Source organism: Bradyrhizobium sp. HKCCYLRH3073 (genome assembly GCF_051167995.1).
Classification (GTDB): domain Bacteria; phylum Pseudomonadota; class Alphaproteobacteria; order Rhizobiales; family Xanthobacteraceae; genus Bradyrhizobium.
In genome coordinates, this window is the sequence record NZ_JBNPUD010000025.1 from 1 (window position 1) to 45013 (window position 45013).

The 45013-nt window shown below is 65.2% G+C and carries 46 protein-coding genes; 26 read left to right on the forward strand and 20 right to left on the reverse strand.

All coding sequences use genetic code 11. The features are described from left to right. Window positions 1–233 precede the first annotated feature (233 nt). The 7 genes from ACQR1X_RS31495 to ACQR1X_RS31525 all read right to left on the reverse strand — a co-directional run bounded on the left by ACQR1X_RS31495 (window position 234) and on the right by ACQR1X_RS31525 (window position 8945). Complete coding sequence (locus ACQR1X_RS31495; RefSeq protein ID WP_434900290.1) at window positions 234–1475, reverse strand: cysteine desulfurase; 1242 nt, start codon at window positions 1473–1475, stop codon at window positions 234–236. 3 nt (window positions 1476–1478) lie between these two features. Beyond that, a complete protein-coding gene (gene sufD / locus ACQR1X_RS31500) occupies window positions 1479–2804 on the reverse strand; it encodes a Fe-S cluster assembly protein SufD (RefSeq protein WP_434900277.1) in 1326 nt (441 codons plus the stop codon). A 19-nt stretch (window positions 2805–2823) separates the two neighbouring features. Continuing rightward, a complete protein-coding gene (sufC, locus tag ACQR1X_RS31505; RefSeq protein ID WP_434900278.1) occupies window positions 2824–3585 on the reverse strand; it encodes a Fe-S cluster assembly ATPase SufC in 762 nt (253 codons plus the stop codon). Window positions 3586–3622: 37 nt separating this feature from the next. Further along, entirely contained in the window at window positions 3623–5140 is a 1518-nt protein-coding gene (gene sufB / locus ACQR1X_RS31510) for a Fe-S cluster assembly protein SufB (RefSeq protein WP_434900279.1), read from the reverse strand. Window positions 5141–5178: 38 nt separating this feature from the next. Next, window positions 5179–5373: a 4Fe-4S dicluster domain-containing protein gene (locus tag ACQR1X_RS31515; protein ID WP_006609648.1), complete on the reverse strand. Its 195-nt coding sequence runs from the start codon at window positions 5371–5373 to the stop codon at window positions 5179–5181. 558 nt (window positions 5374–5931) lie between these two features. Continuing rightward, complete coding sequence (nifA, locus tag ACQR1X_RS31520) at window positions 5932–7671, reverse strand: nif-specific transcriptional activator NifA (protein WP_315803703.1); 1740 nt, start codon at window positions 7669–7671, stop codon at window positions 5932–5934. A 425-nt stretch (window positions 7672–8096) separates the two neighbouring features. Then, a complete protein-coding gene (locus tag ACQR1X_RS31525; protein ID WP_434900280.1) occupies window positions 8097–8945 on the reverse strand; it encodes an SDR family NAD(P)-dependent oxidoreductase in 849 nt (282 codons plus the stop codon). 397 nt (window positions 8946–9342) lie between these two features. On the opposite strand from ACQR1X_RS31525, the gene ACQR1X_RS31530 reads away from it, so the two are divergent. Further along, entirely contained in the window at window positions 9343–10197 is an 855-nt protein-coding gene (locus ACQR1X_RS31530; RefSeq protein WP_434900281.1) for a xanthine dehydrogenase, read from the forward strand. A 65-nt stretch (window positions 10198–10262) separates the two neighbouring features. Beyond that, window positions 10263–10505, forward strand: a complete 243-nt coding sequence (locus tag ACQR1X_RS31535; RefSeq protein ID WP_316179915.1) for a (2Fe-2S)-binding protein — start codon at window positions 10263–10265, stop codon at window positions 10503–10505. Between the two features lie 81 nt (window positions 10506–10586). On the opposite strand, the gene ACQR1X_RS31540 is transcribed toward ACQR1X_RS31535, so the two are convergent. Beyond that, window positions 10587–10742 carry a hypothetical protein gene (locus ACQR1X_RS31540; RefSeq protein ID WP_315803707.1) on the reverse strand — a complete coding sequence of 52 codons (156 nt, stop codon included), beginning with the start codon at window positions 10740–10742 and terminating at the stop codon, window positions 10587–10589. A gap of 201 nt (window positions 10743–10943) precedes the next feature. Then, window positions 10944–12290 carry an ATP-binding protein gene (locus ACQR1X_RS31545; protein WP_315803708.1) on the reverse strand — a complete coding sequence of 449 codons (1347 nt, stop codon included), beginning with the start codon at window positions 12288–12290 and terminating at the stop codon, window positions 10944–10946. 154 nt (window positions 12291–12444) lie between these two features. Between ACQR1X_RS31545 and ACQR1X_RS31550 the strand changes: the two genes are divergently transcribed. Both ACQR1X_RS31550 and fghA read left to right on the forward strand, forming a co-directional pair. Beyond that, window positions 12445–13065 carry a response regulator transcription factor gene (locus tag ACQR1X_RS31550; RefSeq protein WP_315803709.1) on the forward strand — a complete coding sequence of 207 codons (621 nt, stop codon included), beginning with the start codon at window positions 12445–12447 and terminating at the stop codon, window positions 13063–13065. 85 nt (window positions 13066–13150) lie between these two features. Beyond that, on the forward strand, window positions 13151–13996 hold the full coding sequence (fghA, locus tag ACQR1X_RS31555) for an S-formylglutathione hydrolase (RefSeq protein ID WP_434900282.1): 846 nt from the start codon (window positions 13151–13153) through the stop codon (window positions 13994–13996). Between the two features lie 628 nt (window positions 13997–14624). Here fghA and ACQR1X_RS31560 read toward each other — a convergent pair. After that, complete coding sequence (locus tag ACQR1X_RS31560) at window positions 14625–15104, reverse strand: DUF3280 domain-containing protein (RefSeq protein ID WP_316239566.1); 480 nt, start codon at window positions 15102–15104, stop codon at window positions 14625–14627. A gap of 169 nt (window positions 15105–15273) precedes the next feature. On the opposite strand from ACQR1X_RS31560, the gene ACQR1X_RS31565 reads away from it, so the two are divergent. From ACQR1X_RS31565 to ACQR1X_RS31585, 5 genes are all read left to right on the forward strand, one after another. Continuing rightward, window positions 15274–16455 (forward strand): ABC transporter substrate-binding protein, encoded by a 1182-nt coding sequence (locus ACQR1X_RS31565; RefSeq protein ID WP_316239567.1) that lies wholly within the window; start codon window positions 15274–15276, stop codon window positions 16453–16455. Between the two features lie 317 nt (window positions 16456–16772). After that, entirely contained in the window at window positions 16773–17738 is a 966-nt protein-coding gene (locus ACQR1X_RS31570) for a YVTN family beta-propeller repeat protein (RefSeq protein ID WP_434837712.1), read from the forward strand. Beyond that, a complete protein-coding gene (locus ACQR1X_RS31575) occupies window positions 17735–18550 on the forward strand; it encodes an ABC transporter ATP-binding protein (RefSeq protein WP_434872640.1) in 816 nt (271 codons plus the stop codon). The genes ACQR1X_RS31570 and ACQR1X_RS31575 overlap by 4 nt, the downstream gene beginning before the upstream one ends. Continuing rightward, window positions 18547–19401, forward strand: a complete 855-nt coding sequence (locus ACQR1X_RS31580) for an ABC transporter permease (RefSeq protein WP_434872641.1) — start codon at window positions 18547–18549, stop codon at window positions 19399–19401. Before ACQR1X_RS31575 ends, ACQR1X_RS31580 begins: the two co-directional genes overlap by 4 nt. Beyond that, window positions 19398–20009, forward strand: coding sequence for a hypothetical protein (locus ACQR1X_RS31585; RefSeq protein ID WP_315803713.1), 612 nt, complete (start codon window positions 19398–19400; stop codon window positions 20007–20009). Before ACQR1X_RS31580 ends, ACQR1X_RS31585 begins: the two co-directional genes overlap by 4 nt. A gap of 32 nt (window positions 20010–20041) precedes the next feature. Here ACQR1X_RS31585 and ACQR1X_RS31590 read toward each other — a convergent pair whose 3' ends face one another. Next, entirely contained in the window at window positions 20042–20602 is a 561-nt protein-coding gene (locus ACQR1X_RS31590; protein ID WP_434900283.1) for a PQQ-dependent catabolism-associated CXXCW motif protein, read from the reverse strand. Continuing rightward, window positions 20599–21474, reverse strand: a complete 876-nt coding sequence (locus ACQR1X_RS31595) for a substrate-binding domain-containing protein (RefSeq protein WP_434900284.1) — start codon at window positions 21472–21474, stop codon at window positions 20599–20601. The genes ACQR1X_RS31590 and ACQR1X_RS31595 overlap by 4 nt, the downstream gene beginning before the upstream one ends. Window positions 21475–21635: 161 nt before the next feature. On the opposite strand from ACQR1X_RS31595, the gene ACQR1X_RS31600 reads away from it, so the two are divergent. Further along, the gene (locus ACQR1X_RS31600) at window positions 21636–22562 is read left to right on the forward strand and encodes a quinoprotein relay system zinc metallohydrolase 2 (RefSeq protein WP_316179909.1); all 927 of its coding nucleotides are present in this window, start codon (window positions 21636–21638) and stop codon (window positions 22560–22562) included. A gap of 56 nt (window positions 22563–22618) precedes the next feature. Then, the gene (locus tag ACQR1X_RS31605) at window positions 22619–23440 is read left to right on the forward strand and encodes a quinoprotein dehydrogenase-associated SoxYZ-like carrier (RefSeq protein WP_315803717.1); all 822 of its coding nucleotides are present in this window, start codon (window positions 22619–22621) and stop codon (window positions 23438–23440) included. Window positions 23441–23460: 20 nt separating this feature from the next. Here the strand turns inward: ACQR1X_RS31605 and ACQR1X_RS31610 are convergent, their stop codons facing one another. After that, window positions 23461–23820, reverse strand: a complete 360-nt coding sequence (locus ACQR1X_RS31610) for a hypothetical protein (protein WP_316179908.1) — start codon at window positions 23818–23820, stop codon at window positions 23461–23463. An 86-nt stretch (window positions 23821–23906) separates the two neighbouring features. On the opposite strand from ACQR1X_RS31610, the gene ACQR1X_RS31615 reads away from it, so the two are divergent. Genes ACQR1X_RS31615 through ACQR1X_RS31630 form a run of 4 tightly spaced genes read left to right on the forward strand, consistent with a single transcriptional unit; the run spans window position 23907 to window position 26708 of the window. Continuing rightward, the gene (locus tag ACQR1X_RS31615) at window positions 23907–24887 is read left to right on the forward strand and encodes an ABC transporter substrate-binding protein (RefSeq protein WP_316179907.1); all 981 of its coding nucleotides are present in this window, start codon (window positions 23907–23909) and stop codon (window positions 24885–24887) included. Then, on the forward strand, window positions 24887–25624 hold the full coding sequence (locus ACQR1X_RS31620; protein WP_315803720.1) for an ABC transporter permease: 738 nt from the start codon (window positions 24887–24889) through the stop codon (window positions 25622–25624). The genes ACQR1X_RS31615 and ACQR1X_RS31620 overlap by 1 nt, the downstream gene beginning before the upstream one ends. Then, window positions 25614–26324, forward strand: coding sequence for an ABC transporter ATP-binding protein (locus tag ACQR1X_RS31625; protein ID WP_434900285.1), 711 nt, complete (start codon window positions 25614–25616; stop codon window positions 26322–26324). The genes ACQR1X_RS31620 and ACQR1X_RS31625 overlap by 11 nt, the downstream gene beginning before the upstream one ends. 36 nt (window positions 26325–26360) lie before the next feature. Next, window positions 26361–26708, forward strand: coding sequence for a hypothetical protein (locus ACQR1X_RS31630; RefSeq protein WP_316179906.1), 348 nt, complete (start codon window positions 26361–26363; stop codon window positions 26706–26708). Window positions 26709–26738: 30 nt separating this feature from the next. On the opposite strand, the gene ACQR1X_RS31635 is transcribed toward ACQR1X_RS31630, so the two are convergent. Then, window positions 26739–26951, reverse strand: a complete 213-nt coding sequence (locus ACQR1X_RS31635) for a hypothetical protein (RefSeq protein WP_315713207.1) — start codon at window positions 26949–26951, stop codon at window positions 26739–26741. 214 nt (window positions 26952–27165) lie between these two features. On the opposite strand from ACQR1X_RS31635, the gene ACQR1X_RS31640 reads away from it, so the two are divergent. Further along, window positions 27166–27474 carry an EthD family reductase gene (locus tag ACQR1X_RS31640; RefSeq protein WP_315803723.1) on the forward strand — a complete coding sequence of 103 codons (309 nt, stop codon included), beginning with the start codon at window positions 27166–27168 and terminating at the stop codon, window positions 27472–27474. Window positions 27475–27642: 168 nt separating this feature from the next. Here ACQR1X_RS31640 and pqqA read toward each other — a convergent pair whose 3' ends face one another. Together pqqA and ACQR1X_RS31650 are read right to left on the reverse strand one after the other, a co-directional pair. Then, window positions 27643–27723, reverse strand: a complete 81-nt coding sequence (pqqA, locus tag ACQR1X_RS31645; RefSeq protein WP_009031067.1) for a pyrroloquinoline quinone precursor peptide PqqA — start codon at window positions 27721–27723, stop codon at window positions 27643–27645. Between the two features lie 223 nt (window positions 27724–27946). Continuing rightward, window positions 27947–28339 (reverse strand): hypothetical protein, encoded by a 393-nt coding sequence (locus tag ACQR1X_RS31650; RefSeq protein WP_315803724.1) that lies wholly within the window; start codon window positions 28337–28339, stop codon window positions 27947–27949. Between the two features lie 260 nt (window positions 28340–28599). Here ACQR1X_RS31650 and ACQR1X_RS31655 point away from each other — a divergent pair, with 260 nt between their 5' ends. Genes ACQR1X_RS31655 through ACQR1X_RS31665 form a run of 3 tightly spaced genes read left to right on the forward strand, consistent with a single transcriptional unit; the run spans window position 28600 to window position 31566 of the window. Beyond that, window positions 28600–30264 carry a methanol/ethanol family PQQ-dependent dehydrogenase gene (locus ACQR1X_RS31655; protein ID WP_315803725.1) on the forward strand — a complete coding sequence of 555 codons (1665 nt, stop codon included), beginning with the start codon at window positions 28600–28602 and terminating at the stop codon, window positions 30262–30264. Between the two features lie 31 nt (window positions 30265–30295). After that, window positions 30296–30631 carry a c-type cytochrome gene (locus ACQR1X_RS31660; protein ID WP_315803726.1) on the forward strand — a complete coding sequence of 112 codons (336 nt, stop codon included), beginning with the start codon at window positions 30296–30298 and terminating at the stop codon, window positions 30629–30631. Then, window positions 30631–31566: a substrate-binding periplasmic protein gene (locus tag ACQR1X_RS31665; RefSeq protein ID WP_434900286.1), complete on the forward strand. Its 936-nt coding sequence runs from the start codon at window positions 30631–30633 to the stop codon at window positions 31564–31566. Before ACQR1X_RS31660 ends, ACQR1X_RS31665 begins: the two co-directional genes overlap by 1 nt. Before the next feature lie 20 nt (window positions 31567–31586). On the opposite strand, the gene ACQR1X_RS31670 is transcribed toward ACQR1X_RS31665, so the two are convergent. After that, window positions 31587–32534 carry a helix-turn-helix domain-containing protein gene (locus ACQR1X_RS31670; protein WP_315803728.1) on the reverse strand — a complete coding sequence of 316 codons (948 nt, stop codon included), beginning with the start codon at window positions 32532–32534 and terminating at the stop codon, window positions 31587–31589. 406 nt (window positions 32535–32940) lie between these two features. On the opposite strand from ACQR1X_RS31670, the gene xoxF5 reads away from it, so the two are divergent. The 6 genes from xoxF5 to ACQR1X_RS31700 all read left to right on the forward strand — a co-directional run bounded on the left by xoxF5 (window position 32941) and on the right by ACQR1X_RS31700 (window position 40301). Further along, on the forward strand, window positions 32941–34743 hold the full coding sequence (gene xoxF5, locus ACQR1X_RS31675; protein WP_315803729.1) for a lanthanide-dependent methanol dehydrogenase XoxF5: 1803 nt from the start codon (window positions 32941–32943) through the stop codon (window positions 34741–34743). A gap of 132 nt (window positions 34744–34875) precedes the next feature. After that, window positions 34876–35355, forward strand: a complete 480-nt coding sequence (locus tag ACQR1X_RS31680; protein ID WP_316179903.1) for a c-type cytochrome, methanol metabolism-related — start codon at window positions 34876–34878, stop codon at window positions 35353–35355. Between the two features lie 78 nt (window positions 35356–35433). Next, window positions 35434–36543 carry an S-(hydroxymethyl)glutathione dehydrogenase/class III alcohol dehydrogenase gene (locus tag ACQR1X_RS31685; RefSeq protein ID WP_434848496.1) on the forward strand — a complete coding sequence of 370 codons (1110 nt, stop codon included), beginning with the start codon at window positions 35434–35436 and terminating at the stop codon, window positions 36541–36543. A gap of 33 nt (window positions 36544–36576) precedes the next feature. Continuing rightward, window positions 36577–37140 (forward strand): S-(hydroxymethyl)glutathione synthase, encoded by a 564-nt coding sequence (gene gfa, locus ACQR1X_RS31690; protein WP_315713222.1) that lies wholly within the window; start codon window positions 36577–36579, stop codon window positions 37138–37140. Between the two features lie 372 nt (window positions 37141–37512). After that, window positions 37513–37965 carry a (2Fe-2S)-binding protein gene (locus ACQR1X_RS31695; protein ID WP_316179901.1) on the forward strand — a complete coding sequence of 151 codons (453 nt, stop codon included), beginning with the start codon at window positions 37513–37515 and terminating at the stop codon, window positions 37963–37965. A gap of 2 nt (window positions 37966–37967) precedes the next feature. Further along, the gene (locus tag ACQR1X_RS31700; RefSeq protein WP_434900287.1) at window positions 37968–40301 is read left to right on the forward strand and encodes a molybdopterin cofactor-binding domain-containing protein; all 2334 of its coding nucleotides are present in this window, start codon (window positions 37968–37970) and stop codon (window positions 40299–40301) included. Between the two features lie 71 nt (window positions 40302–40372). Here ACQR1X_RS31700 and ACQR1X_RS31705 read toward each other — a convergent pair whose 3' ends face one another. After that, window positions 40373–40747, reverse strand: coding sequence for a transposase (locus ACQR1X_RS31705; protein WP_316179899.1), 375 nt, complete (start codon window positions 40745–40747; stop codon window positions 40373–40375). A gap of 307 nt (window positions 40748–41054) precedes the next feature. On the opposite strand from ACQR1X_RS31705, the gene ACQR1X_RS31710 reads away from it, so the two are divergent. Next, window positions 41055–41993 carry an acetamidase/formamidase family protein gene (locus ACQR1X_RS31710; RefSeq protein WP_315803735.1) on the forward strand — a complete coding sequence of 313 codons (939 nt, stop codon included), beginning with the start codon at window positions 41055–41057 and terminating at the stop codon, window positions 41991–41993. A gap of 7 nt (window positions 41994–42000) precedes the next feature. On the opposite strand, the gene ccoG is transcribed toward ACQR1X_RS31710, so the two are convergent. Continuing rightward, entirely contained in the window at window positions 42001–43482 is a 1482-nt protein-coding gene (gene ccoG, locus ACQR1X_RS31715; protein WP_434900288.1) for a cytochrome c oxidase accessory protein CcoG, read from the reverse strand. A 355-nt stretch (window positions 43483–43837) separates the two neighbouring features. Beyond that, window positions 43838–44632: a fumarylacetoacetate hydrolase family protein gene (locus ACQR1X_RS31720; RefSeq protein WP_434900289.1), complete on the reverse strand. Its 795-nt coding sequence runs from the start codon at window positions 44630–44632 to the stop codon at window positions 43838–43840. Window positions 44633–45013 lie beyond the last annotated feature (381 nt).

The window sequence follows — 45013 nt, forward strand, 5'->3', positions numbered from 1 at the left end:
GAAAGCGATTCGTCAGTCACTCGACCGAGGAATCATCCATTTCCGGCAGCAAAATGGTAAGTTAGCGCCAATGGGGGTTGTCTCGGCATATTCAGACGGTCGTGGCTCGCGGAGACAACCCCTCACCCGAGTTTGCCTGGGACTCACAGCGGTGCTGCCCTCTCCCACAAGGGGAGAGGGCGCATCAATCGGCACCGTCTCTTTGCGATCATCAAGCGTAGGGCAAGTCGTCTCTACGCGAAAAACTCCTGCGCCTTCCTCAGCGCGCGCACGAGGACATCGACCTCTTCCCGCGTGTTGTACATCGCGAACGAGGCACGGCAGGTCGCCGTCACGCCGAAGCGTTCCAGCAGCGGCATGGCGCAATGGGTGCCGGCGCGGACCGCGACGCCGGAGCGGTCGATGACGGTGGCGAAGTCGTGGGCGTGGGCGCCCTGCATCTCGAACGAGACGATCGCGCCCTTGTCGGCGGCATTGCCGATGATGCGCAGCGAGTTGATCTCGCGCAGCTGCTCGGTGGCATAGGCGACGAGATCATGCTCGTGCGCCGCGATGCGCTGCTTGCCGATCGAGGCGACGTAATCGATCGCCGCGCCGAGCCCAGCCGCTTCAACGATCGGCGGCGTGCCGGCCTCGAAGCGATGCGGCGGGTCGCCATAGGTGACAAAGTCCCGCGATACCTCGCGGATCATCTCGCCGCCGCCGTTGAACGGCGGCATCGATGCCAGCAGCTCGCGCTTGCCGTAGAGCGCGCCAATGCCGGTCGGACCATAGATCTTGTGCCCGGTGATGCAGTAGAAGTCGGCGTCGAGATCGCGGACGTCGACCTCCATGTGCACGGCGGCCTGCGAGCCGTCGACCAGCACGGGAATGCCGCGGGCGTGCGCGATGCGGATGACCTCCTTGACCGGAACGACGGTCCCGAGCACGTTCGACATCTGCGTCATCGCCACCATCCTGGTGCGCGGACTCAGCAGCTTCTCGAATTCGTCGAGCAGGAAGTTGCCGTCGTCGTCGACATCAGCCCATTTGATCACAGCGCCCTGGCGCTCCCGCAGGAAATGCCAGGGGATGATGTTGGCGTGGTGCTCCATGATCGAGAGCACGATCTCGTCACCGGGCCCGATCCGCTCGCGCCCGAAGGTCTGCGCCACCAGATTCACCGCCTCGGTCGCACCGCGCGTGAAAATGATCTGCTCCGGGCTCTCGGCATTGAGGAACGCCGCGACCTTGGCGCGGGCGCCCTCATAGGCCTCGGTGGCGGCGTTGGCGAGATGATGCAGGCCGCGATGCACGTTGGCATATTCGGACGTATAGACCTGGTTCATCCGGTCGAGCACCGCCTGCGGCTTCTGCGCCGAGGCGGCGTTGTCGAGATAGACCAGCGGCTTGCCGTGCACCTGCATGCCGAGAATGGGAAAATCCGCCCGGATGCGGCCGACGTCGTAGCCGCTTCCCTGCACCGCTGCATGCATCATCTACTCCCGTCGTCCGAGCCAGCCCAGCATCGCCTCGGTCAGCGCCGCCCGCACGCTCTCATTGGCCGCGCCTTCGATGATCTCGCCGATGAAGGCCTGGATCAGCAGCGCCTTGGCCTCCTTGGGCGGAATGCCGCGCGCCATCAAGTAGAACAACAGCTCATCGTCGATGGCGCCGGTGGTCGTGCCGTGACCACACTGCACGTCGTCGGCGAAGATCTCGAGCTCCGGCTTGCTGTCGGCCTCGGCCTCGTCGGACAACAGCAGCGCCCGCGACATCATCTTGGCGTCGGTCTTCTGCGCGCCGGGGCTGACGGTGATCTTGCCCTGGAACACCGCGCGCGCGGTATCGCCGACGACGGCCTTGAAGGTCTCGCGGCTCTGGCCGTTCTCGGCGGCGTGCTCAATAGCGAGCGTGGCATCGGCATGCTGCGTGCCCGACAGCAGCGCGCCGCCGCGGATATCGGCGACGGTGCCCTCACCCGCAAGGCGGACGAACAGCTGATTGCGCACCAGGCCGCCGCCGGCAACGAAGCCGAGCTGGTTGAAGGTCGCGCGCGCGCCGATATTGGCGAGCAGCGAGCCGATATGCAGCGCGCTGTTGCCCTCGCTGACGACCTTGGCGTGATCGATCCGCGCCTCGTCGCCGACGACGAGTTGCATTGCGGCGTTCACCTGGTACTCGCTGCCGTCGGGTCCCTGATGCGTCTCGACTATGGTGGCGCTGGCGCCGGCACCGATATTGACCAGCGACCGCGTGAACATCGAGGTCGCGACCCAGTTGGTCGTGACGAAGGCGACATGGATCGGCCGGCTCAGCACGGTGCCCGGTGCGACCAGGATCACGACCCCATTGGCGGCCAGCGCGGTGTTGAGCGCCAGCGCCGGATCGTCGTCCGGCACCATCGGGCCGAGACGCTGCGACAGCAGCGGCTTGTCGGCGGCGAGCGCGTCGGCCATCGGCTGGATGGTGAGGCCAGTCTCGAGATCGGCGAGGTCCGACAGCTCGGGCACGAAGGCGCCGTCGACGACCATCAGCTTGCGAAAGCCGGCGCCGGCGAACAAGTCGCGCGCCTCGCGCGCCTTGGCCTTCGCAGCATCGTCCGGAAGCGAAGCGAGACGCTTCGCCTCCTTCATCTGCGTGCGAAGATCGGTGTAGCGCCAGGCTTCGACGCGCCGATGCGGCAGGCCGACCGCGTTGAAGCGGTCGAATGCGGCGGCGCGCACCGCCGTGATCTCCTCGCCACCCGGCAGATAGCGGCGGGCGCCCTGATACAGATCGGCCAGTCCGAGCTCGGCCTTGGTCTTGCGGATCGCGACGCCCATGCTCGTGCTCCTCGCGCTCTTACGCCGCTTCGCTCTGATACTGGGCGTAACCGGTCGCCTCGAGCTCGCGCGCGAGGTCCGCGGTCCCGGTGCGGACGATGCGCCCTGCCGCGAACACGTGGACGATGTCGGGCACGATGTAGTCGAGCAGCCGCTGATAATGGGTGATCACGATCATGCCGCGCTCGGCGGAGCGTAGCGCATTGACACCATTGGCGACGACCTTCAGCGCATCGATGTCGAGGCCCGAATCCGTCTCGTCGAGCACGCAGAGCGAGGGCTGCAGCAGCGCCATCTGCAGGGTCTCGTTGCGCTTCTTCTCGCCGCCGGAGAAGCCGACATTGAGCGGCCGCTTCAGCATGTCGGCGTCGATGTTCAGGGTCTTGGCGATCTCGCGCACGCGCTTGATCAGGTCGGGCGACGACAGCTCCTCCTCGCCGCGCGCCTTGCGCTGGGCATTGAAGGCGGCGCGCAGGAACGTGAGCGTCGCGACGCCGGGGATCTCCAGCGGGTATTGGAAGGCGAGAAACACGCCCTTGGCGGCGCGCTCGTCGGCCTCCATTGCCAAGAGATCCTCGCCGTTGAGATAGACCTCGCCGGCGGTGACCTCGTAGCCGGGCTTGCCGGCGAGCACGTAGGACAGCGTCGACTTGCCGGCACCGTTCGGCCCCATGATGGCGTGGATCTCGCCCTTGTTCACGGTCAGGTCCAGGCCCTGGATGATCTTCCGTCCGCCGGCGATCTCGGCGTGGAGTCCCTTGATTTCGAGCAGGGCCGTCATCGAACACTCCTTCTGATGTTGTCGCCGCGCGACGCCGTCATCCAACCGAACCTTCGAGCGAGATCGAGATCAGCTTCTGCGCCTCGACGGCGAATTCCATCGGCAATTGCTGCAGCACGTCCTTGACGAAGCCGTTGACGACGAGGCCGACCGCTTCCTCTTGGCTAAGACCGCGCTGGATGCAGTAGAACAGCACGTCCTCGGATATCTTGGACGTGGTTGCCTCGTGCTCGAACACCGCCGAGGAATTCTTCGCCTCGATGTAGGGCACGGTGTGTGCGCCGCATTTGTCGCCGATCAAGAGCGAGTCGCAGGCGGTGAAGTTGCGCGCCCCCGACGCCTTGCGATGCGCGCTGACCAGGCCGCGATAGGTGTTCTGCGACTTTCCGGCGGCGATGCCCTTGGAGATGATCCGGCTCGACGTGTTCTTGCCGAGATGGATCATCTTGGTGCCGCTGTCGACCTGCTGGAAGCCGTTGGAGATCGCGATCGAGTAGAACTCGCCGCTGGAATTGTCGCCACGCAGGATGCAGCTCGGATATTTCCAGGTGATCGCCGATCCCGTCTCGACCTGGGTCCAGGAGATCTTGGAATTGGTGCCGCGGCAGTCGCCACGCTTGGTGACGAAATTGTAGATGCCGCCGACCCCTTCCGAATTGCCGGGGTACCAGTTCTGCACCGTCGAATATTTGATCTCGGCATCATCGAGCGCGACCAGCTCGACCACGGCGGCATGGAGCTGGTTCTCGTCGCGCTGCGGCGCGGTGCAGCCTTCGAGATAGGAGACGTAGGCGCCCTTGTCGGCGATGATCAGGGTGCGCTCGAACTGGCCGGTGTTGCGCTCGTTGATGCGGAAATAGGTCGACAGCTCCATCGGACAGCGCACGCCCGGCGGGATGTAGACGAACGAACCGTCGGAGAAGACCGCCGAATTGAGCGTGGCGAAATAATTGTCGGTGGTCGGCACCACCGTGCCGAGATATTTCTGCACGAGGTCCGGGTGCTCGCGCAGCGCCTCGGAGATCGGCATGAAGATCACGCCGGCCTTTTTCAGCTCCTCCTTGAAGGTCGTCGCCACCGACACCGAGTCGAACACGGCATCGACCGCGATCCTGCTGCGCGGCGCCGCCGCCTCGCCGTCGACATTGGTTTCCGCCGCCGCAGGCCGCTCGACGCCCTCGAGAATTTCGACCTCGCGCAGGGGAATGCCGAGCTTTTCGTAGGTCTTCAGGATCTCCGGATCGATCTCGTCGAGCGAGGCCACCTTCTTCTTCGGCTTCGGCGCGGCGTAATAATAGAGATCCTGATAGTCGATCCTGGGATAGCCGACCCGCGCCCAGGTCGGCTCGGTCATGGTCAGCCAGCGGCGATAGGCCTCCAGCCGCCATTCCAGCATCCAGGCCGGCTCGTTCTTCTTGGCCGAGATGAAGCGGATGGTGCCTTCCGACAGCCCCTTCGGAGCCTTCTCGGATTCGATGACGGTCTCGAACCCGTAGCGATATTGATCGACGTCAATGCCCTTGACCCGATCAATGGTCTCCTGAACTGCTGCCATCGCTCACTCCGCTTGCAATGTTTCCGCCGCGGCCCGCGTCAGGCAGGGACGCAGGTGTCCGGCACCGGACAGACGGCAGCGCATTGCGGCGCGTCGAAATGGCCTTCGCACTCCGTGCACTTCTTCGGATCGATGATGTACATGTCGTTCTTGAGCCGAATGGCTGCGTTCGGGCACTCGAATTCGCATGCCCCGCAGACCGTGCATTGTGAGGCGATGATCTTGTAGGTCATGTGCAGCTCCCGCGATTCCTGCGACATCGAGCGATGTCATTCGCGCGTTATCTTTCAAGCGCCGTGCCAGAGAGCATTTGGTTGATTTCTAAGGAGGATTCTAAAGTTCGCCGGTCACGGCGAGCTGTCGCTCTCCCGACAGCATGTCGCAAGTGCGACAGGACGCGAGGTAAGCGGTAGTCTCCGAAATCGGACTGCCAACCGCGACGACGGTGCGCTCCCCTCCCCCTTGCGGGGAGGGGTCGGGGGTGTGGGTCCACGCGCACGCGGCATGTGATGCGCGCTAATGCTCTGTCGAGGACACCGGCCATCGTTGATACATCGAACCGCTGAGCAACCGAGCGTAAGCCGCGGCAAGACCTGCATAACGATCGAATGCACTCACAACGATTTGCGTTCGGAGACCCCCCAACCCCTCCCCGCAAGGGGGAGGGGAGCCGACCACCACCGTGGTTGAAAGCTCGACTCTCACGATGACTGCAGCGGTCGACCGCAGCATGCGCCCAAACAAAAGGGCGCGCCAGCCGCGCGCCCTTCAAAGAGCCGAAGCCAGGCCGCTCAGAACCGCTTGACCTCGATGTTGTGCTTCTTCAGCGCGTAGCCGATCTGGCGCGGCGTGAGGCCGAGCAGGCGGGCGGCCTTGGCCTGGACCCAGCCGGACCGCTCCATCGCCTGCACGATGCGGTCGCGCTCCGGCACAGCGCCGCCCTCCATGCTATCGGAATACTCGCCGTCATCGGCATCGATCGCCGGCAGCTCGACGGGAGCCTCGACCGGCGCCGACGTCCGCGGCAGGATCGGCAGCGGCACCATCGGCTGGCCGCGCGGCGGCGGAGGCGTCACCGTATTGCCCTTCCACAGGATCGCCGACATGCACTCGTTGCGACTGCAGGCGAAGTCGTCCATGCCGATCGCCGAGCCCGTCGCCATGGTCGCGGTCCGCTGCACGCAGTTCTCCAGCTCGCGCACATTGCCAGGAAAGCCGCAATGCATCAGCACCTCGATGGCGCTGACGTCGAAGGTGAGATCGCGCTCGTTCTCGCAATTGAAGCGGCGCAGGAACTCGCGCGCCAACTGCGGGATGTCGCTGCGCCGCTCGCGCAGCGGCGGCAATTTGATCGGCACCACGCTGATGCGGTAGTAGAGGTCGGCGCGGAACTCGTTGCGCGACACCGCCTCCTCGAGATTGCGGTTGGTGGCGGTGACGATGCGGACATCGACCTTGATGGTCTGGTTGCCGCCGACGCGCTCGAACTCCTGCTCCTGCAGCACGCGCAGCAGCTTGGCCTGGAACGCCGGGGAGATCTCGCCGATCTCGTCGAGGAACAATGTGCCCTTGTCGGCCAGTTCGAAGCGGCCCTTGCGAGCGTTGATCGCGCCCGTGAAGGCGCCCTTCTCGTGGCCGAACAGCTCCGACTCCAGCACCGTCTCCGGCAATGCGGCGCAGTTGATCTTGATGAACGGCCGCTTCGCGCGATTGGACAGTTCATGGATCGCCTTCGCCACCAGCTCCTTGCCGGTGCCGGATTCCCCGCGCAGCAGCACCGGCGCATTCGACTTGGCGACGACGTTGATCTTCTCCAGCAGCGCGCGCAGCGCCGGGCTGTCGCCGACGATGCCGTCGACCAGCACCCTCTTGCGATCCTTCGGCACCGGCTTCAGTTCCGAGAGCTCCTTCTGCAGCCGGTGGCTTTCCGCCATCAACCGCTCGCGGTCGCGCGCCACGACGCGATGCAGCTTGATGGTCTGGCCGATCAGATTGGCGACCATGGTCAGGAAGCGCACATCGGAATCCAGCCGGAAGACGGCGCGGCCGTCCCAGACCCGGTCGATCGTCAGGGTGCCGACGACGCGCTGGTCGATGCGGATGGGAACACCGAGGAAGGACACACGGGTGTCGGCGCCGGCGCCGAGCGTGGCCGCATCCGCATCGCTGAAGGCGGGATGATCGGCGACGTTCTCGGCGATCAGCGGCACGGCGGTGGCGACGATCTGGTCAATGGCCTTCTGCGGCAGGCGCTCGCGATAACGCTGGTCGCTGCCTTCGCTCCACCCGGCCCCGACTGCGAGATCGGGAATGCCGTCATCGGCGAGCAGCGACACCACGCCGTGGCGCATCTGCATGAAGGACTGCAACAGGTTGACGACATTGGCGAGGGTGATCTCCAGCCGCGTCGGCGCGGCGAGAATTTTCGAGATTTCGAAAATTCCGGTCAGCGCGATCTCGCTGAGCGGGATCGGCGCGGCGTTGGACCTGACGTCCTGAGCTTCGACCTGCCGTGTTTCCGTTTGGACCATCGTCGCTTCTCTGATCGTCACGAACGCCTTGGTGAAGCCGCCCGTGATTGTAGGTGTTCTAACATCCTCCCTTAACCGCAGATGATTGTCGTGCCTAACTTTGCTGCATTGCCGCAGAAGTAGTGTGCAACGGACAGATCAGAAAAGCTGCAGGCTTTCATGATGTTAACAAATTAGTTTGCACCCGTGACGATGCGTGCATTGCACGTCCGCCCGGGCGGCAAAGACGATGCGCCTGACGATTTCGCGTTGTCTTCTCGACATCTAGTATTCGCGTATCCGCCGGCATGTTTGCGACCGGATCGCAACGGACAACACCTGAACACCAACTTTCCACGTCCGGCCCGCCGCTCGTCTCCTTCGGCTGCCAGCCGCGGCATGACGCGTTCACATCCGCGTGTCGGCCGCGCGCGGCTGTGATCAACCTAGAGGTGCTGCCCCCCGTTGATCTGAATCTCCTCGCCGGTCACGTAGCTCGCCGCATCCGAGCACAAAAAGAACAGCACCTTGGCGACCTCTTCCGGCGCGCCGATCCGGCGCATCGGAATCAGCGGCGAGAACCGCGCCTCGGTCTCCGGCGACACCATCTCGGTCTTGATCTCGCCCGGCGCGATGGCGTTGACGCGGATGCCATGCGGCGCGAAGTCGTGCGCCATCTCACGGGTGAGGCAGGCGAGCGCCGCCTTCGAGGTCGCATAGGCTGTGCCCGCAAACGGATGGACGCGGGTGCCGACGATCGAGGTCACGTTGACGACCGCGCCCTGCCCGCGCTTCAGCTCCTCGAACAGCCCGCGCGCCAGCAGGATCGGTCCGAGAAAATTGACGTGAAAGACGGTCATCCAGGCTTCGACCGAGGTCGACAGCGAATCCAGCCGGCCGCCGTCGCCGGCCTTCGGAGAGATCGCGGCATTGTTGATCAAGGCATGCAGCGGCGCGCCGTCGAGCCGCTGCTTGATGTCGGCAATCGCACGCGGGATCGCCTTGCGATCGCTGAGATCGACCTGGACGTGATTGTCGGGACCGGCGTCCCACGGACAGCGGCCGCCATCGAAAGGCTGGCGCGAGCAGGTGATGATGCGCCAGCCGGCGTCGGAGAACAGCTTTGCGGTCGCATGACCGATGCCGCGCGAGCCGCCGGTCAGCACGAGCGTTTTCTGCTCGGTGCGCGCGGGCCGCTCGGCGGCGGCCATGTCTCGATGGAACGGGCACGCCGTGATGGTCCCGGCCGCCTCGATGACGGGTTCGCGGACGTCCTGGTCGAGATCGAGGCTCACCTCATCCGTCCTGATCCTGCGCCGCAACGCCACCAGGACGCCGGCTACCGAGCTTCGGCTGCTGCCTTTGCCTCAGACGTGGTCTGGGCGCGGGCTCCGCGACGATCGGAAATACCAGTGGTATCGCCATGCTCCGGCTGTGCAGATTCCGGGCCAGCGAAAACAGCGGGCAAAGCAGCCTTTTCCTGTCGGGTTCGCGACAGATTGGCGGGTTCTGGACACATCCCGCGTCGGCTTTGGAACGCGTCCTTCGCAAGACCGTCAAAGCGCGATCGTTTTCAGAACGATGGCCGATGGTCCAACTCTTGCTCGACGGAACCGATCATTCGAACTGGAAGACCGCTGGTCAGTCGAACGACGGACAGCCACGAGACGCCAACAGCGTATGGACCAGGACATGGGGACGAATGCAGTGCGCTTCGCCGTGGTCCTCGGGACCAACGACGTCGCGTCGGCGATCGGCGTGCATCTGCATCGTGCCGGCTTCTGCGTGGTGCTGTCGCATGATCCCAATCCGCCGGTCATGCGCCGCAAGATGGCGTTTCACGACGCCCTGTTCGGCGACACGGTCCGCGTCGAGAACGTGACCGGCGAGCGCATCGAGAGCACGATGGAGGTGTTCAAGGCGCTCGGCAATCCCCGGCACGTCCTCGTCACCCCACTTGGATTGCTCGATCTCCTGCCGGTCCGTACCATCGACGTCCTGATCGACGCGCGGATGCAGAGGCGCGAAGTGACCCCGGACCTGCGCGGCATGACGCGGCTCTCGATCGGCATCGGTCCGGGTTTCTCGCCGTCGGCCAATTGCGATATCGCGATCGAGACCCGGCCGGACCGGGTCGGCCAGATCGTACGCCAGGGCTGGACGCTGGCAACGGATGATGTCGGCGCGCTCGTCGGCGTCGAGTGCCTGGTGCATTCGCCGCATGAGGGCCGATGGCATACTCCGATCGAGATCGGCACGCGCATCTACAAGGGCTTCGTGATCGGCCATCTCTCCGGCGCGCCGGTCACGGCCCCCCATGACGGCATCCTGCGCGGCATCGTCCGCGACGGCAGCGACCTGCCGGCCGGCATCGCGCTCGCCGAGATCGATCCACGCGGCCGTCATGCGCAGTGGACCGGGATCGATGCGCAGGGACAGGCACTCGCCCAGGCGACGCTGGCCGCCATGCGGCTGCATGTCGCGCACTGCATCAGGACGAGCGCGAGCCTGCCCGCGGATCAGATCGTTTCGAACGATTCTGATTAGCCCGCGCCCTGCGCGCCGGCCTTGGCATCCCGGTTGCTTATCGTTTGCAGGAGCGAGCAACAGCCATGATCATCTGTTCCTGCAACGTCATCAGCGACACGGCCATTCGCGACGTCGTCACGGCGGCCGACATCACCTTCGGCTCGCCGGCGCAAGTGTATGATTGTCTCGGCTGCACGGTCCAATGCGGCCTCTGCTCGCGCTCGGTGAAACGGATTCTCGACGAGCGGCAGGCTGACACGGCCGTCGCGGCGGTGTGGCCGGTGCAGCCCGAGCCGGCGCCGTGCGCGATGATGTCCGCCGCGTAGCTCCGACACGGATTTGTCGGATGTCGGACAAAGGCGACAACGCCGAGCTGCACACGTCTATCCGCATCGCAGTCCGTCACCTCAATGCGTGTTGCTCTCGCTCCACGTCTCCAGGTCCTTGGCCGCCTCCGAGCGCTGCTCCTTCTCCGGCTTCTCGGCCCAGGGCTTGTCGGTCTGCTTCATCGAGCCCCAGTCGCTTTTCTGGCGCGGATCGTCCTTCGGCGTTTCCTTGCTCATCAGCTCGCTCCTTGTCCGCTCGCGCTCACCCGGCGGGATCCTCGGTGGCACGCCTCGACGGTGTGACCTGCGTGGCAATCATCGGGACGAGACGAAGTTCCAAGGCATGCTCGCCATAGGCGATCTGCCGCGGAGCTGCCGCCGCGTGCTCCGCGCTGCAAAATTGCGAATAGCCGGTCGGATGGTTCGTTGCGGCCGGACTCACGCCGCGTCGGCCGGCACCATCGCCTCGATCGTGACGCCGGCGCCGGTGGAGGCCACCGTCAGGGTGCCCCCCAGCGCCAGCAGCCGCTCGCGCATGCCGGTGAGGCCGAAGCCGAGCTTGTGCTCCGGGCTGAACCCGCGGCCGTCGTCGCGGACGCGCACCCGCGTATAGCTGCGGCGATGGCCGGCCGTCGTCTGCTGCAGCGGCTCGATGGTGACGTCGACCGCGGTGGCCTCGGCGTGGCGGAACACGTTGGTCAGCGCCTCCTGCACCACCCGGTAGATCGTCAGCTCCGCCGTCTCGTTGCTGCGCACGACCGTGTCGGTGAAGCTGGTCTCGATCGCGACCTCCGGGCGCGACTCCCGCCACAGCCGCACCAATGCGCCGAGCGCCTCGCGCAAGCCAAGCTCGGCGAGGCCGACGGGCCGCAGCCGCTCCAGGATGCGGCGGTTGAACTGCTGCACGGCGTTGACCTGATCGAGGATCGCCTGGCCGTGCCGACGCATCGCGGCGACGTCGAGCGTCGCAGCCTCCGGCAATCGCATCAGCGCGCTGGCATGGGCGCGCAGCGCGAACAAATGCGGCCCGAACTCGTCATGCAGCTCGCGCGCGATTTCCTTGCGCTCGTGGTCCTGCAGCGACACCGTGCGCTCGGCGAGGCGGCGCTTCTCCTCCACCGCCTCGCCGAGCGCGCCGGCGAGATGGTTGAGCTTGGCGCAGAGCGCCGCGAGCTCGGGCGCGCCGCCCGGCTTGACGCGGGTATCGTAGGCGCCGGCCTCGATCCGGCTCATCGCGTCCGACAGATCCGAAAGCGGCGCCAGCGCGCGGCCGACCACGAGCATGGTGATCGCGAACAACGCCAGCCCGACCAGCGAGCCGACGACGAGCTGGGTGACGATGCCGTCCCAGATCTCCGCGATCTCGTCGTCGGGATGCGAGGTGATCACCAGCGAGTCACTTTGGCCGGCGACGATGACCGGCATGCTGACCGAGGTCTTGTCGGGATGCACCAGTGCGATGAACCACGCCGGTGCCGCGCGGCCGACGCCGGGAGAGGGCGGAGTCTGCGCCGGCATTCCCTGCCGTCTCACGCTGACGTGACGAAGCTGTCGGAGATCGCCGACGATCCGGTCCAGCCGCGCGTTCGGATCCGGCGCGTCGTTGACCTCGTCCATGATGGTCTCGACGAAGGCCCGCGTCAGGCGGATGACGCTCTGGTCCTCCGCCAGCACGCGCGGCGCCGCCTCCAGCACGAGACGGCCGATGTTGATGGCGAGGCCCAGCGTCAGCAGCAGCGCCAGCAGCACGTTGATGCGGGTCCGCAACGACCAATTCTGCCACATTCTCTCCGCCTCACCGCCACCGGGTTTCATGCGCACTCACATTGACAGACAAATCCGCCGGCGATCTAATTGCAACATCATGCAATACCGCGCAGCATGCATTAATGATGCATCGCAACAATGACGCGAGTTGGAAGTCCGGGACCCCAAGGCCATGCGCGTACTGATCGTCGATGACCATCCCATTGTGGCATCAGGCTGCCGGGCCCTGCTCTCGACCGATCCGGAGCTCGAGCTGATCGAAGCCGCGGACGCCGAGAGCGGCGAAGCCGGCTTCATCGCGCGCCGGCCGGACGTCTGCGTCGTCGACATCAACCTGCCGACAGTCTCCGGCTTCGAGCTGGCGCGGCGCATCCTCGCCCACGACGGCAATGCCCGGCTGATCATGTTCAGCATGAACGACGATCCGGTGTTCGCGGCGCGCGCCATCGACATCGGCGCCAAGGGCTACGTCTCCAAGAGCGGCGATCCGAACGATCTCGCCGAGGCGATCCGCGAGGTCGCCCGCGGCGGCAGCTATCTGCCGCCGGCGATCGCGCGCAGCATCGCGTTCGCGGGCGCGGCGGTCGCGCAGAGTCCGCTGGCGAAGCTGACCTCGCGCGAGCTTGAGATCCTCCGCCTGCTCAGCGCCGGCAAGAGCCTGTCGGAGATTGCCTGGCTGATCCACTCGTCCTACAAGACCGTCGCCAACACCTCCTCGATCATCCGCCAGAAGCTCGGCGTGCGAACATCCGGCGAGCTGGTGCGTTTGGCGATCGAGAACGGCGTTGCTTGACTCGTCCCGATTGAACGACGCAGCCTGACACGCGTTGGCGACAGCCACGCCAACAGCCCGACATCATTGCCGAACAGGTGATCCCATGACGCTCACGACCGTCTCCCAGAACAAATCCCATGGCGGCGTCCAGGGTGTCTACCGCCACGCCAGCCAGGAGACCAAGACCGAGATGACGTTCTCGGTGTTCGTGCCGCCGCGTGCCGACGGCGCGAAGCTGCCGGTCGTCTGGTATCTCTCCGGCCTGACCTGCACCCACGCCAACGTCACCGAGAAGGGCGAGTTTCGCGCCGCCTGCGCCGAGCTCGGCCTCGTCTTTGTGGCGCCCGACACTTCGCCGCGCGGCGACGGCGTCCCCGGCGATCCCAACAACGCCTATGATTTCGGCCTCGGCGCCGGCTTCTATGTCGATGCGACCGAGGCACCGTTCGCGAAGAACTACCGGATGTGGAGCTACGTCACCGAGGAGCTGCCGAGCGTGGTCGCGGCGAACTTCCCGGTCGATCCGCGCCGGCAGTCGGTGATGGGCCACTCGATGGGCGGCCATGGCGCGCTCACGGTGGCGTTGCGCAACCCGGACCGCTACCGCGCCGCCAGCGCATTCTCGCCGATCGTCGCGCCCTCGCAGGTGCCGTGGGGCGAGAAGGCCCTGTCTGGCTATCTCGGCGCCGACAAGGCAGCGTGGCGCAAGCACGATGCCGTGGCGCTGATCGAGGACGGCGCCCGCGTCTCCGACCTGCTGGTCGATGTCGGCACCGCCGATCAGTTCCTGGCCCAGCAGTTGCGGCCGGAGCTGCTCAAGGCCGCCTGCGACAAGGCCAACATCCCGCTGCTGCTGCGCAAGCAGGAGGGCTACGACCACAGCTACTACTTCATCTCCACCTACATGGCCGATCATCTGCGCTGGCACGCGGCGCGGCTCGGGCGCTGATATCAGCCGCGGACCTGATTTGCCCGACGGGCGCGACGACGCGCCCGTCGAGGCGATTCTGTCGTGCCCAACGCCCGGATTCCCCGTGCGCGACGAGGGGGATTTCGCTCGGCGCCACAAGGCGATCCCAGTGTCCAGTCCGGCGGCGAGAAAAATTTCACTTTCGTTTTTCCGGAAATCGTGATTGTTTAGCCCCATCCCGCCTCGTCGAGAGGGCGTATCGCGGTCGTCACGAACGTGGAGGTGGGATGCGGTGGACGCAGCGGCGCGCAGCATGCTCGCGAGAGCGTGCGGACGAACGCGCCGCGGCGTACGGCCAAGTCGCGTGGTCCTGGCATCCCGATGCCGATGCCCCCGCGGCGGCGCGCGAAAGCGCGTCGTCGCGCACGGTGACCAGAAAGCCCGGCGCACCGGGGAGAACGCGAAGCAACCGTTAAGACCATCCGCGCAGGGAGGGCCGGGATGTCCCAGCCGAACCTGTGGTACCTGCCGCCTGCATTTTCTTCTGCAGGCGGGCCATGGGGGCGGCAGGCTCCCGGCCTTTCCTGCGCCTCTTGTTTTAAGGGGCGACCGGCACGCAGAGCTCGGGCGTCATCCGCCGCGAGAACGTACCGTCATATCTCGCCGGCTATTGCGCCTGCGGCGCGCCGTAGTTCGGCGCCAGCAGGCGGTTGCGGATCAGCCAGGCCATGGTGCGGGTCCAGGATTCGTCGGTGTTGCCGCGCATGTCGGCGGTAACAGCCGCGACCGGCTTCCCGGTATGCGCGTCGCGCAGATAGATGTTCATGTTGAGGATGAGATTGGAGACCTTCTGCACCGTCCCGGTGATGGCGAGATCGGCACCGATGTCGCCCGCGAGCTTGACGTCGCAGCCGCCGCAGGCCTGCAGATTGCTGTGGTGCGCCGCATCGTTGACGGGGGCGATGTCGAGGACGCGAAAACGTCCGGAATCCTGCAGCGCCGATCGCAACTGCTCGGCGGCGTGCGCCAGCCTGGTCTGCTCGTCCTGGCGCGGGCCCTGCACCTCGCCCTGCAGGCTGGTGTCGATCAGCTCGAAGTCGAACACCGCCACCTTGGTCGGCTCGGCATGCACTGATGTCGCAGACATCAGGATCAGGAACGCGAAGAGAACGGCAGGTTTCAAGGTCGTGATCCGAAATGACGCGACAGCGGCCAAAAGTGGGGTTGAAAGCTAGGCCAATTCGTTCATCTTGCAAGACGAAACCTCGCCGGAAAAGGACGAGGGAACAGTGGGAGGACATGTGGTCCTGGGAATTCTGGCCCGATCTCTGATCGGCGCGATCGGCCTCATCGCCGCCGCAACCGCCGCCGTCGCGGCGGAGCCGGTCGACATCGCGATCGGTTATCTCGGCCGTAGCGGCGTGCCGCAGACGTTGTCGCCGCTCGACCAGCCGGCGGCCGATGATGGCGTGGCCGGCGCGAAGCTCGCGATCGAGGACAACAACACCACCGGCAAGTTCCTCAACCAGCGCTTCACTTTGATCGAGCGCCGCATCAAGGACGAAGAGGACGCGGCGCAGGCCGCCAATGAGCTCGCGGGAAAGGCCGGCTTCATTCTCGCCGACCTTCCGGCGGATGCGCTGCTGAAGGTCGCAGACGCCCTGCGCGGACGTGGCACCACCCTGCTCAATGTCGGCGCCACGGACGACCGCCTGCGCGAGCAGGACTGCCGCGCCAACGTCATCCATGTCGCCCCGACACGCTCGATGCTGGCCGATGGGCTTGGGCAGTATCTGGTATGGAAGCAGTGGAAGCGCTGGTTGCTGGTCACCGGCTCGCACGACAACGACAAGCTGTTCGCCGACGCGCTGCGTCGCGCCGCCACCCGTTTCGGCGCTAGAATCGTCGAGGAGCGCACCTTCGAGGACACCGGCGGCGCGCGGCGCACTGACTCTGGCGTGACCCTGATCCAGCGCCAGATGCCGGTGTTCACGCAGAAGGCGCCGGCCTATGACGTGCTGGTCGCCGCCGACGAGAGCGAGGTGTTCGCCAACTACCTGCCCTATCGCACCTGGGATCCGCGCCCCGTCGCGGGCTCCGCCGGCCTGCGTCCGACCAGCTGGGATCCGGCGCAGGACCAGTGGGGCGCGACGCAATTGCAGAACCGCTTCATGAAGCTGGCATCACGCCGCATGGACGCGTTGGACATGCAGGCCTGGATGGCCGTGCGCATGATCGGCGAGGCCGCCTCGCGCACCAACTCCGGCGACGCGAAGACGTTGACCGACTATCTCAAGGGCCCGAACTTCACCATCGCCGCCTTCAAGGGCACGAGGCTCTCGCTGCGCGACTGGAACCTGCAACTGCGCCAGCCGATCCTGCTGGCCGACGGCCGCATGATCGTCTCGGTCTCGCCGCAGGAGGGTTTCCTGCATCAAGTCTCCGAGCTCGACACCCTCGGCGTCGACCGCCCCGAAACCAAGTGCAAGCTGCAATGATGTCGGATTGGAAGATGTTGATGACGATGCGCAGTCCGACAACCAATGTGGCTATCGGTCTGGGGCCTCATGGTTCGAGACGCGCCCAAGACGGCACTCCTCACCATGAGGGTCAAGAGCCGAGGGCGGCACTGCACACCGACCATGAACACGCCGAGAGGCGTGTTCATGGAGAGGGGCGAGATCACGGGGAGGTTCGGCAGCAAGGTCTCGAGCGCGCATGGCTTGGATCTAACCGCGCACACCGGCCTCGTCCTGAGGAGCCCGCCGGAGGCGGGCGTCTCGAAGGACGGCCACGGCTTCGCAGGTATGTCGGCATGGCAGCCAGCCTGCTCACCGCCGCGCTGTGGCTGGCCCACGCGTCGCCCGCCTCCGCCTACGTCGCCTTCGTCTCCAACGAAAAAGGCAACACCGTCTCCGTCATCGATACCGACACATGGACGGTCACCAAGACCATCAAGGTCGGCCAGCGGCCGCGCGGCATCGCGTTCACGCGCGACGGCAAGTTCGTGATGGTCGCCGTCGGCGATGACGACACCATCCAGGTGATCGACGCCAGGAAGATGGAGGTGGTGGACACCCTGCCCTCCGGCCCGGATCCCGAGCTGTTCGCGCAGGACGCCGCCGGCAAGACGCTCTATGTCGCCAACGAGAATGACAACACCGTCACCGTGCTCGACCTCGAAAAGCGCGTGCGCATCGGCGATGTCCAGGTCGGCGTCGAGCCCGAGGGCATGATGCTCAGCCCGGACGGCAAGATCCTGATCTGCACCTCCGAGACCACCAACATGGCGCATTTCATCGACACGTCGACGCGCCAGATCGTCGCCAACGTGCTGGTCGATGCGCGGCCACGCTATGCCGAGTTCAAGACCGACGGCTCGGAACTGTGGGTGTCGGCGGAGATCGGCGGCACGGTGTCGATCATCGATCCCGCCAAGCGCGAGGTCACCGGCAAGATCAAGTTCGCCGTGCCCGGGTTGCGCAGCGAGGCCATCCAGCCGGTCGGCATCGCCCTGACCAAGGATGGCAAGACCGGCTTCGTCGCACTCGGCCCCGCCAACCGCGTCGCGGTCGTCGACGGCACCACCCACGAGGTGAAGAAGTATCTCCTGGTCGGCCAGCGCGTCTGGCACATGGAGTTTACGCCCGACGAGAAATATCTTCTGGTCACCAACGGCGTCTCCAACGACGTCTCGGTGATCGACGTCGCGGCGCAGAAGGTGATCAAGACCATCCAGGTCGGCGAGCTGCCCTGGGGCATCACGATCGCACAGCCATGACGACGCAGAACGCACCCGCTCTCGACGCGACAGGCGCCACGCCGCAAACGGCTCCCGACCAGGTGCCGGCACTGTCGGTCGCCGGCGTCAGCCATTCCTATGGCGCACGCAAGGCGCTCAACGACGTAAGCTTCGCCGTGAGGCCTGCGAGCTTCACCGCCCTGCTCGGCCTCAACGGCGCCGGCAAGAGCACCTTGTTCTCGCTGATCACGCGGCTGTTCGCGGTGCAGACCGGCCGGATCGGCATTTTCGGCCATGACATCGGCCGCACGCCGGGCGAGGCGCTGCGGCTGCTCGGCGTCGTGTTCCAGCCGCGCACGCTCGATCTCGATCTGTCGCTGACTCAGAACCTGCTCTATCACGCCGCCCTGCACGGCATCTCGCGCCGCGAGGCCCGCGCCCGCAGCGAGGAGCTGCTGACACGGATCGGCCTCGCCGACCGCGCCGGCAACAAGGTGCGTGACCTCTCCGGCGGCCAGATGCGCCGCCTTGAAATCGCCCGTGCCCTGCTGCACCGGCCGCGCCTCCTGCTGCTCGACGAGGCCACCGTCGGTCTCGACGTCAAGGCTCGCGCCGACATCGTCGGTCATGTCCGTCAGCTCGTCACCGAGCAGGGCATCGGCGTGCTCTGGGCCACGCATCTGTTCGACGAGATCGCGCCGACCGACGATCTCGTGGTGCTGCATCAAGGCCGCGTGCTGGCGCGCGGGCCGGTGCCGCAGGTGATCACCGAGGCCGGCGCGTCCGACGTCAACGCCGCGTTCGCGCGGCTGACGACGCAGGCCAGCCCGGCGCGGAGTGCAGAGTCATGACCGTCACGACCGTCCACTCACCCGCCCCCACACGCAGCGGCTTCTCGGCCGGCGAATACATCACCTGCCTCACCGGCATCGTCTGGCGCGAGGGGCTGCGCTTCCTGCACCAGCGCGAGCGCTTCGTCTCGGCGCTGGTGCGGCCGCTGGTCTGGCTGTTCATCTTCGCCGCCGGCTTCCGCCAGGTGCTGGGCATCTCGATCATCCCGCCCTACGAGACCTACATCCCCTACGAGGTCTATATCGCGCCCGGCCTGATGGCGATGATCCAGCTGTTCAACGGCATGCAGTCGTCGCTGTCGATGGTCTACGACCGCGAGATGGGCAACATGCGCACCTTGCTGGTGAGCCCGCTGCCGCGCGGCTATCTCCTGTTCTGCAAGCTGCTCGCCGGCACCGCCGTCTCGGTGCTGCAGGTCTACGCGTTTCTCGCCATCGCCTGGTTCTGGGACATCACCCCGCCGCCGATGGGCTATCTCACCGTGCTGCCGGCGCTGGTCCTGTCCGGGCTGATGCTCGGCGCGCTGGGCATGCTGATCTCCTCCGGCATCAAGCAGCTCGAGAACTTTGCCGGCGTCATGAACTTCGTGATCTTCCCGATGTTCTTCGCCTCGTCGGCGCTCTACCCGCTGTGGCGCGTCGAGGAAGGCAGCCCATGGCTCGCTTATCTCTGCGAGGCCAACCCCTTCACCCACGCGGTCGAGCTCATCCGCTTCGCGCTCTATGGCAAGCTGAACTGGGTTTCGCTCGCGGTGGTCGGCGGCTGTACCGCCGTGTTCATGATCGGCGCGATCCTGGCCTACGATCCGTCGCGGGGTCTTGTCAGGCGTGGTCCCGGAGGCGAGGCATGAGGTTGAGAACGATCCTGGCGGCCGTCGCCATCGCAGCGTCAGCAGGCGCTGCGATGGCCGCCGATCCGCGCTATCCGGATTGGCCCTGCCCGCAGGCCAAGGTGCCGGAAATCTCCATCGCGGCCGTGTGGTCCGGCCCTGCGATCGACGATGTCGGCGCGAGCTGGAAGGACGACGCCAAGATCGCGGAGCTGGTCGCCAGGCTGGCGGCGCGCCGCATCCCGCTGGAGCAGGCGCAGAAGGACGTCGCCGATTTCCTGACCGGTACGCCCGAGGAGAAGACCCGCAAGGGCAAGCTGCTGTTTGCCGGCCTTTTCGATACGCTGAACGCCCAGCGGACGTCGGTCATGAACGGCCTCGAGCGCGTCATGCGCAAGCAGCGCGAAGCGGTCGAGAAGGTGCGCGGCGACACCATCGCGTTGCAGGAGATGCACAGCGGGCCCAACCCGGATCAGGCCAAGGTCGAGGAGATGACCAACCAGTTGAACTGGGAGACGCGCATCTTCGAGGACCGGCGTCGCGTGATGAAGTTCGTCTGCGAGGTGCCGACCGCGATCGACCAGCGCCTGTTCGCCCTGGCGCGCGAGATCCAGCAGGACATGGAGTAGCTGATTTGATGCGCTCTCGCCGCCCTCTCCGCTCACTCCTCAGGCCGCGGCTCGGGCTGCGTCTGCTGCAGCGGCAGGTCGGCGCGGCTCCAGCCGTCGGTCCCGTCGGGGTACCAGGCGATGTTGCGATAGCCGTAAGTCAGCGCGCGCCGCGCGGCATTCCACGACATCCAGCAATCTTCGAGGCAATAGAACACGAGCAGACGACCGAAATCGCCACCCGATGCATGGGCGAGGCCACGCTTCAGATAGTCCTCAGTCTGGGGGGCCAGCACGCCGTAGCCGGTATCCGGCAGCCAGATGCTGCCAGGAATGTCCAGGCGCGGCTGCTCGCGCCACACCGTCCCGGCCGGCAGGTTCTTCGGCTTGGGCGGCCGCGGCAGCACATCGACGAAGGCGGCCGATCTTGCGCGCCAGATCGCCTCGGTCTCCCGCGTCGACAGCACGCGCGCTCCGCTCAGGTTCGTCGGCACCGGCGCGCGATAGTTCTCGGTGCGATAGCTGTCCGGCTCCGGCACGAGATCATCGGCCCGCACCGCCACGGCGATCAGCAGCACGCCTGCCAATGCCGCAGCGGTGAGCCGACCGATCATGGCTTCGCTGCAGCCTCGGCGGTGATCAGATGATTGCTCTCGTCCAGCAGCGGCACCCCGAAGTCCAGCAGGATCTTGTTGATCTCACCCTGGTTCTCCTGGATCAGCTTGTTGAGCTGGCGACGCCAGTTCTGGTCCGCGCCACGGACGCCCATGGCGATGCGGTAGATCAGCTTCGGCCCGCTGGTCTCTTTCACCAGCGGCGTGACGTGCAGTTGAGGGCTCGCCTGCTTGGCATAGTAGCCGGCCATCGGCCCCCACAGCACGCCGGCATCGATCTCGCCGGACTTCAGATCGTTGATCATCGCCTCCGCCGAGGAATCGACGCGGGTGTCGATCATCAGCGGATAGGGCTTTGCGGTCGGCATCAGCCCGGCCAGCGCCATGTTGGTCGCCGGCGGCGTGCCCGCCACGATGCCGATGTGCTTGCCCTTCAGCTTGGCGTCCTCCAGCGTCGTCACATCGGCGAGATCGGAGCCCGGCTTGGTCACGATCGCGTAGGCCGTCCGGTAATAGGGACTGGTGCTCTGCACCAGGTCGTCCCCTTGCGGAAAGCCCATGATCACGTCGCAACGGTGCGAGCCGAGCGTCATGCGCACGAATCCGGTGGCCTGCGGGAAGAACGTGTAGTCCACCTTCTTCTGCAGCTTGGCGGCAAAGAGCTCGGCCAGCTTGTTCTCGAAGCCGTCGCCCTTCTCGTTCGAGAACGGCAGGTTGCGCGGATCGGCGCAGACCCTGAGCACCTTGGGATCGACCAGCTCGATCGACAGGTCCAGGCCGTCGTTGCTCTGCGCGAAAGCGGCGGCCGGTCCGAGCAGAGTGAACCCCGCGGCAACAGCCAGCGAGCAAGCAAGTTTGTGACGCTTCGTCATCCGTATTTCCATCCCTATCGAACGCATCGCGGTATTTTTGAAAATGCTAGGCCGCCGGCCGCGCGGGTGCAACAGTCGCCGTCATCGCGAAGAGTTGACCCGGTGCTGCGCCGCAGCGTCCATGGCCTGATGCACAGGTCCCACGCGAGCAAGGCAAGCCGATGGTGAGGCATCCGATCATTGCGATCATCGCCTGGTGTGCGCTGGCGCTCGGCGGCGCCGCTCTTGCCATGCCCCCGGAACTCGAGGTGAGCGAGATCGCGCCCGGCGTGTTCGTTCACATCGGCCAGACCGCGCTGATGAACGCGGCGAACGAAGGCGCCATCGCCAATGTCGGTTTCATCGTCGGCGGTGACGCGGTCGCAGTGATCGACACCGGCGGCAGCGTCCGCGAAGGCCGCGCGCTGCTGGCCGCGATCCGCGCCCGTACCGACAAGCCCGTGCGCTACGTCGTCAACACCCATGCTCATCCCGACCATCTGTTCGGCAATGCCGCCTTCGAGGCGGACGGCACCCGCTTCGTCGGCGCCAAGAACCTGCCCCGGGCGCTCGCCCTGCGCGGGCCGCACTACATCGAGGCGTTCCGGCGCCTGATGGGCGCCGAACTGATCGACGAGGTCCGCCTCGTCGCTCCGTCGATCCTCGTCGATGACGAGATGGCGCTCGACCTGGGCGGCCGCACCCTCACGCTGAAGGCCTGGAGCACCGCGCATAGCGACTGCGACCTGTCCGTCTATGATGACCGGAGCCGGACCTTGTTCGCCGGCGATCTCGTATTCCTGCGTCACATCCCAGTGATGGATGGCAGCCTGCGCGGCTGGATCGCCGACATGGCCGCACTCGCGGCCATTCCGGCCGAGCGCGTCGTCCCGGGCCATGGACCTGTCAGCCCCTGGCCACTGGCGCTCAGTGACGAGCGTCGCTACCTCGACACATTGGCCCACGACGTTCGCGGGCTGATCAAGGCGGGCAGGCCGATCGCCGACGCCGCTGGGGCCGCTGGATCGGAGCGCGGCAAATGGGAGCTGTTCGACGACTACAATGCCCGCAACGCAACTGCAGCATTCTCGGAAATGGAATGGGAATGAGGCGGGTGACGCGCTATGATCGTTAATCCACCAGACTGCCTTGGGAGGACTGCGCCATGATCGGGCTCCGCTTGCCGTCCACATTGCTTCTCGGGGTATGCCTCGCGTTTGCCTTCGCACCTGCGAAAGCCGCTGATGGTTATGATCCATGGCCGGGACTCGTCCAGGACATCTTCAACAACAAGGCGATGCAGGACGGCACCAATGTGCTGTCGATCGAGATGCCGACGCGCGCCGAGGATGCCTCGGTGGTCCCGGTCACCCTGCGTAGCAAGCTGTCGCCCGCCGACGAGCGCCGCATCAAGACCATCACGCTGGTGATCGACCAGAATCCTGCGCCGATGGCCGCCAAGTTCACGCTCGGCGCGGACGCCAATGTGACTGCGATCTCGACGCGGGTGCGCGTCAACAACTACACGGACGTGCATGCCGTGGCCGAGCTGACGGATGGTCAGCTCTATGTGGTCAAGACCTTCGTCAAGGCGTCCGGAGGCTGCTCGGCGCCGGCGGCGAAGAATCCGGACGAGGCCAAGGCGCGCATCGGCCAGATGCGCTATCGGCAGTTCACGCAAAGCAGCGACGGCGCCACGAGCGGCATCCGCGAAGCGCAGGTCATGATCGGGCATCCCAACAATTCCGGGCTCCAGATGGACCAGGTGACGCAGCTCTACATCCCGGCCTTCTTCATCGACCGGCTGACGCTGTCGCAGGATGGCAGCCTGGTGCTGTCGGTCGAAGGCGGCATCTCGATCTCGGAGGATCCCAATATCCGCTTCACCTACGTGTCGAACGGCGCCAAGCAATTCCATGCGGAAGCGAAGGATACGCAGGGCCACGTGTTCGAGCACGATTGGCCGGCCGACGGTTCAGGAACCTGATGCGGCAGAGCGGCAGCGCTTCAGAAGCATCTCACTTCGGCTTCGGCCTGCGCCCGGCGAAGATCGTTCAGCGCGTTGGCGGCCTGCTCGGACGTGCGGAACTGGGTGCCGAGATTGCTGTGCACCTGGGACATGCTGAGGACGGTCTCGGCCGTGACGTAGCGCTCATAGGGGATGATCGAGGCGATCACGTCGATCGAGCAGGAGCATTGCGCGATCGCCTCACGGGTCTCGCCATTCGCCTTCATGCAGCCGAACACATATTCGGCCCGCGCCGAGGTCGGATAGTCGTTGAGCTCCTCGGCACGAGCCGGCCCGGCGACCGCGATCATGGCAACGAGGGCGGCGACAATCGGTCCTACCGGAACAGCACTACGCATCACAGTCCTCCACGGCATCGCAGCCGAAGCTATGCTAAGGGAATGAGGCTGAAAAGAACACATCTCGAGGAATTGCAGACGGGCTCATGACGCAGATCGGTCGTTTGTTGATGGCGATTGTCGCCTGCGCCCTGCTGCCGGTCACGGCATGCTGCGCCGCCGAGACCGTCAAGGTTGCGGTGCAGAAGACCGGGACCTTCGCCTGGGAGCTGGGGGTGATCCGCGCCCACCAGCTCGACAAGCAGGCGGATATCGCGATCGATGCGGTCGAGCTGGCGAGCCCGGAGGCCGGCAAGATCGCGCTGCGTGCCGGCAACGCCGACATCATGGTATCGGATTGGCTCTGGGTGTCGCGCGAGCGTGCGCTCGGCGCCAAGCTGACCTTCTATCCCTATTCGAGCGCGCTCGGCGCCGTGATGGTGCCGGCGGCCTCGCCGATCAAGACGCTTGCCGATCTGAAGGGACGCAAGCTGGCGGTGGCCGGCGGCCCGCTCGACAAGAGCTGGTTGCTGCTGCAGGCCACGCTCAAGCGCGACGGCGTCGACCTGAAATCGCAGGCGACCATTACCTACGGCGCGCCGCCGCTGCTGGCCGCCAAGCTGGCCGACGGCGAGATGGATGCGGGCTTGAACTACTGGAATTTCTGCGCGGCGCTGGAGGCCAAGGGCTTCCGCCGGCTCGCCGGGGTCGAGGACCTGCTGCCGCCGTTCGGTGCCAAGGGCCGCACCGCGATGATCGGCTACGTCTTCGACGAGGACTGGGCCGCCAAGCACCGCGATCTCGTGGCACGCTTCCTGTCCGTCACGGCCAAGGCCAAGGAGATCCTGGCGACATCCGACGCCGACTGGCAGACGATCGCCCCGCTGACCGGCGCGCAGGACGACGCTACCTTGCGCGCCTATCGCGACCGCTATCGCGAGGGCATTCCGCGCCGGCCGATCGCCGAGGAAGAGGCCGACGCGCGCATCCTCTACGGCGTGCTCGCTTCGATCGGCGGCCGCGATCTGGTCGGCCCGTCTCCGGAGCTCAGTCCCGGCACCTATTACAGGGCGGATGCGAGGGATTAGTGCTGCGCTTGTTGTCCTTTGCGCTCCTGCTGGCCACGTGGTGGATTGCCGCGGCTGTCGCCGGCAGCGCCAAGCTGCCATTGCCATCGGCCGTGCTTGCGGTTGCGGTGGCGGAAGCGCGGTCCGGCGCGCTGTTTCTGCATCTCGGCGCCACGCTCGCCCGCGTCGCCCTCGCTTTCACGCTGTCGATGGCACTCGGCTCGGCGATCGGCTTTTTGATGGGGCGCAGCCAGCTCGCCAACCGCCTGGGCGATCCCTGGCTGATCCTGCTGCTCAATCTGCCCGCGCTGGTGGTGATCGTGCTCGCCTATATCTGGGCCGGTCTCACCGAGGTCGCAGCGATCGCGGCGATCGCGATCAACAAGCTGCCGACCGCCGTCGTCACCTTGCGCGAAGGCGCCCGCGCGCTCGATCCATCGCTCGACGAGATGGCCAAGGTGTTCGCCTTCCCGCGCGGACGCATCCTCCGCCATGTCCTGCTGCCGCAACTTGCGCCTTATATTGCGGCGGCCGCGCGCTCCGGCCTGTCATTGGTCTGGAAGATCGTGCTGGTCGCCGAGCTGCTCGGGAGGCCCAACGGCATCGGCTTCGAGATCGGCGTCGCCTTCCAGCTGTTCGACATTCCGCTGCTGCTCGCCTACTCGCTCAGCTTTGCCGCCGTGGTGCTGGTGATCGAGGCCGTCATCGTCCAGCCGTTCGAGCTGCGCGCATCGAGGTGGCGGCTCCGTGCGGCTTGAGGTCGATATCAGGTCCAAGAGCTACACCAGCGCCAATGGCAAGCGCCAGGAGGTGATTGCGGGCATTGCCTTTGCGCTGCAGCGGGGCGAGGTCGGCGTCGTCGTCGGTCCCTCGGGCTGCGGCAAGAGCACGATGCTGCGGATCCTCGCCGGTCTGGACAACGACTATGAGGGCCACGTCGCACAACCCGCCGGCGCCCGGCTGGCGATGGTGTTCCAGGAGCCGCGGCTGCTGCCGTGGCGCTCCGTCGAGGACAATGTCCGGCTGGCAGCGCCCGGTGTCGCCGAGGACAGGCTGGCCGCCATCTTCGGCGTGCTCGAGCTCGAGGGACATCGCAGCCATTTTCCCGGCGAGCTGTCGCTCGGCCTCGCCCGCCGCGTCGCGCTGGCGCGGGCGTTTGCAGTGGAGCCGGACTTCCTGATTCTCGACGAGCCGCTGGCTTCGCTCGACGACGCGCTCGCCGCGCGGCTGCGCGAGGAGATCGCGACGCTCGTGGCCTCGCGCCCCATGATCACGCTTCTGGTCACGCACAGCATGGACGACGCGGCACGGCTCGGCGACCGGATCTTCCTGCTGTCCTCGCGCCCCGCCCGTCTGCTTCATTCAGTCCCGATCGACCTGCCGCGCGCGCAGCGCAACAACGACGCGATCGCGGCAATCAAGGCCGATGTGGCGCGACTGGATTTTTCCGTGTCATAGTCACGGCAAAGGACATCGGACTCCAGGGAAAACGCCATGAGACGCGCATTCGCCGTGACGGCGATCATTCTGTTCGGCATCCCGCTCGCGACCGCCGCACAAAGCAAGGGCATCCGGCTCTGGAATCTGACCACCGCAACGATGACCGGCTTTCAGCTCTCTCCGGCCGGCCAGAACAACTGGGGACCGAATCAGACGCTGAACGACAAGGACAAGGAGCTCGATCACGACGAACGGCTGAAGCTGACCGGAGTCGAGCCTGGGCGCTACGACGCCAAGGTGAGCTATGCCGGCGAGCGCCAATGCGTCGTTCGCGACCTCGACATCACGGCCGACGCCGTGGTCTCGGTGGCGGACAAGGACCTCAAGGAATGCACGAAATAGGCGGCTGACACGCCTGCGGCAAAGCCGGCCTCAGGCCTTGTCGTTGCTGTGCGGATATTCGCAGCGCCATCGCACTGCAGTCCATTTCGGGTGCTCGCCGATCCACTGGGCGATGTAGGGCGGCGCCTTCATCGCGCATTGCTGCAGCGAGGCGCCGCCATCGGCGAAAACGAGATGCTGCTCCTCGCAGGTGGCCGGAGACAGGACTGCGCAGACGGTGATGACGAGATCGATGGAGCTCATGGCTCGTTGTCCTTCGATAAGCCTGAAACAGCTTATCTGAAACTACGACATCCGGCTGCATCAGTTTCTCCGCCCGCAACAAATTATGCAGCGGAACCGAGGCTGGAGCGACGATCCCTGGGCGAAGCCGCCCTGACGCTTGATCCGAACCGGCAGATCGGCTGCAATGGAATCGGTCGATCGACCTCAAAAAGAGCGAATGCGGAGGAAGCAGATGCCCAAGGTTCTCGTACTCTACAAGACCCCCAAGAGCGCCGAGGCGTTCGACAAACACTATATGAACGTCCATGTGCCGCTGGCGAAGAAGATTCCCGGTCTGAAGAGCTACGATATCAGCCGCGGTCCGGTGAATGGGCCGGGGGGGCCCACCAACCTCCACCTCGTCGCCACCCTGGTATTCGATTCGATGTCGGCACTGCAGGCAGGGATGAGCTCTGCCGAAGGCAAGGCGGCGGCGGGCGATCTGCCCAACTTCGCCGATGGCGGCGTCGATCTGTATATCTTCGACACGCAGGACGTCTGACCCTTGGACGGTCCTCAGGCCGTCACCAACGTTCGGCGGCGTGCCCGTCATATCCGATCGGCCGACAGGCCGGTCGCCGGGACGATCTCGCGGATCGTCCATCGAATGGATCCGCCAAGCCAGTCAGAAGCGAATGGCGCACCTCGTGGCTTGGCAGATCGCTACGCGTTACTTGCGCGCCGCACAGGCGTACATGTTGATTTCCATGCCAACCGGCACTTCGACGATCTTCGGTGTCTTCCAGGCCATTTCAAGCTCCCAAGTTCGACTATCATTGACTGGCGCATTGCTCGCGCCAAGGCCGAAGCTAGGATCGCGTTCGGAAGAACGCAAGGCTCGACCGTCGCCGCCGGATCCCTATGCAGATGTCGCGTAGTTGACCCGACAACGTTCCGCCGCAATCGCCGCCCACCCGTCTCCGGCTGCTCGACGCAGGCATCATCCGCCGAGGACGAGCGCCCGCAGCATCCGCTCACGCACCGCCCGGCTGCACATAGCAGAACACATACCGATTGCGGCTCAGGAAAATGATGCCGTGCCCCGTCGGATTTCCCTTATCCCACTTCAGCTTGTGATCCGGGACCTCGATTTCCGTGCCGACATCGACATGCGGACGGCCACGCGGCTCATCGGGACGGTCGTCGGTGATGATCGCATAGGTCTTGCCGTCGCGAACATGGATCTCATCGGCAAAGTAGGCGTCGGCCTCGCCGCAGCACGATGCCGTCGGCACGTCAGGCTGCATCAGCGCCTCGTACCATTGGCGCAACGCCGGATCGACCGCTCCCCACTGACCGAGATCACGCGCACTCGCACTCACCCAAAGGCAACAAAGCATGCCGAGCCAAAGGATGGTTCGTCTCATCCGCCTACTCCTCTGTTATCCCGGCATGATGCAGTGAAGCAATGTTCGTGCCGCAATGCAGCATGACGGCGGTGCCATTTTGCCGATCCCGATCAATGAGCGGCGCTACGGCTTGGCGCTATGCCCGAATCGAACGAGGACGGCTTCCCGATGCGCCGAGGGCGGTTGCCAGCTTTTCGTATTGACGGTTCCCGATTTCGAGCGGAGTGTTGCTCCCGCAGCGTCAGGATAGGCGCGCATAAAAATCTCGGAGGAAATGAATGAAGCGGATCGCGCTGGCCGCAGGCCTCGCCATTTTTGCATCACATGGTGCAAGCGCGCAGAGCGCCGATCAGTTGGTCAAGGGTGCAACTGATACGGCGAACGTTCTCAACTACGGCATGGGCTACAATCTGCAGCGGTTCAGCCCGCTCAACCAGATCAACAAGGACAACGCCAAGAACCTGGTTCCGGTCTGGAACTACAGTTTCGCCGATGACCGCAGCGAGGAGTCGCAGCCGCTGGTTTACCAGGGCGTGCTCTACGTCACGACCCACAATGCGACGATGGCCGTCGACGCCAAGACCGGCAAGCAGATCTGGAAAAGCAAGATCGACTATCCTGCCGAGACGCCGCGCGTGGTCTGCTGCGGCATCATCAATCGCGGCGCCGCGCTGTACGACGGCAAGCTGTTCCGCACGACGCTCGATGCCAACGTCATTGCGCTCGATGCCAAGACCGGCAAGGAGCTGTGGCGCCAGAAGGCTGCCGACATCAAGGAAGGCTACTCGATGACGGTGGCGCCGCTGGTCGCCGACGGCGTCGTGCTGACCGGCATCTCCGGCGCCGAGTTCGGCACACGCGGCTTCATCGATGGCTGGGACCCGGCGACCGGCAAGCATTTGTGGCGCACGCACACGGTGCCAACCCCGGATGAACCCGGCGGCGACACGTGGAAGGGCGACACCTGGAAGCTCGGCGGCGGCTCGACCTGGATCACAGGATCGTACGATCCCGAGCAGAACACCGTGTTCTGGGGCGTCGGCAATCCCGGACCGTTCAACGCGGCGGTGCGCCCGGGCGACAACCTCTACACCTGCTCGGTGCTCGCGCTCGATCCGAAGACCGGCAAGATGAAGTGGCACTTCCAGTTCTCGCCGAACAATCCGTTCGACTACGACGCGGTCGCGGAGATGGTGCTCGCCGACATGAACGTCGAGGGCAAGCAGACCAAGGTGCTGATGAACGCCAACCGCAATGGCTTCTTCTATGTGCTCGATCGCACCAATGGGAAGCTGCTCGCGGCCAACCCCTATGTGAAGGTGAACTGGGCCTCCAGCATCGACCTGAAGACGGGCAAGCCGGTCGAGACCGATGTCACGCGTGATGCGCGCGAGGGCAAGAAGGTCACGGTCTATCCGTCGATTCTCGGCGGCAAGAACTGGGAGCCGATGTCGTTCAATCCGCAAACCGGATTGGCCTACGCCAACACGCTCGTATTCGGCGGCCACTACAAGACCGAGCCTGCGACCTACAAGGCCGGCGAGTGGTACCTCGGCATGGATCTGACGGATCTGTGGGATTGGCCGGAAGGGCCGCGTGGTCAGCTCAAGGCCATCGATCCGATGACCGGCAAGACCAAGTGGGAGCAGCCGAGCGACATCCCGCGCTTCTCCGGCGTGCTGTCCACGGCAGGCGGCGTGGTGTTTTCGGGCAAGCTGACTGGCGAGTTCGAGGCTTTCGACGCCGACAGCGGCAAGAAGCTGTGGCAGTTCCAGACCGGCTCCGGCATCGAGGGCCAGCCCGTCACCTGGCAGCAGGATGGCGTCCAGTATGTCGCTGTCACCTCCGGCTACGGCGGCGTCTACTCGCTGTTCTCCGGTGACGAGCGCCTCGCCAACGTTCCGGCAGGCGGCTCGTTGTGGGTCTTCGCGGTCAAGAATTGAGTGCGGATCGCCCGTGAGACAGAATACGTTCATGAAAGCGGCGGCGGCCTTCGCCGCCGTCGTGGCGACGTTGGCCGTCCTGTCGACAGCCGCCCTCGCCCAACAACAAGATGACAGCGCGGCACACAGCCAGGTGGACCTCGGCAAGACGACGTTCGCCCAGAAATGCTCGCACTGCCACGGGCCCAACATGGTGAACTCCGGGACTATAACGCCAGACCTGCGCCGGTTTCCCGATGATCAGCCTCGTTTCGTCACCACGGTGAAGCAGGGCAAGAACGGCCGTATGCCGCCCTGGGGCGACATTCTCAGCGATGACGAGATCACCGCACTGTGGGCCTACGTCTCGAGCCGGAGAGCGCAGTGATGCGTCATCTCTGCTGTTGGCTGGCTGCCTTGATAATGTCGGCAATCTCGTCGGCGGCCTTAGCCGCTGACGACGTGCTGCGCATCTGTCTCGACGAAAATCTTCCGCCGCTCTCGGTCCATCATCGCGGCAAGCCCGGCGGCGGCTTCGATGTCCTGCTGGGTCAGGCGATCGCCGACCGCCTTGGCAGGAAGCTCGAGATCCAGTGGTACGAAAGCAAATTGGACGAAGATTCCAGTCCGGCGCTGGAGGCGAATGCGCTGCTATCGGACGGACGCTGCTCGCTGCTCGGCAGCTACGCGTTCACCCAGGACGGACTGGTCGCGCCTGGCGTCAAGACGGCCAAGCTGCCGGACTTCGATGGCGCCACGCGCGACGACCGCCGCCGCCGTGTTGCCCTCGGCACGCTGACGCCGAGCAAGCCCTACATGTTTTCGACCCTGACCGTCGTTCTCGGACCTTCCGCGAAACAGCGCCCGATTACCGACATCGGCGATCTGGCCGGGCTGCGGCTGGCAATCGAGAGCGGCACGTTGGCAGATGCAATCCTGATGACGTTCGACAAGGGGCGGCTGATCGACGACATCACGCATTTGATTCCGGCGCGGGATGATCTGCTCGGGGCGCTCGAACAGGGCAAGTTCGACGCGACCCTGCTCGATGGCAGACGTTTCGATGCGTATCGGGCCGCTCATCCCGACACCAAGCTGAGCGCGTCGGGGTACAGCTATCCGATCGGTGCAAATCGAGGTTATGTCGGGCTGGCCAGCTCTGCCGAGCTCATCGCATCGGTCGACAAGGCCTTGACGGAGCTCGAGGCCTCAGGGACTCTTGCGACTCTCGGCCGATCCGCCGGACTGACCTACCTTCCGCCGCGTCAGCCGGTGATTCTGGGCGACGCGTTCCAGAGGATCATCCGGAGCGGCACACGCTAGCGCGGCCGCTGCAGGAGCGCTCAGCGCGCCGCCGTCTTGTGAACCGACGACGGCACGACGCCGAAATATTTGCGGAAGACGCGGCTGAAGTGCGACGAGCTCGAAAAGCCCCACGAGAACGCGACATCGGTGATGGTCTTGCCGCTCTGCGTCTCCAGCTCCTGCCGGCAATGCTGAAGCCGAGCCCGCCAGATGTAGTCGCTGACCGTCATGCCGCGATCGCTGAACACCATGTGAAGGTAGCGCTTGGTGCACCCGAGCGCCGCCGAAATCTGATCGATGCAAAGATCTGGATCGCGCAGATGCTCGCGGATGAAGGCTTGAGCGCGGATATAGACCGCCTCGGGTCCCGCGCGGTCCAGCATGCGATCGGCCTCACGCAGCGGCAGGAGCAACAGATCGATCAGCGATTCGGCGACGCTGACCGCCGAGTTGGGCGACAGCCGGGTCGCCTCGTCGAACGCGGCATGGGTGACGTCATGCGCAATCCGGCCTGTCCCGCTCCGCGCCGACAGCTTGTAGGCGGGCATCTTTTCCGACCGGAAGCCGCGCTCCTGCAGTAGCTCCTTCGGCACGATCACGACGTCATGGCGGGTCAGCGCGGGGCTGATGATCGTGTGCGGTGACGAGACGTCATAGGCGAGGCAATCGCCCGGGCCGATCTCGATCTGGCGGCCATCCTGCTCGAAATAGGACGTTCCATAGGTCTGAAACAAGATCTTGATGTAAGGATGTGCCGCCTTTTGCGCACGCGCATAGGTATGCGCAATGCGATGCTGGCTGGCCTCGATCTGGCAGAGCTTCAGGCGCGACACCGTCGTGAAATTGATGCGCCCCTCGAATGAGGCCCCCTCCAGCGGATCGACATCGAAACGTCCGCACAGGTCGGTCAGTGCATCTGACCAACGCTGGATCTGGCTCTTCGGTGAGAATCCCGAAGTATTAAGCGAGCGGATCGTGTCGGACATGTTTCATCCACCGATTCATGATCGAAACGCAACGGGTCCGCCGCAGGACGGCGAACGAGACTGCAGCAAGATTGCTCCCATTTTAAGGCCGCGGCTTTCGCGGCGCACTTCGTTCCATAACGCGCCCCGCGTGATCCTCCGCCTTCGTCTCTGTAAGGTCAAGGGAAACGTCAACCTTCGGTGGAACCATGGTGTCGCAAATTGATGCTGCGCAGCAAGAATGGCGCTCATGTTGCGGACCAGCAAAGCAAAATCTCCTTCAAAAACTTCTATTCGCTTCACTCTTGAGCAAGCTCTTTTCTCTTTTGGGCAAGTTTCCCGGTTGGGAAGTGGATATTCAATGATGCCGAAAACGAATACTGGGCCGCGTGCTGCGGAACCTCAGTTGAACCCGGGAGGAAAGACGATGCGAAGAGTGCTACTCGCAACATGTCTGACGTCAGTCGCGGCGCTTGCCGCGGGTGGCGCATGGGCCAGCGATGAGCTGGCCAAGATGTCGGCCAACCCGAAGGACTGGGTGATGCCGGCGGGAGACTACGCCAATACGCGTTACTCCAAGCTCAACCAGATCAACGCCCAGAATGTCGGCAAGCTGCAGGTCGCGTGGACCTTCTCCACCGGCGTGCTGCGCGGCCACGAAGGCGGACCGCTCATCATCGGCAACATGATGTATGTGCACACGCCGTTCCCGAACAAGGTCTATGCGCTCGATCTCGCGCAGGACAACAAGATCGTCTGGAAGTACGAGCCCAAGCAGGATCCGAACGTCATTCCGGTGATGTGCTGCGACACTGTCAACCGCGGCGTCGCCTATGGTGACGGCAAGATCTTCCTGCATCAGGCCGACGACAAGCTGGTGGCGATCGACGCCAAGACCGGCCAGCACGTCTGGACCGCCGTCAATGGCGATCCGACCAAGGGACAGACCGGAACCTCGGCTCCGCTCGTAGTGAAGGACAAGGTGCTGGTCGGCACGTCCGGCGGCGAGTTCGGCGTCCAGTGCAGCATGACCGCTTACGACATCAAGAGCGGCAAGCAGGTCTGGAAGGCATACTCCGAAGGTCCGGATGACCAGATCCTGTTCGACGCCAACACCACCGCGCTCGGCAAGCCGGTCGGCAAGGACTCGAGCTTGAAAACCTGGCAAGGCGATCAGTGGAAGACCGGCGGCGGCTGCACCTGGGGCTGGATTTCCTACGACCCGCAGCTCGACATGGTCTATTACGGGTCGGGCAATCCCTCGACCTGGAATCCGAAGCAGCGTCCCGGCGACAACAAGTGGTCGATGACGATCTTCGCCCGCCATGCCGACACCGGCGTCGCGAAGTGGGTCTATCAGATGACGCCCCACGACGAGTGGGACTATGACGGCGTCAACGAGATGATCCTGTCCGACCAGTCCATCAACGGCCAGCCGCGCAAGCTGCTCACGCACTTCGATCGTAACGGCCTCGGCTACACGCTTGATCGTGCCACCGGCGAGCTGCTGGTTGCCGAGAAGTACGACCCGAAGGTGAACTGGACCACCGGCGTCGACATGGACAAGAACTCTGCGACCTACGGCCGTCCGAAGGTTGTCGATCAATACTCGACCGACAAGCAGGGTGAGGACGTCAACACCAAGGGCATCTGCCCGGCGGCGCTCGGCACCAAGGACGAACAGCCTGCCGCCTACTCGCCGGACACGCAGTTGTTCTACGTGCCGACCAACCATGTCTGCATGGACTACGAGCCCTTCAAGGTGAGCTACACCGCAGGTCAACCCTATGTCGGCGCGACCCTGTCGATGTATCCGCCGGCGGGTGACACCCATATGGGCAACTTCATCGCCTGGGACGGCAAGACCGGCAAGATCGCCTGGTCGAACAAGGAGCCGTTCTCGGTGTGGTCCGGTGCGCTCGCGACGGCCGGCGGCGTGGTGTTCTACGGAACGCTCGAAGGCTACCTCAAGGCGGTCGATGCCAAGACGGGCAAGGAGCTCTACAAGTTCAAGACCCCGTCCGGCATCATCGGCAACGTCACGACCTACGAGTCCAACGGCAAGCAGTACGTCGCCGTGCTCTCGGGTGTCGGTGGCTGGGCCGGCATTGGTCTCGCGGCGGGTCTGACCGATCCGACCGCCGGCCTTGGTGCCGTCGGCGGCTACGCCGCGCTGAGCAACTACACCGCTCTCGGTGGTGCGCTCACCGTGTTCTCACTGCCGCAGTAAGCCAGGTACCTGCCTCCGGCGCATGGATCTCGTCCATGCGCCGGTTCGCCTGTTCCAAAAAATTATGGGAAAACGCCCTTGCGTAGAATCTGGTTTGCGGTCGCCACGGCTCTGAGCCTGGCAACCGGCGGGATGACTGTCGCCGAAAATGCCTGGGCCGAAGGTCCCGGCGATGCCAAGGCCGTCAAATCCGAGGACGGGAAGTACTTCGATAAGGATGGCATTCCGACCTACAAGGTGGCCGCCGACGGAACGGTCGACTGGTACACCTACTCCGGATACCGCCGCTATCATTCCGAATGCCACGTCTGCCATGGCCCCGACGGCATGGGATCGACTTACGCGCCGGCGCTCAAGGACTCGGTCAAGAACATGAGCTACGGCGACTTCATCGGGACCATCGCCAGCGGCCGCAAGAATGTCAGCACGTCCCAGGAGAACGTCATGCCGGCCTTCGGCGACAATCCGAACGTGGCCTGCTACATGGACGATCTCTACGTCTACCTGCGCGCCCGCGGCGATGATGCGGTGGGCCGCGTTCGCCCCGCCAAGCATGAGGACAAGCCGCCAGCCTATACGGAAGCGGAGAACTCCTGCATGGGCAAGAAATGACTGACGACGAGGACCGCGCCTGGACAGTTTCCCTGGACAGGGTCGCGGGCCTGACAGACTGAAACAGGAGTTTGAGACATGAAGACGCGCGCCGCGGTCGCTTTCGAAGCCAAGAAGCCGCTGGAGATCGTCGAGGTTGACCTCGAAGGGCCGAAGGCCGGCGAGGTGCTGGTCGAGATCAAGGCTACCGGCATCTGCCACACCGATGCCTATACGCTCGACGGTCTCGACAGCGAGGGCATCTTCCCCTCGATCCTCGGCCATGAGGGCGCCGGCATCGTGCGCGAAGTCGGCCCTGGCGTGACCTCGGTCAAGCCCGGCGACCACGTCATTCCGCTCTACACACCGGAATGCCGCCAGTGCAAGAGCTGCCTCAGCCGCAAGACCAATCTCTGCACCGCGATCCGCGCCACGCAGGGCAAGGGCCTGATGCCCGACGGCACGTCGCGCTTCAGCTACAAGGGCCAGGCCATCTATCACTACATGGGCTGCTCGACCTTCTCCAACTTCACCGTGCTGCCGGAGATCGCGGTCGCGAAGATTCGCGAGGACGCGCCCTTCGACAAGAGCTGCTATATCGGCTGCGGCGTCACCACCGGCGTCGGCGCGGTCGTCAACACGGCGAAGGTCACGCCCGGCGCGAACGTCGTGGTGTTCGGCCTTGGCGGCATCGGCCTCAACGTCATTCAGGGCGCCAGGATGGCCGGGGCCGACAAGATCATCGGCGTCGACCTCAATGACGGCAAGGAGGAGTGGGGGCGCCGCTTCGGCATGACCCATTTCGTCAACCCGAAGAAGGTGACGGGAGACATCGTCCAGCACCTGGTCGCGCTCACCGACGGCGGTGCCGACTACACCTTCGACTGCACCGGAAATACCACGGTGATGCGCCAGGCGCTGGAAGCCTGCCATCGCGGCTGGGGCGAGTCGATCATCATCGGTGTCGCCGAGGCCGGCAAGGAGATCGCGACCCGCCCGTTCCAACTCGTCACCGGACGCGTCTGGAAGGGCACGGCGTTCGGCGGCGCGCGCGGGCGCACCGACGTTCCCAAGATCGTCGACTGGTACATGAACGGGAAGATCGAAATCGACCCGATGATCACCCACACGCTCAAGCTCGAAGACATCAACAAGGGCTTCGACCTGATGCATGAGGGCAAATCGATCCGTTCCGTCGTCGTGTTCTGACCCCAAGCACGCAAAACTGAGGAGGATTGCGCCATGACTGTCCACATCCATCCGTCCGTCGATAACGGCGTCAAACAGGGAAGCGGCCATTTCGCCGGCGGCACGCTGGTCTGCAAATGCCACGACCGGCCGGTCAAGGTCGGCATCAAGGGCGATGTCGCGCATAACCACGCGTGCGGCTGCACCAAATGCTGGAAGCCCTCCGGCGCGACCTTCTCGGTCGTTGCAGTGGTGCCGCGGCAGAACGTCACGGTGCTGGAGAACGGCGACAAGCTCAAGATCGTCGATCCCTCCGCCGTCATCCAGCGCTACGCCTGCACCGGCTGCGGCACGCATATGTATGGCCGCATCGAGAACACGGGTCACCCGTTCTACGGCCTCGACTTCATTCACCCCGAGCTGTTCCAAGAGCAGGGTTCGGCCGCGCCGGGCTTTGCGGCCTTCGTCTCCTCGGTGATCGAGTCGGGCGTGAAGCCGGAACAGATGGGCGAGATTCGGGCGCGATTGAAGGAGCTGGGGCTCGAGCCCTATGACTGCCTGTCGCCGGCCCTGATGGATGCGATTGCCACCCACGTGGCGAAAGCAAAGGCGGCCTGACGGCCGCAACCTACCAAGCGTACAACTGAAGCGTTCCTTCCTGAAGACTTGGTGCCTCGCCTGCCCCACGCTGGCGAGGCATTCTTTTTTGCCGTCGTTTCTTTTTTGCCGTCGTTTTGATCTGGCGGCCGCCATTGTCGCCGGCGCATCGTCCTTGTTCCGCGTTTGCATTGCAGCGGGCCGCGCACGGCGTGCACCTGCTCTGCCAACACACGCGCCTGTGTAGACCGATGCCTGTCCCGGTCTGCTATCGTGAATCGTTTTCCGACAACTCCCAATTGATCCGGCGCGTGTACTCAGGACATGTGGTCCCGCGCGCGTCCACCAACGATCAGAACCAACGACCATTGGTCCGACAGAACGAGGGCGAGCATGATCAAGGTGAAAATCAACGGACAGGAGCAGAGCTGGGATGGCGATCCGAGCCTGCCGCTGCTGTGGTACCTGCGCGATGAGCTGGGCCTGACCGGCTCGAAATATGGTTGCGGCGCGGCGTTGTGCGGCGCCTGCACCGTGATGGTCGACAAGGAGGCCGCGCGCTCCTGCATCACGGCGATTTCGGATGTCGCGGGCCGCGAGGTCACCACCATCGAGGGCCTGCATCCGACCGGCGATCATCCGGTGCAGAAGGCTTGGCGCCAGGTCAACGTGCCGCAATGCGGCTTCTGCCAGGCCGGACAGATCATGCAGGCGGCGGCGCTGCTCAACCAGAATCCCAAGCCGTCGCATGACCAGATCCGGGACGCGATGTCCGGCAATATCTGCCGCTGCGGTTGCTATCAGCGCATCGAGAATGCGGTCCATCTGGCCTCGACGGGGGTGTGATCATGAGCATCATCGCAAATCCCGACATCGCGAAGTCCTCCTCGCGCCGCGGCTTCGAGCGGCATCTCAAGGTCGAGAACGTCTCGCGCCGCGCCATCCTGCAGACGCTGGGCCTTGCCGGCGGGTTCGTCCTCGCGGCTCCCTTGCTGTCGCGCCCGGCGTTTGCCGCCTATGAGACCGGCGCCGGCAAGATGCCGCACGGCACCGTGGTCGATCCCAAGATCTTCGTTTCGATCGCGCCCGACGGCATCGTCTCCATCGTTGCACATCGCTCCGAGATGGGCACGGGCGTCCGCACCAGCCTGCCGCTGATCGTCGCGGAGGAGATGGAAGCCGACTGGTCGCGCGTGCGCGTCGTGCAGGCCCCCGGCGACGAGGTGAAGTTCGGCAACCAGGATACTGACGGCTCGCGCAGCACGCGGCACTATCTGCTGCCGATGCGCCAGATCGGCGCACTGGCGCGGGCGATGCTCGAAGCCGCGGCGGCCAAGCGCCTCGGCGTGCCGCCGAGCGAAGTGAAAGCCGTCAATCATGAGGTCGTGCACAGCGCCAGCGGCCGCCGCCTCGGTTTCGGCGAGCTCGCAGCCGATGCCGCCGGTCTGCCGGTGCCTGCGGTCGACACCATCAAGCTGAAGTCGCCTGGGGATTTCCGCTATCTCGGCAAGGGGCAGGTCAGCATCGTCGATCTGCACGACATCACCGTCGGCAAGGCGCGCTACGGCGCCGACGTCCGCCTGCCCGGCATGAAATACGCGGTCATCGCCCGGCCGCCGGTGACCGGCGGCAAGGTCAAGTCGTTCGATCCGGCCGAGGCACTGAAGGTGCCCGGCGTCGAGCAGGTGATCGAGGTCAAGGGCTGGCCGTGGCCGTCGAAGTTCCAGCCGCTCGGCGGCGTCGCCGTGATCGCACGCAACACCGGTGCCGCGATCAAGGGCCGCGACGTGCTCAAGGTCGAGTGGGACGACGGCGCCAATGCGAGCTACGACTCTGTCGCCTATCGGGCCGAGCTCGAGGCCGCCGCGCGCCAGCCGGGCCTCGTCGTGCGACAGGAAGGCGACGTCGAGGCCGCGCTGAAGTCGGCCGACAAGGTTGTCATCGGTGAGTACTACCTGCCGCACGTCGCTCATGCCAGCATGGAGCCGCCGGTCGCGGTCGCCGACGTCAAGGGCGACAAGGCCGAGATCTGGGCGCCGGTGCAGAGCCCCGGCGGCACGCACGAGGATGTCGCCAAGACGCTGCAGATTCCGCCGGAGAACGTGACCGTCAACGTCACCCTGCTCGGCGGCGGGTTCGGGCGGAAGTCCAAATGCGACTTCGCGCTCGAGGCCGCCCTGCTGTCGAAGACGGTGGGCGCGCCGGTCAAGGTGCAGTGGACGCGTGATGACGACATCCATCACGATTTCCTGCACACGGTGTCGGTGGAACGCATCGAGGCCGGCCTCGACAAGAGCGGCAAGGTGGTGGCGTGGCGTCACCGCAGCGTCGCGCCGACCATCCTGTCGACCTTCGCCGCCGGCGCCGACCATGCCGCGCCGTTCGAGCTCGGCATGGGCCTCGTCGACATGCCGTTCGAGATCGCCAACATCCAATGCGAGAATCCGGCCGCCAAGGCGATGACCCGCATCGGCTGGTTCCGGTCGGTCTCGAACATCCCGCGCGCCTTCGCCGTGCAGTCGATGGTCGGCGAGATCGCGCACGCCACCGGCCGCGACCAGAAGGACACGCTGCTCGATCTGATCGGCAGCCCGCGCGTGCTCAAGCTCACCTCGGTGAAGGACCTCTGGAACTACGGCGAGCCCTACGAGAGCTACCCGATCGATACCGGACGGCTGCGCCGCGTCGTCGAGTTCGTCGCCGAGAAAGGCAATTGGGGCCGGTCGGTGCCCAAGGGCCACGGCCTCGGCATCGCCGCGCATCGCAGCTTCGTCAGCTACATCGCCACCATCGTGGAGGTGTCGGTCGACGACAAGGGCAAGCTTGTGGTGCACCAGGTCGACACCGCGATCGACTGCGGCACCTTCGTCAACCCCGAGCGTATCGCCTCGCAGCTCGAAGGTGCCGCGATCATGGGGCTGAGCCTCGCCAAATATGGCGAGGTGAGCTTCAAGAACGGCCGGGTACAGCAGCGCAACTTCGACGACCATCCGGTGGTCCGGATCGACGAGGCACCGCTGGTCACCAACGTGCACATTGTCCCTGCCGATGCCGATACGCCGCCGAGCGGCGTCGGCGAACCGGGCGTGCCACCATTCGCGCCGGCGCTCGCCAACGCGATCTTTGCCGCCACCGGCAAGCGCCTGCGCGCGCTGCCGATCGGCAATCAGCTCGCGACGTAAGCTTGCAGCAATCAGCAGATCATCGGCCGGAGCGATCCGGCCGATGATCCTACCGGAAGACGCAGGATCAGTCAGCGCCCATAGCGCACCGAGGCATAGCGGCCAATGACGGCGCCACGTCCCTGCCCCGGCGCGCCGGCCACGCCGTGAGGCGTGCTGCCGCAGTCCTGGCGCTGCGGCACCGGCGCAGCCTTGATAGCCGTGTTTGCATTCGGCTGCCCCTCGACGAGCTTCGTCACCAGCGAGCGCAGCCGCTGATTCTCGATCTCCAGCTCTTTCAGATGACGCAGAGCAGGACTGCTGAGACCGCCATAGCGCTGACGCCAACGATAGAAGGTGCGCAGCGACACGCCGGCCGTGCTGCAAATTTCGGCAATCGGAACGCCCGACTCCGCCTCGCCAAGCAGAACCAGAATTTCGTGCTCGGTGTGCAGGGAACGTCGCATGATCAGGTACCCCTACGCGGCCAACGCGGTCAATCTCGCATGAATTCCATGAGCCTGGTAGTGCGGCAACGCATGGGTCCCGCAACCGCGCTCCGCGTGGGCGCACCGCGATCGAGGTCAAGCGCGGCGATGCGGGCTCATCGCGGGCCGCCGGCGCCTCGCCGCCAATTGGCAAAATTGACGCGCGTCGCCAGACACGTCGCCCGCTGCCGGTCGTGTGAGCAAGGCTGAACAGTTTTTGGCGTTGCCGACCGCGACATCCTGCCTTGATATCAGCTGCAAAGACCGAGACCCGAGGAGCCCTGCCATGTCCAAACGCCACGAGATTCCCGCGACGCATGAGAGCATGGTCTGGGGCTATCTCGACAGCACGACGCCGCCGGTGCTCGAGGTCGCCTCCGGCGACACCGTGACGCTGCATTCCTTTCCGGCCGGCGGTAAGGAGACCTTGCCCGAGGACCGTAGGATCGTTCCCGCCAACTACCTCACTGCGCTCGACACCATGATCCAGGGGCCCGGACCGCATTTCATCACCGGCCCGGTCTATGTGAAGGGCGCGCAGCCCGGCGACACGCTCCAGGTCGACATCCTCAACGTCAAGGTCAGCCAGGACTGGGGCTTCGTCTCGATCCTGCCGCTGCTCGGCACCCTGCCAGACGAGTTCACGGACTACGAGACCATCCACCCCAAGGTCGACCACGACCGCCAGGTCTGCATCATGCCCTGGGGCACCGAGATCGCGCTCGATCCGTTCTTCGGCATCATCGCCACTGCGCCGCCGCCGGCCTGGGGGCGGTGCGGCTCGCCGGTGCCGCGCAGTTTTGGCGGCAACATGGACAACAAGGAGCTGCGGCCCGGCACCACGCTGTATCTGCCCGTCTTCAACGAGGGTGCGCTGTTCTTTGCCGGCGACGGCCATGGCGTGCAGGGCGACGGCGAGGTCTGCATCACCGCGCTCGAGACCGGCGTCACCGGCAGCTTCCGCCTCACCGTGCGCAAGGACATGGACATCACCTGGCCGTTCGCCGAGAACGCCACCCACCTGATGTCGATCGGCCTCGACGAGGATCTCGACGATGCCGCCAAGCAGGCGGTGCGCGAGATGGTCAAGCATGTCTGCGCCCGCACCAATTTGTCGCGCAACCAGGCCTACATGCTGTGCTCGCTGGCCGGCAATCTGCGCGTCACCCAGCTGGTCGACGGCAACAAGGGCATCCACATGCTGCTGCCGAAGGCGTATCTCTGAGCCTCCTCTACCGATTGACGAAGCGGTCGTGCGCGGTCAGCACGACCTGCCCGCTCGGATCGACCGCCTCAAAGGTGACGTCGGCATCCTCGGGCTCTGGCATGGTCAGCGTCACCCGCAGCGTTTCCGAGCCGTCGGGCTCGACCTCGATCGCATCCGCCGCCGCATGGCCGACGATGGCGAGCGCCGCGTCGACGCCGCTGATCCCGAGCTTGAAGCTCTGCACGGCCGAGGACTTGTTGAGCAGCTTGACGGTGTAGGCGTTGCGCACCGAACCATCCGACAGCCGCACGGCAAGGGGATCACGATCGTGCTGCACCGACAGCACGGCCGTGGTCTTGGTCACGAACGACACCGCGATGACGCCGGCCAGCGCGACGCAGGCCAGCGCGAGTCCGATCGTCTTCGGCCGCACCAGCCGCGACACACGCGGCTCGCCGACGCGGCCGCGCTCGATGTTGCGCCAGCTCTCGTAGTCGATGAGGCCGCGCGGACGATCGAGCTTGGCCATCACTCCGTCGCAGGCGTCGACGCAGAGGCCGCAATTGATGCAGGCGAAGCTCGGACCCTGCCGGATGTCGATGCCGATCGGGCAGACAGCGACGCAGGCGCCGCAATCCACGCAATCGCCGGCCGGCAGCCCCTGCGACCTCGCCTCGGCGGCCTTCTTGGCGGACATCCGGGTCTCGCCGCGATAGTCACGGTAGTTGACGGTGAAGGCTTCGGGATCCCAGATCGCGCCCTGCAGCCGCGGCCACGGACACATGAAGGTGCAGACCTGCTCGCGCGCGAAGCCGGCGAGGCCGTAGGTCGTGCCCGCGAACACCAGCGTCCAGGTCAGCGCCGTCGCCGACATCTCGCCATGGATGACATCGCGCACCAGCTCCGGCGCGTCGGTGAAGTAGAAGATCAGGGTGCCGCCGGTGCCGAGCGCGATCGCCATCCAAAGTGCGTGCTTGGTCGCGATCTGCGCGATGCGTTTCGCCGTCAGCGGCGCGCCGATGTTCTTCAGCCGCTGCCGCCGGTCGCCCTCGACCAGGCGCTCGACCAGCAGGAACAGGTCGGTCCACACCGTCTGCGGACAGGCGAAGCCGCACCAGAGACGGCCGGCCAGCGCATTGACCAGAACCAGGATCAAGGTCGCCAGCAGCATCGCCGCGGTGATGAGGTAGAGGTCCTGCGGCCAGATCTCGGCCGGGCCGAGATAGAGCTTTCCGTGGGCGAAATCGAGCAGCACGGCCTGGCCGGGCGCATTCGGCCCGCGGTTCCAGCGCACGAACGGCGTGATGTAGTAGACGGCGAGCGTCAGAACGAGAATCAGCCATTTCAGCCGCCGGATTGGCCCCTTGACGCCCTGCGGAACCACGGGGCCGCCAGCACTGCGCAACGACCGTGCCGGGCCGCGGGCCTGACCCTGGCCCTTGCTTGGGTCTTGGCCCTCCGCCATGCGCCGCGTCTTGGCGTGATCGATTTCGATGGTGATGGCCACGGCTGCCCTCGTTCGCTCGGCTGATGCAGGGCAACGATAGGCGGCGGTGCGCGGCGGCTCTTTGTCGGGCCACAAACTTGCGAACGGGTGGCAGCGCCTGTTTGCGCGGGGAACAACGATGGTTCCCGTCCGGCAGGCGATGAGAGGCGCGGCGCCGCGAGCGCCACGGTGGCAGTCGCAGCATCCGGAGGGATGGCTGCGGCTGCCGCGCTTGTTGGATAGCGCGCGTAGCGACGCTCGCTGCTCGCCTCTCCCCGCGCGCGGGGAGAAGGCGCGTACCGGCATTGCGGCGGCGACTTCCGGTCCGATCGGCAGCGTCAACGTGCTGCACAAAACGTGTGGTCCAGCCCCTCTCTCAAACGATCTTGATCGACATGTCCGGCAGGCCCTCGAGCTTGCACAGCAGCACGTCGCCCTTCACCACGGGGCCGACATTCTCCGGCGTGCCGGAATAGATGATGTCGCCGGCCTTGAGCTCGAACGCCTCGGACAGTTTCGCGATCTGCTCGGCGACGCTCCAGATCATCTTGTTGAGATCGGAGTTCTGCCGGACCGTGCCGTTGACCGCAAGCGAGATCGCGCCCTTGGTGAAGTGGCCGACCTTCGAGACCGGATGGATCGGGCCGAGCACGGCGGCATGATCAAAGCTCTTGCCGATCTCCCATGGCTTCTTCTCGGCGGCCATGCCGTTCTGCAGGTCACGGCGAGTCATGTCGAGGCCGAGCGCGTAGCCATAGACATGATCGAGCGCGGACTCGGCGGGAATGTTGGTGCCGCCGGATTTCAGCGCCGCCACCAGCTCGACCTCGTGATGATAGTTCTTGGTCAGCGACGGATAGGGATGATCGGCGACCTCGCCGATCGCGACGTTCTGGATCGCGTCGGTCGGTTTCTGGAAGAAGAACGGCGGCTCGCGGTTCGGATCGGAGCCGCGCTCGATCGCATGCGCTGCGTAGTTGCGGCCGATGCAATAGATGCGGCGGACCGGAAACACGCCCTGCTCGCCGGCGATCGGAATCGTGGTCGCCGGCACGGCGAAGATCGGCTTCGGTCCGGCCTGAGCCGCAGCCGGATGAGTATCCGTCATGATCGCGGCCGCTGCAGCGGCGCTGCCGGCAACGAGAAGATTGCGGCGTGAGGTGTCTGCCATTGGGGTCCTCCTGGGGTCAGCCGTCGCGACTGGCGGCCTGTTGTTCTTGAGCGCTATCGGCGCCCCAACTGATAAGCATATCCAGTATGCCAGCGCCACCATGCGCGCACGCGCGGTCGCTCTCGCGACGCAACACGCGCCCGAAGCGATGCTCGAGACCCTCGCCGGAAGCGCGAGGGCGCAGGGAAGGCCGGACCTCGACTGAGGCCCGTGGCCCGCCTGCGAAAAAAATGCAGGCGGCAGGAACCACAGGTTCAGCCGGACAGACCCGGCCTTCCCTGCGCGGTGGGTTGAACGTCTGCTCCGCGCTCTTGTGTGTTCGAAACCTGCCAGAATGTGCGAACGGGCGGTTCTGACCAACCGCCCGTCGCTGGATCTGAG

Excerpts from the sequence above, each read along its gene's own strand:
- ACQR1X_RS31655 (WP_315803725.1), top strand. The coding sequence starts at position 28,600 with ATGAAGCGGATCGCGCTGGCCGCAGGCCTCGCCATTTTTGCATCACAT.
- ACQR1X_RS31635 (WP_315713207.1), bottom strand. The coding sequence starts at position 26,951 with ATGAGCTCCATCGATCTCGTCATCACCGTCTGCGCAGTCCTGTCTCCG.
- ACQR1X_RS31695 (WP_316179901.1), top strand. The coding sequence starts at position 37,513 with ATGATCAAGGTGAAAATCAACGGACAGGAGCAGAGCTGGGATGGCGAT.
- ACQR1X_RS31630 (WP_316179906.1), top strand. The coding sequence starts at position 26,361 with ATGAGACGCGCATTCGCCGTGACGGCGATCATTCTGTTCGGCATCCCG.
- nifA (WP_315803703.1), bottom strand. The coding sequence starts at position 7,671 with ATGGTCCAAACGGAAACACGGCAGGTCGAAGCTCAGGACGTCAGGTCC.
- ACQR1X_RS31515 (WP_006609648.1), bottom strand. The coding sequence starts at position 5,373 with ATGACCTACAAGATCATCGCCTCACAATGCACGGTCTGCGGGGCATGC.
- ACQR1X_RS31700 (WP_434900287.1), top strand. The coding sequence starts at position 37,968 with ATGAGCATCATCGCAAATCCCGACATCGCGAAGTCCTCCTCGCGCCGC.
- ACQR1X_RS31540 (WP_315803707.1), bottom strand. The coding sequence starts at position 10,742 with ATGAGCAAGGAAACGCCGAAGGACGATCCGCGCCAGAAAAGCGACTGG.
- ACQR1X_RS31585 (WP_315803713.1), top strand. The coding sequence starts at position 19,398 with ATGAGGTTGAGAACGATCCTGGCGGCCGTCGCCATCGCAGCGTCAGCA.
- sufD (WP_434900277.1), bottom strand. The coding sequence starts at position 2,804 with ATGGGCGTCGCGATCCGCAAGACCAAGGCCGAGCTCGGACTGGCCGAT.
- ACQR1X_RS31560 (WP_316239566.1), bottom strand. The coding sequence starts at position 15,104 with ATGTCTGCGACATCAGTGCATGCCGAGCCGACCAAGGTGGCGGTGTTC.
- sufB (WP_434900279.1), bottom strand. The coding sequence starts at position 5,140 with ATGGCAGCAGTTCAGGAGACCATTGATCGGGTCAAGGGCATTGACGTC.
- xoxF5 (WP_315803729.1), top strand. The coding sequence starts at position 32,941 with ATGCGAAGAGTGCTACTCGCAACATGTCTGACGTCAGTCGCGGCGCTT.
- gfa (WP_315713222.1), top strand. The coding sequence starts at position 36,577 with ATGACTGTCCACATCCATCCGTCCGTCGATAACGGCGTCAAACAGGGA.
- ACQR1X_RS31570 (WP_434837712.1), top strand. The coding sequence starts at position 16,773 with ATGGCAGCCAGCCTGCTCACCGCCGCGCTGTGGCTGGCCCACGCGTCG.
- ACQR1X_RS31600 (WP_316179909.1), top strand. The coding sequence starts at position 21,636 with ATGGTGAGGCATCCGATCATTGCGATCATCGCCTGGTGTGCGCTGGCG.
- ACQR1X_RS31545 (WP_315803708.1), bottom strand. The coding sequence starts at position 12,290 with ATGTGGCAGAATTGGTCGTTGCGGACCCGCATCAACGTGCTGCTGGCG.
- ACQR1X_RS31495 (WP_434900290.1), bottom strand. The coding sequence starts at position 1,475 with ATGCATGCAGCGGTGCAGGGAAGCGGCTACGACGTCGGCCGCATCCGG.
- ACQR1X_RS31650 (WP_315803724.1), bottom strand. The coding sequence starts at position 28,339 with ATGAGACGAACCATCCTTTGGCTCGGCATGCTTTGTTGCCTTTGGGTG.
- ACQR1X_RS31640 (WP_315803723.1), top strand. The coding sequence starts at position 27,166 with ATGCCCAAGGTTCTCGTACTCTACAAGACCCCCAAGAGCGCCGAGGCG.
- sufC (WP_434900278.1), bottom strand. The coding sequence starts at position 3,585 with ATGACGGCCCTGCTCGAAATCAAGGGACTCCACGCCGAGATCGCCGGC.
- ACQR1X_RS31605 (WP_315803717.1), top strand. The coding sequence starts at position 22,619 with ATGATCGGGCTCCGCTTGCCGTCCACATTGCTTCTCGGGGTATGCCTC.
- ACQR1X_RS31535 (WP_316179915.1), top strand. The coding sequence starts at position 10,263 with ATGATCATCTGTTCCTGCAACGTCATCAGCGACACGGCCATTCGCGAC.
- ACQR1X_RS31720 (WP_434900289.1), bottom strand. The coding sequence starts at position 44,632 with ATGGCAGACACCTCACGCCGCAATCTTCTCGTTGCCGGCAGCGCCGCT.
- ACQR1X_RS31670 (WP_315803728.1), bottom strand. The coding sequence starts at position 32,534 with ATGTCCGACACGATCCGCTCGCTTAATACTTCGGGATTCTCACCGAAG.
- pqqA (WP_009031067.1), bottom strand. The coding sequence starts at position 27,723 with ATGGCCTGGAAGACACCGAAGATCGTCGAAGTGCCGGTTGGCATGGAA.
- ACQR1X_RS31595 (WP_434900284.1), bottom strand. The coding sequence starts at position 21,474 with ATGACGAAGCGTCACAAACTTGCTTGCTCGCTGGCTGTTGCCGCGGGG.
- ACQR1X_RS31660 (WP_315803726.1), top strand. The coding sequence starts at position 30,296 with ATGAAAGCGGCGGCGGCCTTCGCCGCCGTCGTGGCGACGTTGGCCGTC.
- fghA (WP_434900282.1), top strand. The coding sequence starts at position 13,151 with ATGACGCTCACGACCGTCTCCCAGAACAAATCCCATGGCGGCGTCCAG.
- ACQR1X_RS31590 (WP_434900283.1), bottom strand. The coding sequence starts at position 20,602 with ATGATCGGTCGGCTCACCGCTGCGGCATTGGCAGGCGTGCTGCTGATC.
- ACQR1X_RS31705 (WP_316179899.1), bottom strand. The coding sequence starts at position 40,747 with ATGCGACGTTCCCTGCACACCGAGCACGAAATTCTGGTTCTGCTTGGC.
- ACQR1X_RS31615 (WP_316179907.1), top strand. The coding sequence starts at position 23,907 with ATGACGCAGATCGGTCGTTTGTTGATGGCGATTGTCGCCTGCGCCCTG.
- ACQR1X_RS31680 (WP_316179903.1), top strand. The coding sequence starts at position 34,876 with ATGACTGTCGCCGAAAATGCCTGGGCCGAAGGTCCCGGCGATGCCAAG.
- ACQR1X_RS31580 (WP_434872641.1), top strand. The coding sequence starts at position 18,547 with ATGACCGTCACGACCGTCCACTCACCCGCCCCCACACGCAGCGGCTTC.
- ACQR1X_RS31550 (WP_315803709.1), top strand. The coding sequence starts at position 12,445 with ATGCGCGTACTGATCGTCGATGACCATCCCATTGTGGCATCAGGCTGC.
- ACQR1X_RS31710 (WP_315803735.1), top strand. The coding sequence starts at position 41,055 with ATGTCCAAACGCCACGAGATTCCCGCGACGCATGAGAGCATGGTCTGG.
- ACQR1X_RS31530 (WP_434900281.1), top strand. The coding sequence starts at position 9,343 with ATGGGGACGAATGCAGTGCGCTTCGCCGTGGTCCTCGGGACCAACGAC.
- ACQR1X_RS31665 (WP_434900286.1), top strand. The coding sequence starts at position 30,631 with ATGCGTCATCTCTGCTGTTGGCTGGCTGCCTTGATAATGTCGGCAATC.
- ACQR1X_RS31575 (WP_434872640.1), top strand. The coding sequence starts at position 17,735 with ATGACGACGCAGAACGCACCCGCTCTCGACGCGACAGGCGCCACGCCG.
- ACQR1X_RS31610 (WP_316179908.1), bottom strand. The coding sequence starts at position 23,820 with ATGCGTAGTGCTGTTCCGGTAGGACCGATTGTCGCCGCCCTCGTTGCC.
- ACQR1X_RS31685 (WP_434848496.1), top strand. The coding sequence starts at position 35,434 with ATGAAGACGCGCGCCGCGGTCGCTTTCGAAGCCAAGAAGCCGCTGGAG.